The following is a 57,671-nucleotide window of genomic DNA, read 5'->3' as shown; positions in this document are numbered from 1 at the left end:
AAATACTTTCAAAGCTTATCTGACCTGGAAGGCATTTACCGCTGTCCAGGTGTTTTTAAATACCAAGAACACTCTGTTGCCAGCCATTCATTTAAAGTTGCCACAATCGTTCAATTTTTGGCAACTGTCGAGGCAGAGAACGGACAAAATGTGGACTGGAAAACAGTTTACGAAAAAGCGATCAACCATGATTACTCAGAACTTTTTACAGGTGACATTAAAACACCGGTAAAGTATGCGCTGCCTAAACTTAGAGAACTATTTTCTCAAGTTGAAGGGACAATGACGAAGGAATATCTAAACAAAGAATTCCCAAAAGAGTTCCGTCAAGTCTATGAAGCGCGCTTCAAAGAGGGAAAGGATCGATCACTCGAAGGACGGATACTTGCCGTCGCTGATAAAATTGATTTGCTCTATGAAGCCTACGGAGAAATCCAAAAGGGCAATCCTGAACCTCTGTTTTTTCAAATTTATAAGGAAGCTCTTACCTCAATCATTCAATTTAGCGATATGGTGTCCGTTCGTTATTTTATCACTGTGATTCTTAAAGAAATGATCGAAGAAGAAATTACTTCTCATACTCGAATAAAATCGATTACTGAACAGCTGCTGCGCGCAGAGAAAAATCCCCCATCACCAAAGGACTAAACGGACTTCTTGATCAAACATTTTTCTTGATTAACCTCTGAATCTCTCTTATGATAGAATAAATGTGTCCGTTTTGTGACAAAAGGGGTTGCCTGGTTATGCAGAAACAAATGAATTTGCAAGACGAGAAGGACAAAGCTAAGCGCAACAAACACTATGTCCTATCTATTCTCGCCTTTTCCGTGGTCGCCGACGCATTTATCCTACTGCTGTTTTTTGCACCGTTCATCGGCTACAAAGGGCATATCGGATTCGATGTTTATTTGCTTCCACGATTTAACGCAGTTTTTAATAGTTTTACGTTTATTTTTCTCGTCGCCGCTCTGGTGGCGATAAAAAATAAGAAGATAAATGTACACCGTGGATTTATTCTCGCGGCATTTACGTCGACGCTCCTGTTCTTAGTATCTTATTTATCTTTCCATTACCTCGCACCGCCCCCGCACTATGGAGGCGATGGTATTATTCGTCCGATCTATTTCTTTATCCTGATTACGCATAGTATACTGGCTGCTTTTGTTGTTCCCCTCGCTTTGTTTTCCCTTATCTGGGGATGGACCATGCAAATTGGAAAACACAAGCGTATTGTTCGTTGGACAATGCCGATCTGGCTCTATGTAAGCCTGACCGGGGTTATTGTCTACGTGATGATGGCACCGTATTATTAGTAAAGGTTTCAGTATGAACTGACCCTTGGCAGTCGGACAATAAAATCCGATTTCCGAGGGTTTTTACTGTCAATTACAGTGCAACCGAATCATAAGATTACCTACATGAAATAATTTACCTAGTTACTATGCTTAAGTCATTTTTGTGATTTGAAAAACCGGGAAAAGAGCGCCTGGTCTTTACTTTCGCAGGATGTGGTGACTTTCGCAGGATGCGGTGGCTTTCGCGTTGCTTACAGGACATGCTTTCACAGGATGTGATGACTTTCGCGTTGCTTGCAGGACATATGCATCATTAGCGAAAGATCCCTTACACTTAGCGAGGTTCCTTACATACGAAAATTCCTTTGCTCCAAATACCGTTTTGAATCATCAACCTTGTGCGTGAACAGACATTTCTGTTCCACACTGGTAGGAAAGTATAAAAAACCATTTAAAGGAAACGAGTGTAAGCGGTCCGAAAAAACGCCGCGTCCTGCGGTTCACCGGACACTAGGCCGTCCATGGCCGTCGCAACTAAGTCTTCGCCTTCGCCAGAGGCTTGGCAAAGCCAAGTTTTCTAATAAATCATTTGGATCCTTAATTAAGTAACACGGCCGGAATAAAATAAGCGGAGATTTTCCGGTTATATGCATCATGACGCTTGTTTCACAGGTAAATAAGGGGAATTTTTCCGCTTAAGCACAGAAAAAGCCCTCCATTTTCCCGTTTTTCGATGCGATAAGCGGAATTTTTCCGTCTATTTAGAGTTAGTCTAAATAGTGGACATGTCAAAATGGGATTTCGTATGATTAAACTATCCTAAAAAGGGGCGTGTTCAACTATGGCATACGATCGGGAGTATCGGGAATATGTCGCAAAATTGATTGTGGATGACGGGAGGGTTGCCCGCGAAGTTGCCTATGAATTGGAACTGTCCAAGAGTACGGTCAGTCGCTGGGTGAGCGATTACCGAGAGTCGTTAAAACAGAAACATCAACCGTACCGGACACAAAAAGAAATAGAACAACTCCAGAAAGAACAGTTAAAAGAAATTGCACGACTTAAAGAGGAAAACGAAATCTTAAAAAAAGCCATGCACATCTTCACTCAAGGCCGTCAGTGAGGTACAGATTCATTGAAGCTCATCGAGATGAACATTCTGTAGTGTTGATGTGCACTGTCTTGAACGTATCGAAGAGCGGTTATTATAAATGGAGTCGGGGCGAGCGACAGGAAACGAATACCCAGCGGATGCGTAAACGAAAAGAATTACAGCGTCGGATCAAGCAAATCTTTTATCAGAATCACGGACACTATGGCAGTCCACGCATCCATATTGCCCTGTTGCGTCAAGGTTTTATTGTGTCGCAAAAAACGATTGCACGCGAGATGAAAGCAATGGGACTGAGGGCAACGCCAAAGAAGCGATATGTCGCAACCACTGATTCCAGACACGATCTGAAGGTCTATCCTAACCTATTGAATCGTCAGTTCCAACAAAAGGCGCCGAATCAAGCCTGGGTCACAGATATGACCTATATTCGGACACTGGCAGGATGGGTGTATCTGGCTTCGGTCATCGACCTGTTTTCACGGAAAGTGGTCGGATGGTATATGGACGCGACGATGACACAAGATCTTCCTCTGCAGGCACTCAAGTTGGCGATTGAGAAACGTCAGCCAGGTAAAGGACTCATTCATCACTCAGACCAAGGCTCTCAGTACTGCGCCAACGAGTATATCGCTCTGATGAAAAAGCACCAGATGCAGATCAGTATGAGCCGCAAAGGAGATCCGTATGACAATGCTTGCATGGAGTCATTCCATGCGACACTGAAGAAAGATCTCATCTATCGGAGACGCTTCAGATCGCGTGAAGAGGCTATACAGGCGATCAATCACTATATCTATCGCTATAACACATACCGGATGCATTCAAGTCTGGGTTACTGGTCGCCGAACCAATTTGAGAAGATGCATGAGCAAGCAGGGAGCGTCTCATAAATGACCCAAACGGGTTTTCTCATGGACAGTTGGTCCTTTCAACTTTCCATGAGAAAAGCCACACCAAGCGGAGCGCGGTAGGCATTTAGTTAAACTCAGTTTCACATTTTTGTGTCCACTTTATTGACAGAACTCCAATTTAAGCTATTTTTTCGTTCATTTTCAAAATAAGCGGAATTTCTCCGTCTATTTCTCAGATTGGGCGCTAACTTGATCACCAAGCGGAATCTTATGACGTTTATCGTTGTCCCAGCAAGGCAAAACAATAAACTTTCTTTACCTGTGGGAAAAACCGGACAAAAAGCCCGGTCGCTACTCTCCAGCCATGTGTCATTGGTTCGTGTCTTTATTGTTCTGAATCGTCGCTTCGGTTACTCGCTTGCCGCAGTCGATCTGGGAGCCTCATCGATCAGACCGGTGTCTGCGGGGTCTCGCCGGCACGCGATCAATAGCGACGCTCCCGCAGGCGCCCTTGCACCTCCGCTTTGATTCTGGGCCAAGACACTGTCTTATTGGTTTAATACAGGGCAAAATCACGTTCTTTACTTATGAAAAAAAGGTTGCCTCAGAGCCTAGTTAGGCCCTTGAGACAACCTCTTCATTTACAATCATCATTCCGTTGTGTACGGAAGCAAAGCCATTTGACGCGCGCGTTTGATCGCTTTTGTCAATTGACGTTGGTACTTCGCGCTTGTTCCAGTTACACGACGAGGCAAAATCTTTCCTCGTTCAGAAATGAATCGGCGAAGCAAATCAACATCCTTATAGTCAATATAAGTAATGTGATTAACGGTAAAGAAACATACTTTACGGCGCTTACCACGTGAGCGGCGTTCTGCCATATTCGGCACCTCCCCTAATTTTCAATTGAATCGTTCAAATCAGAACGGCAAATCGTCATCCGATATATCAATCGGTTTACTGTCGCCCGCGAAAGGATCATCAAAAGAAGGAGCACCCTGGTTTTGACCGCCGCTCATGCTCTGGTTATTGGACGGCGCATAACCGCCACGCTGCTGGCTTGACTGGTTTGAAGGTTGCGGAGCGCTCGGTGCATAGCTGCTACCGCCGTCAGCATGTCTTGCGCCTTTCGGTTCAAGAAATTGCACACTATCAGCGATTACTTCGGTTATATACACGCGTCGCCCTTCATTATTCTCATAACTGCGTGTCTGAATCCGACCGTCAACGCCTGCCAGACTTCCTTTTTGCAGGAAGTTTGCCGCGTTCTCAGCCTGCCTTCTCCACACAACGACAGGTATGAAATCAGCCTCTCGTTCCCCTTGTTGGTTCGAAAACGGCCGATTCACAGCGATGGTGAAGCTGGTAACAGCAACGCCATTCGGCGTGTACCGTAATTCGGGATTTTTCGTCAGCCGGCCAACCAAAACAACACGATTGATCATCAGGACCACTCTCCTTTCTTTTCAAATCGATTATTTCGCTTCTGCAGGTTTGCGTTCATCTTTAATCGTCATGAAACGAAGCACGTCGTCATTGATCTTAACAAGACGATCAAATTCGTTAATTGCTTCGCTGCCGGCGGTTACATACAGAACAACATAGGTACCCGTGTTCACGTCATTGATTTCATAAGCTAAACGACGTTTTCCCAGTTCCTTGACCTCATTAATTTCTGCGCCATTATCCGTCAGAATGGAAGCCAGTTTTTCCTTAACGGCTTTTTCCTGTTCTTCTTCCAGATCCGGACGGAGGATGTACATAATTTCATATTCGCGCACAATCATTCACCTCCCCTTGGACTAAACGGCTCCAGTAATGGAGCAGAGAGCAAGTTTACTCACTCATAGGTGAATATGATAGCATAACTTGCCCAATGATTCAAGTTTTTTCAATCCGAATTATACGTTGAATCTAAAATTGACGATATCTCCATCTTGCATTACGTAATCTTTTCCTTCAAGGCGGAGGCGCCCCATTTCTTTAGCGGCTGTCTCCGAACCAGCAAGAATCAGATCTTCATAAGAAACAATTTCAGCGCGGATAAAGCCACGTTCAAAATCCGAATGAATAATGCCTGCGGCTTGTGGCGCTTTCGTTCCCTTGCTGAACGTCCAAGCACGTACCTCTTTCTCACCTGCGGTAAAATAGGTGGCCAATCCAAGCAGATCATAGGATTTGGCAATTAAGCGATCAAGTCCTGAAGCGTCTAGACCCAATTCTTCTAGAAATACTTCTTTTTCTTCGCCATCAAGTTCTGCAATTTCGGATTCGATTCGCGCAGATATTACAACCACTTCAGATCCGTCCTTCTCTGCAAACTCCTTAACTGCTTGAACATATGGGTTGTCATCAGGCGCAGCAACATCATCTTCAGATGTATTAGCAACATACAGAACCGGCTTATTCGTCAGGAAATTAAAAGGCTTTATTGCCGCTTCTTCATCTTCTGTCAACGCAACATGCCTAGCCGGTTTTCCTTCTTCAAATGCTTCTTTTAATTTCTGAAGAGCAGAAAACTCCACGATTGAGGCTTTATCTTTCTGTTTTGCCAATTTTCCAACCCGATCGATACGCTTATTGACCTGCTCCATATCAGACAAAACGAGTTCGAGATTGATGGTTTCAATGTCATCAATTGGGTCTATTTTTCCGGAAACGTGAGTAATGTTCTTATCCTCAAAGCAGCGCACTACATGAGATATCGCATCTACTTGACGAATATTAGCCAAAAATTGATTTCCTAACCCTTCACCTTTACTCGCACCCTTAACCAATCCGGCGATGTCTGTGAATTCAAAAGTTGTCGGAATTGTCTTCTTCGGATGATACATTTCAGTCAATTTATTAAGACGTACATCGGGTACACTGACGATCCCGACATTCGGTTCAATGGTACAAAACGGATAATTGGCCATTTCCGCTCCGGCCTGTGTAATTGCATTAAACAATGTTGATTTGCCAACGTTGGGCAACCCAACAATACCTGTCGTCAAGCTCATTTACATTCAACCCCCTGGGTTTCTCTTTCCAAGTGTGTGCTAACAAATAATCAAGCTGAGCAATCATTTTCAGCCTGTCCTTGCAGTTCCTGCCTTCATTCATTCTCTTCAATTTTTGGTCCACGCTCAAGAATCTTTTTAATTTTTCGCTGAAATTCACTTCTTGGCATTAGGACACTGTGTCCGCAACCGAGGCACTTAATACGAATATCCGCACCCATACGAATGATTTTCCATTTATTATCTCCGCATGGATGCGGCTTCTTCATTTCAACGACATCATTCAAATCAAAACTGATACGGGGATTCGGCATCATCCATCCTCCTTTGTTGACCCTATCACCTTAAGAAAAATCGGGCAAACCCGCTCATTGCTTCTGCTGGATGCGGCTTTGGTTCATCACCCCTGCGCTTGAACGAACCTTCAGCTGCTTGCTTGACACGGGCGATCCGGTAGCTTTCTCGAACAGACGATTATCTGCAGGATCTCCCCTGACTCGCGATCAACAGAGGATCTCCCGCAGGCGTCTCGTACTTTCGCGCTCTGGGGGCGATTTATTGATAAAATGCCGCTTATTCCAGTATCCGAAAAACCAAATTCATATTCTTTCTTTATCTTTAGAAGTATTGCATTGCAGTACTTGGATCAAATAGCCTTGAAAACTAGTCTAATTAAAAAGCGGTTTTTTCTTTCAGAAATGCAGCAAGCTCGCTAATAGACAACCTTTCCTGATCCATTGTATCGCGGTCACGCACAGTCACCTTGCCATCTTCTTTTGAATCAAAGTCATAGGTGATACAGAACGGTGTGCCGATCTCGTCCTGACGGCGATAACGTTTACCGATCGAACCGGTCTCATCATAGTCAACCATATAATCTTTCGCAAGTTCTTGATACACAGCTATAGCTTCTTCGCTTAGCTTCTTCGAAAGCGGAAGAATGGCAGCTTTATATGGCGCCAAAGCTGGGTGGAAATGCAGTACAGTTCGTGTATCCTTTTCGCTGATTGTCTCTTCTTCATAGGCTTCTGCCAAGAATGCGAGCGTCACGCGATCGGCGCCAAGTGACGGCTCAATAACATAAGGGATATAACGTTCATTATTATTCTGATCAATGTATTGAAGATCCTGACCGGATACTTCCATATGACGGCGAAGGTCATAATCAGTACGCGAGGACAGGCTGGACAGCTCGCCCCATCCGAATGGGAACAAATATTCAATATCTGTCGTCGCATTGCTGTAGTGCGGCAACTCTTCCTTTTCATGATCACGCAGCCGTATATTTTCTTCCTTTACGTTCAAAGATTTCAACCATTCATAGCCAAAAGTTCGCCAATACTGAAACCATTTCTGATCATCACCCGGTTTGCAGAAAAATTCCAATTCGAGTTGTTCAAATTCTCTCGTTCGGAATGTAAAGTTTCCCGGTGTAATTTCATTACGGAATGATTTACCAACTTGACCAATACCAAACGGAATCTTTTTCCGCATTGTTCGCTGTACATTTTTAAAGTTCACGAAAATACCTTGGGCAGTTTCCGGACGAAGATAGATCTCGTCCTTTGCTGTTTCCGTCACACCCTGGTATGTCTTAAACATTAAGTTAAACTGACGGATGGATGTGAACTCATGCTCGCCGCACTCCGGGCAAGGAATATGATGGTCTTCAATAAGCTGTGCCATTGTATCAAATGTCAGGCCGTCAACGGGTCCGGGGAGCTCTGCTTGCGGAATGTTGGCTTCAATGAGCTTATCTGCACGAAAACGTGATTTACATTTTTTACAATCAATCATCGGATCATTAAAGTTCGTAATGTGCCCTGATGCTTCCCATGTCTTTGGGTTCATCAAGATAGCTGCATCGAGTCCTACGTTATAAGGAGACTCCTGTACAAATTTTTTCCACCATGCCTTTTTCACATTATTCTTCAGCTCGACGCCGATCGGGCCGTAGTCCCACGTGTTCGCTAGCCCACCATATATCTCTGATCCTGGGAATATAATTCCTCGTTGTTTGGCAAGATTCACAATCTGTTCCATCGTTTTGCTCATGTCTTTTATCTCCTTTATGAATAAAATAAGCTTTCATCCAACTAGGCTCTATGCCTAGGGACGAAAGCTTTTGTTTGCTCACGCGGTTCCACCCTAATTGATGCGAATACGCACCCGCTCTGTCATACTGTGGCTCAAGAACGCCTTCCCCACACGCTGCAATCAGGCTCCCACTATTCCTGAATCGCTAAATACAGCTGCAATAGGTACTCCTTTCCCTCATCGCCTGAATTTAACTAAACGATAGTCATCATTTTCTGATACATAGTATATCCTATTTTGTTTGAAAAAGACAGGTTTTTAGCACACTCATTGTTTTTTATTATATCAAAATACGCTCGGATGCTTTGCTTTAGTAATACCCTGGATTTACCCAGCCCTTGGATGAGTCGACATTCCTTATGCGCCGCCCCCTATACTGCTGCCGCTAATCTTTTACGATTTCGTACGTTCTTGTTGTATAAAAAAGCAAGTATTCTCATATACTGTGGATACTTGGGAGGCGAATCTATGAATCTAAAACTCGATAAAACTCCAGAAAAGCGGCTTTCTACGCATGTCCACTATCAAGATCTGAACAATCATCACTCGCTTGTTCGAGCAATTCGTCACCTCTTGCCGGCAGTTGGAAGTTCCCCTATTGTCGTTGTCTGCATTGGAACGGACCGATCAACGGGCGATGCACTTGGTCCTCTTGTTGGTTCTTACCTTGAACGTCACCATCTCCCGGATAGCTATGTTTATGGAACCTTGGAAAAACCCGTGCATGCCGTCAATTTAAACGAAACGTTGGCACTGATTAACTGTTCTTATAAAAATCCGTTCATTATTGGTATTGATGCCTGCCTAGGAGCGCAGAAAAACATTGGTAATATTACCATTGCTGAAGGACCTGTTCTACCTGGAGCAGGCGTTAAAAAGGAACTTATTCCTGTAGGTGACATGAATATTACCGGAGTCGTTAATATCAGTGGATTCATGGAATACTCTGTGCTGCAAAATACTCGGCTTAATGTAGTAATGAGTCTCTCTCAAGTAATTGGACAAAGTCTCAGTATTGCCCTTCTTTCACGACGAAAAGGAAAGTTCCTGTCTAAACTGCTATTAATGGATTAATAGCGCGAGCAACTATACTTTACTAACAAAAGCAGGTTAAACGCAGACCGAATTTTCACCTTTGCAACAATTAAAGCACGTTGACCTAATCGGATGAATAGGCTAGATGTTTCGCACCCTCCCTGTTCAATTCAGAATCGGTTTTGCTCTAAGTCTCAACGCTTCGTACACGAGAAATTTTTACCTTCATATCCGCAAAATAGAAATGGCGGCTTATTAGAGCCGCCCTTCCATAATTTCAATTAGTCGATATAAATCTTCAGCCGAATAATAATCGAGCTCAATTTTGCCTTTTCCTTTTTTCATACCCGGTTTTACTTTCACTGCGGTACCGTACTTTTCTCTCAGTCCAAAAACACGATCCTTTAATTCTGCGGGCATTACCCATTGCTTCTTTTTTGATGTTTCACGTGGAACATGGTGGTTGAGCTGCTGAATAAACGCCTCAAGCTGACGTACATTCATCTGTTCTTTTAAAACCTTGTCAACAACCGGTGTCATCTGTTTCTTATCCTTTAAACCAGCAAGCGCGCGCCCATGCCCCATTGAAAGCTTTTCTTGCTCAATCAGTGCAGTAACTGCTGGATCTAATTGAAGCAGCCGCAAGTGATTGGCAATATGGGGTCTGCTTTTCCCCAATTTTTTAGCCAGTTCATCTTGCGTCAATTTCAAGCCGCTCATAAGTTTCTTATATGCGATCGCTTCTTCAATCGGGTTCAAATTCTCGCGTTGCAGATTTTCTATCAACGCGATCTGCATCATCGCTTCATCGGACAATTCCTTAACGACAACAGGTACTGTCGCTAATTTAACTTGTTTTGCCGCGCGGAATCGGCGTTCACCAACAACGATATCGTACCCTTTTATACTTTTACGAACGACAAGTGGTTGTATGATGCCATGTTCCTTTATTGAACTTGCAAGTTCGTCCAATGCTTGTTGATCAAATTTCTTTCGTGGTTGATATGGATTCGGTCGTAATTCGCTTAATTTAATATGTTCGACAGCGTTGTCCAGTTCTTCTTTAAACGCCGCCGGAAAAAAAGCATCCAAGCCTTTTCCCAATGCTTTAGGCATTCGTGATCACTTCCTTTGCGAAATCAAGATAAGCCTCTGCGCCTTTAGATCTAGAATCATACATAATAATTGGTTCCCCGTGGCTTGGAGCCTCACTTAATCGCACATTACGTGAAATGATTGTCTTAAAGACCCGATCCTGAAAGTACTTTTTGACTTCTTGAATGACCTGTAACCCAAGATTCGTCCTAGCGTCGAGCATCGTTAGCAAAACACCCTCTATAGCTAGATGATGATTCAAATGTTTCTGAACAAGCCGTACCGTATTCAGCAATTGGCTGAGCCCTTCCAGGGCGTAGTACTCACACTGTACCGGAATAATTACGGCATCAGCTGCCGTCAGTGCATTAATTGTGAGAAGCCCGAGTGACGGAGGGCAATCAATGATTATATAATCATATGTATCTTTAACCTTTTCTAGAGCGCGCTTAAGACGAACTTCTCGGGAGATCGTCGATACGAGCTCTATTTCGGCACCGGCTAATTGAATAGCTGAAGGGACAACATCAAGATTTTCAATTGCCGAACTGTGGATTACTTTTTCGATCTCAACTTCATCTACCAAGACATCATAGACACACTCATCAACATCACCTTTGTCCACACCCGAACCGCTTGTCGCGTTTCCTTGCGGATCAATATCAACCAGCAATATCTTGCATCCTAATGTAGCCATACATGCGCTGAGATTAACCGCAGTCGTAGTTTTGCCAACACCGCCTTTTTGGTTGGCAATGGCCAATATCTTACTCACACTTCCACCTACTCTCAATCTTCAATCGCTACATTTCATTTTATCATGAATTAATTCAATCAGGACATGTTACACAAATTTAACTTCAAAAAAAAGAACCATCAACGATGGCTCCGGATGAAATTGTTATTTATTTTTAGGAATCCGTATGGTGAATTGATAAAAATCCCCCATATCCTCTTCATGAGTATCAATATCCAGTCCGGAATCGGTAACCATGTGCACTGACTGTCTGATTGTATTTACAGCGATTCTTGAATCTCTGCTTAATGAAAAACGTTTGCTTTTTTTTGCGTCATCAGCCTTTTCCTCGGCTTCATTTTCCAAATAGTGCTTTACACGATTTTCGGTTTGTTTAACATTTAACTGCTTTGAAATAATCTCATTCAGCATTTTCTCTTGTAGTTCTGAATTTCTAAGAATAATTAAAGCTCTCGCATGCCGTTCAGTTATTTTCTTTTCTAGAATTGCGGTTTGAACAGATGATGGCAGTTTCAGTAATCTTAACTTATTTGCGATCGTTGACTGACCCCTGCCTAATTTTACGGCAAGGCTTTCTTGTGTCAAACCATGAATATCAATAAGACGTGCATAGGCCATTGCTTCTTCAATAGCAGTTAGTTCTTCACGCTGCAAATTTTCAATCAACGCGATAGACGCCGATTGATCATCGTCTAACGGTTTGATAATTGCAGGAATCGTTTCCCACCCAAGATAAGATACTGCCCGCCATCGCCGCTCACCAGCTATAATTTCATACTTATCGCCGATTGGCCGAAGCACAATCGGTTGAATGATTCCATGTTCATCGATTGTTGCAGCTAATTCATGCAGCTTTTCTTCATCAAAAACAGAACGCGGCTGATACTGGTTCGGCGTAATCAATGAAACCTCAATTTCCTGAACCCTGCCTTGTTCAAGATCCTGTTCCGCCTCCTGGGTGGCAGCAACTTCCTCTTGCTCGTTGTGACTAAATATTTTTGAAAAATGATTTTTCATACTCGCACCACCACCTTTTGCTCTCTAACTTTTACTATTCTCCTAATGGACAGCAATTCCTGCTAAGATGTTCCACGTGGAACTATTTAAAGTGGATTTTTCATCGGAACGCCTGGTTTTCTTGGATATTTCCTTGGAGTTGGCGCTGTTTTATCAATACGCACTAATGATCTTTTCCCACTATTCTCGGGAAGATCAAGGGAAATAGTACGAATCAATTTGCCGCCGAGTTGCGCTATCGCGTCTCTTGCCTGCTCTACTTCAGTATCGGCATTACTGCCCTTTAGTGCAATAAATGAACCACCAAGGTGAACGAGCGGCAGGCAGTACTCGGAAAGCACCGATAATTTCGCAACAGCTCGTGCCGTTACAAGATCAAAGCTCTCACGTATATCCGCTCTCCGTGCAAAATCTTCGGCACGATCGTGGCATAACGTCACATCATCCAACCCAAGCTGATCCACAACTGCTTGAAGAAACGTCAATCGTTTCTTTAGCGAATCGACAATCGTTAACTTTAGTTTAGGAAAAAGAATCTTCATGGGGATCCCGGGAAATCCAGCACCGGAGCCGACATCACACAATGTCTGTGTCCCCTGAAGTGAGAAGTAAAAACATGGCGTCAATGAGTCGAAAAAGTGTTTAATTATGACTTCTTTCTGATCGGTAATTGCCGTTAAATTCATTTTGTTATTCCATTCAATTAGCATCTCATAATAGAGTTGAAATTGACGGCTTTGCGTTTCGCTTAGATGAATGTTCTTCATGCTCAGCAGTTTTTCCAAAACTTCCATAGCATCCTCCTGCATAACAATCAGCCTGTTCGTCTTGCCAATTTTCCCTCTTCCAAATAGACGAGCAAAATCGCAATGTCACTCGGATTAACACCGGAAACACGTGACGCTTGTCCCACGGAAATCGGCCGTACTTTGGCTAATTTCTGCCGAGCTTCTGTAGCTATTCCGTCGATCTTGCTATAATCTAAATCTTGAGGGATTTTTTTCTTTTCCATGCGTTTCATTTTCTCAACTTGCTGTAATTGTTTGCTGATATAGCCTTCATATTTGACTTGAATTTCAACCTGCTCACCAACCTCTGCCGGCACTTCGCCATGTTCCGGAAGCAGAGCAGCTACATCTTGATAAGATAATTCAGGTCTCTTTAATAAGCGATCTGCCTTCATGGGTTCTCTAAGCTGCGTGGCACCTTTTGATTCCAATATTTTTTCCGCTTGTTCAGAAGGCTTTATTGTTGTAGCGGCAAAATAACGTCGTTCCTGTTCAATCAATTCCTTTTTCAATACGAATCGTTCATAACGCTCTTCCGGAATAAGCCCGATCTTATGTCCAATTTCCGTCAAGCGCAGATCGGCGTTATCATGACGCAGCAATAATCGGTACTCGGCACGAGAGGTCAGCAGTCGATACGGTTCCTTAGTGCCCTTTGTTACAAGATCATCAATGAGAACACCAATATAGGCTTCGGACCGGTCCAAAATCACAGGATCCTTGCCCATTGCTTTCCTTGCCGCGTTAATTCCGCCCATCAAACCTTGTCCGGCTGCTTCTTCATAGCCGGAAGTACCGTTGATTTGCCCGGCGGTGTACAAACCGCTGATTTTCTTTGTTTCAAGAGACGGCCAGAGCTGCGTCGGCACAATTGCATCGTATTCAATAGCATAACCAGGACGCATCATTTCAGCATGTTCAAGCCCTGGTATGGTCGCCAGCATTTTCCGTTGAATTTCTTCCGGCATACTTGTCGAGAACCCATCTACATAGACTTCTTTTGTTGCCTTTCCTTCGGGTTCAAGAAACAATTGATGACGATTTTTATCGTTAAACCGAACAATCTTTGTCTCTATTGACGGGCAATACCTCGGACCTGTTCCAACAATTGCTCCGGAAAAGATCGGTGAACGATTAAGATTTTCCTGAATAATTTTATGTGTTTCAAGATTCGTATACGTCAACCAGCAAGGAATTTGTTCTTTAATAAAATTCCTTGTATCATACGAAAAAGCAAGAGGCACATCATCGCCGGGCTGAATTTCTGTTTTAGAGTAATCAACCGTCCGTCCATTAACACGTGGTGGTGTCCCTGTTTTAAACCGCACTAAATCAAAACCGAGTTCTTTAAGATTATCGGACAATTTGACTGATGCCTGCATGTTGTTAGGACCACTCTCATACTGCAATTCTCCAATGATGATCTTTCCTTTTAGATAAACCCCCGTAGTCAGGACTACGGCCTTTGCACGATACGCCGCTCCAGTAGCCACAACTACTCCTTTACAAACACAATTGTCAACAATAAGATGATCAACCATTCCTTGTCTTAAGGTTAGGTTTTCAGTTTCTTCAATGGTCTCTTTCATTGCCCGCTGATAAAGTTGTTTATCTGCTTGCGCTCTCAATGCTCGAACAGCCGGCCCCTTTCTCGTGTTCAGCATCCTCATTTGAATGTAAGTCTTATCGATATTGTGACCCATTTCGCCTCCAAGCGCATCAATTTCTCGAACAACAACGCCCTTGGCGGGACCACCAACTGAAGGATTGCACGGCATAAAAGCCACACCTTCCAGACTGATCGTCAGCATTAGTGTCTTTGCGCCGGATCGCGCCGATGCAAGTCCTGCCTCTACCCCGGCATGCCCGGCGCCGACAACAATCACATCATAGGTACCGGCCTCATATGTCTTCATTTTTAAACCTCCATCTTTATCAATTTTCACGCTCTATTTAAACTGATTGGCAGTTTATTTCCCTAAACAAAATTTAGAAAACAGCTCATTAATAAGACTGTCAGAGACTGTGTCCCCTACAATCTCACCGAGCAAATCCCAAGTACGCTTAATATCGATTTGCGTCATATCTACAGGTATGCCCTGTTCCGCACCTTCGATAGCATCGGTAATCGCTGATCGCGCCTGTTTCAGCAAGGCAATATGCCGTGTATTAGAAACATAGGCTTCTCCATGTGACGACACATTGTTGCTGAAGAACAAAGATGCGATCGCTTGCTCCAATTCATCCAGACCTTTCTCATTAATCATTGAGGTCCGCAGTACCGGATTGCCACCAGCAAGATGTTCCACTTCGATGACTGAGACTTCAAGAGGCAAGTCCGCCTTATTAATCAGAATAATAGCCGGTGTATCGCCAATCAGCGCAAAAAGTTTTCGATCTTCATCTGTCAGCTTTTCATTACCATTGATCAGCAATACGACAAGTTCAGCAGATTTCAATAATTCTTTGGAACGAGAAACCCCAATCTTTTCAACGACATCCTCGGTATCTCTGATTCCAGCCGTATCCACAAGTTTCAACGGAACACCGCGTACATTGACATATTCCTCAATCACATCACGTGTTGTTCCGGGAACGTTCGTAACAATCGCTTTAGACTCATGGACGAGCTGATTAAGCAGCGACGATTTGCCGACATTGGGTCTCCCGACAATCACCGTTGACAATCCTTCACGCAAGATTTTACCCTGCCTCGCCGTTGAAAGAACCTGATCCAATCGTTCACGGACTTCAGTAGCCTTCTCAAAAAGAATCTTAGTGGTCATTATTTCCGCATCATCATACTCCGGATAGTCAATGTTCACTTCAACAGCAGCCAAGATATCGAGCAGCTGCTGCCTGAGCTTCCGGATCAATAGTGAAAGTTTTCCCTCCATCTGGCTCATAGCAACATTCATCGCTTGATCGGTTTTCGCACGAATCAGATCCATGACTGCTTCCGCCTGAGATAGGTCAATTCGCCCATTCAGAAACGCCCGTTTCGTAAATTCACCCGGTTCAGCCAAACGAACATCCTGATCCAGGATGAGCTCAAGGACGCGATTAACACTTGTCAATCCGCCATGACAATTTATCTCAACAACATCTTCTCGGGTAAAAGTTTTCGGTTTTCTCATCACTGAAACCATAACTTCTTCAACGGTCTGTTCTGTCGCCGGATCCACTATCTTTCCATAGTGAATCGTGTGGCTGCGCACGTCACTGAGTGCTTTTCCACCACGGAAGAGTCGATCAGCCGCACTTACCGCTTCAGATCCGCTTAGCCTGACAATGCTAATCGCGCCTTCCCCGATCGGTGTTGAAATAGCAGCGATTGTATCATAATCCAATTTTATCACTCCTTCCTATTTTCGTCCTATAGTTGATGATACCTACTCAGTAAGTACACTGATTATATGAATAGAAATCTTTCTTCTAAAATGGTTCACTCTAATGAAGTAATCGAGGCGTCACAAACAGCAGCAAACTTTTTCAAAGACTATCATACATTATTTTCCCGTCAAATGAAAAATCTTAGAATATGACTTTCCGTATTTCCAAACCTACAATGAATCTTCTTTCACCATTCCAGATTTACTTTCGCCAACGATTAGGATGATCATCCATGTCTGTTGTACGAAAAAAAGCGCGCAAATTGCGTGCTTTTTCTCCACTTGATTTATTGTTTAAGTACGCGGAGCAACGATTAAATAACGTCTTGGTTCTGCGCCATTTGAAAAGGTCCTTATTTTGCTGTTACCGGATAAAGCCGTATGGACAATCTTTCGTTCAAACGCCGGCATGGGTTCAAAACGATGCGGACGTCCAGAACGCACTGTTTTTTCCGCAATTCGCTTAGCGAGTGCAATCAATGATTTCTTTCGAATCGCCCGATAATTCTCAGCGTCCAAAATCAGTTTCATTCGATGTTCGGAGCCTTTGTTCACAACCCGATTGGCCAAATACTGAAAAGCATCTAATGTCTTCCCGTGCTTTCCAATGAGTTGAAACGCGTCTTTCCCAACAAGTGAACACCGACAAACACGCGTATTGCGTTCGTCCACCCGGACACGAACCGTCAATCCGCTCTTGTTGATTAACTCTTTTAAATAGTCAATGCCATAATCAATCGGCGTCTTCATTAAGATTACTTTCACCAGCGCTTTTCGCGCGCCAATTCCAAGAAACCCTGATCTCGGTTCTGTCAAAATTTGAACGTCCACCTGATCTGAAGTCGCATTTAATTCCTTGAGGGCGATGGACACCGCTTCTGCAACCGTCTTCCCGTACTTGGTTACTTCCCTCACTTCTTATTGGCGCCTCCTGCAGGCTTTTGATCCTTTTGGCCATCGTCTTTCTTTTCATAAATAATGTACGTCTGGAAAATCATAAAAATATTACCAACAACCCAGTAAAGTGCCAAAGCTGATGGAAAATAAAAAGCCGGAACGGCAATCATGATTGGAAATACATAAAGCATCATAGCCATCTGAGGATTGTCATTTCCCATTCTGCCCATCATAATCTTCTGCTGCAAGAACGTAGTTGCCGCAGCAACGACCGGCAAAATATAGAACGGATCGGCAGAACCGAGCTGGAACCACAAAAAGGATTGTGTCTTGATTGCCGATGTTCTCATAATCGCCTGGTAAAAGGCGAACAAAATCGGCATTTGAATCAAGATCGGCAAGCATCCGGCTAGTGGATTCACATGATTTTGTTGGAAAAGCTTCATCTGTTCTTCCTGAAGCTTCTTCTGCGTATTCTGATCTTTAGAACTGTATTTTTTCTGCAATTCTTTAATCTTAGGCTGCAGTTCCTGCATTGCACGCGAGCTCTTAACCTGTTTGGCCATCAGCGGCAGAAGGACAAGGCGGACAATGATGGTTGTGATAATAATTGCTAGCCCATAGCTGTTCCAGAAAAGATGGGCAACAGAGATAATGAACTTGGAAAGCGGCAGAACAAACCATTGACTCCAAAAACCGGTACTTTGATCATTTATTGGTTTGTTAAGATCAGTGCATCCTGCGAGCAGCACAGTCATAAGCACCAAAGAACTAATAGCAAAAAACTTTTTTCTCAAAACACTACCTCCTCGGTCGATCCGAACGATGTCTCAACATGCCCGTCTTTTTATGGGTGCACTTTTCAGGGACGGGATCAATCCCTCCCGGATGAAAAGGCTGACATTTTAATAGACGCTTGATCGTCAGCCATCCCCCCTTCACCAAACCGAACCGTGACAGGGCTTCAACCGCGTATTGGGAACACGTCGGATAAAATCGACAAGTCGGTGGAGTGTAAGGTGAAATGAACTTTTGGTACAAACGAATAATAAAAATGAATACATGTTTCATACTTGCGAAACATTACGGGTTGCTGCTAGGACATGTGCTTTCTTTAGCACATGTTCCAAGCTTTTCCGCATCTCCTGATGAGTCATAGTACTTACAGGTTTGCGAGATATAATGATATAATCATTTCCAACCTCAAGCCTGTCCGCAAATTCGCGGAAAATTTCTTTTATATTGCGCTTAATATGATTTCTCATAACAGCATTGCCCATCTTTTTGCTCACGGACAGACCCAACCTTGAATAAGGCTTACCGTTTTGCTTCATTACATAAACGACAAACTGCCGGTTAGCAAAGGATTTACCTTCTTTAAACACGACTTGGAAATCTTGGTTTTTCTTTAATCGATTCAATGTTTTCATGTTGTCCCTCCATATGGGACGTCTCAACTTATGAGTAACTAGTGATTGACATAGGATGATCATGCGTCTAAACCCGCATCACATCTTCTGCCTTTCGAAACCGTTCCTACCCTTTATATCTTTCAGTATAAAGAAAAAGATTGGAATGACAAGGCTGTCCGAAGGAAAAGTGCTTATTATAAGCATCGGAAAGCATCGCAGCTTGAGTAGCAGTTTCATTAATCCCCCACCCGACCCATGATACGCAACTATGCTAACGTTTAATCATCTAGTCGCACTGTCATAGATCTTCGTGTTCGGCATTCTATGAAACGTTCTACCACAAGGCGACAAAAGTTGCTATGAATTATTGGAAGCCACTTTTTTGCCGAACCCCTACACTAAATCACTCACGCAGAGCATCCGTTGTCTTTCCCTTCTTTCAGTATAAAAAAACCACTGTTGGTCACACAGTGGCTTTATGCTGACAGAACTTTTCTTCCCTTGCGGCGACGAGCTGCCAAAATCTTACGGCCATTAGCTGTTGCCATCCGCGAACGGAAGCCATGAACTTTTTTTCTCTTACGATTATTCGGTTGAAAAGTACGTTTCAATTGATACACCTCCCGCAAATTTAGTTAAATTGCCGACAAATCAAATGTTTTATTGCGAATTTCACATTCGCTCATTCTATCCATTCAGCCGGTCTGTCAAAATCGCCACGACGAAAATGAGCTCCATGAAGTTGTCGTTTCTTTATCCTCCATCGATCATCGACTGGGTTCGCCATGTCTCTTTATTCCAATTCTTTAGCCTCAAACACTCATCAGCCTATCTCTAAAACCAGTCTGACTAATTATAATTAGTTTGCAACTAAAAGTCAATTAAGGTGCTACTTCGTTCATTCATTCCCCCTGTGGATTATTTTTTCACAAATTTCATTTTTCCACACCATTTATCGACAACTTTCTCACATATTCGCCTCCTGTGTATAACGTTGCTGTGTAAAAAGATATCCACTGTGGATAACATTTGTCGATCATTGCTTTAAAAGCGAATTTTTGATATGATCATAGTGAATTTGTTTAGGAAAACCAAGGAATACCCATAAAGTTTTCCACTAGCTGTGGATAATTTTGTGGACAGCCGTTAACACCTGTGAATCGTAGTTATCCACAATGTATGCACCTTGTTGATATCTTTCTCATTATCTGATGTTTCCGTTCTTCTTCAGCTGATTCACTTGTGGATAAAATTATATTAACTAAAATTTAGTTTAAGAAATTACTGATCAGATTGCCTTGCATGAATTGGCCTTATTTTTTCCTTGCCAAAATACCGAGAAAAGCCGTACGTATGCCCGCTGCACTACCCGGCATATTTTTTGTTTCATTTTTTATTGGTTTATTAAGATCAACTTGCTCGTGGAATCCCACCAGGATAATTGATCTCGGGCAGTGTGGAATTATACTGTAACAATGCAACTTTTTAAGGAGGGCCGCTTTACTTTGAACAACCTTCAAGAACTATGGATCCAAACACTAGAAATCATTAAAAAGAAACTGAGCAAGCCTAGTTTTGAAACTTGGTTGAAAGAAACACGAGCTCAGTCTATTAATGGTCAAATGATGATTGTTAGCGTGCCCAATGAATTTTCACGTGATTGGCTGGAAGAACATTATGCAAAGCTCATTTCCGATATTCTCTATGAGCTCACCGGTTCTCGCTATCGTGTTCAATTTGTCATTCCCAGAAAAGAAAATGACAACAACGCCTCACCTGTTACAACGAATAAAGGAAAGAGTGATGGAATGAATTTCAACCCAAATGACCACGGTAACCCTTATGGGGGCATGAGTCAGAGGAATCAGCACCGCATGGAAGACTTAGGGAACAGCATGCTCAATTCAAAGAACACGTTTGAGACATTTGTCATTGGATCGGGTAACCGTTTTGCCCATGCTGCTTCACTTGCTGTGGCGGAAGCACCGGCAAAAGCCTACAATCCCCTTTTTATTTATGGCGGGGTTGGGCTTGGGAAGACCCATCTGATGCATGCAATCGGTCATTATGTAATCGATCATAATCCTTCTGCGCGTGTTGTTTATCTCTCTTCAGAGAAATTCACAAACGAATTCATCAATTCAATCCGCGATAACAAAACCGTTGAATTTCGCAATAAATACCGAGGCGTTGATGTTCTGCTCATTGACGATATTCAATTTCTTGCCGGAAAAGAACAAACTCAAGAGGAATTTTTCCATACCTTTAACGCACTGCACGAGGAATACAAACAAATTGTCATTTCGAGTGACCGACCGCCCAAAGAAATCCCAACATTGGAAGATCGGCTGCGTTCGCGATTTGAATGGGGACTTATCACAGATATAACCCCGCCGGATCTGGAGACACGAATCGCAATCCTTCGCAAAAAAGCAAAAGCCGAGGGTCTTGACATCCCAAATGAAGTCATGATCTACATTGCGAACCAGATTGATACAAACATTCGTGAGCTGGAGGGTGCACTAATACGCGTTATTGCATTTTCTTCCTTGAACAATCAGGACATTAACGTTGATCTGGCAGCCGAGGCTTTGCGGGATATTATCCCATCGGCTCGTCCAAAGACGATCACCATCCAAGATATCCAAGTCGCTGTCGGGGAAGAATACCATATGAAACTTGAAGACTTCTCAGCGAAAAAACGAACGAAATCGATTGCTTTCCCGAGACAGATCGCGATGTATCTCTCAAGAGAACTCACTGACTACTCTTTACCGAAAATTGGTGAAGAATTTGGCGGCAGAGATCACACAACTGTGATTCATGCGCATGAAAAAATAACCAAACAGCTTTCGGTTGATCGAGATCTCCAGAAAACAGTAAACGCACTCATCGACCAGTTAAAAGCGCCGATCAAAACGCAATGAAAAAAACGTGCCGATGAAAGCCTTGGGACTCAGAAATCATAATCCTTATAGTTATATAATTTCTTATAATATAAAATTGAATGAACTTTTTTATTGACAGGGGTGTGTATAATTATCCGGCACACCCCCAGTTTTATCCACAACTTATCAACATGTGGATAAAACTATATATCAAGGCTTATCCTACTTACTAACATATTCACAGTCCCTACTATTATGATTACTATTTTTTTATTCTTTAATATAAGATTTGGAGGCAACAAACATGCAAGAAACGCAAGACATAAATCCAAATGCAGCACTTACGCTAAAACTTACCGTACTTAAAGAAAAACTTGTCGATGCAGTCAATCAAGTTATGAAAGCAATATCGTCTAAGACTACGATCCCAATTCTTACCGGTGTGAAAATAACAGCGGGACTGGATGGAATTACATTAACCGGAAGTAACTCGGATATCTCAATTCGATCATTTATTCCTCTTGAAGAAGATGGTAATGAAAATGCTGTTGTCCATACTCCGGGTCAAATTGTTTTACCCTCTCGTCTTTTTTCAGAACTTGTGCGAAAACTGCCGGATGAGGAAGTTCATATTGAAGTGGACAGCAGATTAATTACGAAAATAATTTCAGGAACAACTGAATTCAGCCTAAATGGTCTTGATCCTGAAGAATATCCAAACTTACCAATTATTAACGAGAGCGATGTATTTAGAATACGTAAAGACCTGCTTAAAGATTTAATCAAACAAACCGTTTATGCCGTCTCAGTAACAGAAACTCGTCCTGTTCTGACCGGAGTGAAATGGATTATACAAGATAATCAGTTGAATTGTGTTGCGACCGACAGTCACCGGCTTGCTCAGCGTTCAGTCACTGTGGATAAAACAGAAGACTCCGGCACGCAGACACTTGTTATTCCGGGATCAAGCCTAAACGAACTCTCGAAGATCCTGGATGATGATGATGAACAGATGGTTGATATTGTTATGACAGCCAATCAGATTCTTTTTAAAAGCCATAACGTTCAATTCTACTCACGATTACTTGACGGGAATTATCCGGATACGAGCCGTCTGATTCCGACGGAAAGCAAAACGACAATTGATTTAGGTACAAAGGCTCTGTATCATGCCATCGAACGCGCAGCATTGCTTGCAAAAGAAGAACGGAACAACGTCGTTAAGTTACGTGCAGAAGGCAACCAAGTTGAAGTTTCCTCACAATCTCTTGAATTAGGACGTGCTTATGAGACTTTGGCAACTGAAAAGTTTGAAGGAGATCCGCTGCGCATCTCCTTCAGCGCTAAATTCATGATGGACGCACTTAGCAAGGTCGATGCCCAAAACGTCCGGATCCATTTTGTAGGTCCAATGAGACCGATCATTATCCGGCCTATTGGTGACGAGAATATTTTAATGCTGATCCTGCCGATCCGTACGTTCTAAGACACGCCGGCAAAATGAATTCGATCACTCCACGTTTTCAGTCTATGCGCGATAAATAGAACCATGCATCGGTTGTTATCAAGAAAAGAGGAAAAGAAGTTGAAACAAGTAAAATTAAAAGCCGGAGAATCGTTCATTACATTAGGCCAATTATTGAAATATGAGGGACTAATCCAGACTGGCGGAGAAGCGAAGCACTTCCTAGCGGAAACGGAAATCTTTGTCAATGATGAACATGAAAATAGGCGGGGAAAAAAATTAGTTGAAGGCGACCGGATAAAAATTAGCAATTCGGAAGAATTCATTATCAACCGTGATTAGAGGGGAGCTGCCCCACCATGAAACTTGAGTCGATTGAGCTTACAGCTTACAGAAATTATGACAGCTTAACGCTGTCTTTTTCTGACTCTGTGAATGTTTTCCTAGGTGAGAACGCTCAAGGGAAGACAAATTTACTTGAGGCGATCTATGTCCTGGCGATCGCAAAATCGCCCAGAACGTCTCATGATAAAGATTTAATCCAATGGGATCGGGATTATGGTAAAATAAAAGGTAGAATATCCAGACGTGGTCAATCGATCCCTCTTGAACTGATCATATCAGGCAAAGGAAAGAAAGCGAAAGCCAATCATCTTGAAAAACGAAGATTGAGCGACTATGTAGGTCTTTGCAATGCGGTTATGTTCGCGCCGGAAGATCTGAATTTGGTCAAAGGAAGTCCTGCGGTACGCAGACGTTTTATCGATATGGAAATTGGACAAATTGCGCCGGTCTATATGCATCATCTTGGCGAGTATCAGAAGGTGCTTCAGCAGAGGAATGCGCTGCTCAGAACATCCAGGCATTCAAGCAGTGATAGCAGTTTACTTGATATTTTGACCGAACGGCTGATTGAGCTCGCGTCGGAAATTATTAACCGCAGGCTGACTTTTGTCGCACAGCTTAATGAATGGGCGGCACCGATCCAGAAAGAGATCAGCCATGGAAGAGAACATTTATCGATTGACTATCAATCTTCAGTTCCAGAGGTATTAGAAAATGCCGATTCGTCAAAAATAGTAACAGCCTATCAGACAAGTTATGAGCGGTTGAAGCAGAGGGAACTGGACAGGGGGACAACCTTATTTGGACCTCATCGTGATGATTTGCGTTTTTTTGTCAATGACAAGGATGTGCAAGCGTTCGGTTCTCAGGGACAGCAAAGGACAGCTGCATTGTCTGTCAAACTTGCTGAGATCGAATTGATTAAACATGAAGTTGGTGAATACCCCATCCTTCTTCTTGACGATGTATTAAGTGAATTGGACGATATTAGAAAAACACATTTACTAGGTGCTTTTCAGCAAAAAGTACAGACTTTTGTCACCACTACGTCTATCGACGGATTGGATCAGAGTTTGCTTGATCGAGCCACACTTTATCACATACACCAGGGCGTCGTAGACTGTGCGAAAAGTTAATTAGGTATGGTTAACGGTATCGCAAACGGCTGACAAATGACCTTTTTAGAAGCTATTGATTGAAGCGGAGCGCTTGCTGTAGTTGCTATTACGGACGATATCTGCAAAGTTTAGATTCAATAGTTTACACATGAGAATGCGAGTTTCTCAGATAACACCAAGTTAGGTGGGTTAAGATGAGCGAAAATCAAGAAGAAAAGCAATCGTATAATGCCAGTCAGATTCAAGTACTTGAAGGACTGGAGGCGGTTCGAAAACGGCCGGGGATGTACATAGGTACAACCGGTGAAAAAGGTCTTCATCATTTGGTTTGGGAAATTGTTGACAATTCAATTGATGAAGCACTTGCGGGTTTTTGTAGTCATATCCAAGTGATCATTGAAAAAGAAGGCGGCATTACCGTTATGGATAACGGACGCGGTATTCCGGTCGACATACAAAAGAAAGTTGGCCGGCCGGCCGTTGAAGTCATTATGACCGTGCTTCACGCAGGTGGAAAATTCGGTGGTGGCGGATATAAAGTGTCCGGCGGACTTCACGGTGTGGGCGCATCGGTTGTTAATGCCCTTTCGACCACAATGTGGGTCAAAGTTTATCGAAACGGTCATGTCTATTACCAAGAGTATCATCGCGGGAAACCGGCAGCCGATCTGAAAATTATTGGCGATTCTGATCAGACAGGAACAACGACTCACTTTGATCCGGATCCGGAAATTTTTACCGACACGACCACTTTTGATTATGATACACTTCGTGTTCGTGTGCGCGAACTTGCTTTTCTGAATAAAAATATTCGAATCTCAATTGAAGACAGACGCGAAGACGATAAAAAAGAAACGTTCCACTATGAAGGCGGTATCCGTTCCTATGTGGAATATTTGAATCGCTCTAAAGAAGTCATCCACCAGCCGATTGACCTTGAAGGTGAAAAGGACGGAATTAAAGTCGAAATCGCGATGCAATACAACAGCGGTTTTGCAAGCCAGCTCTATTCTTTCGCTAATAACATCCATACACATGAGGGCGGAACTCATGAATATGGATTTAAGGTTGCTCTGACTCGAGTGATTAATGATTATGCGCGTAAAAACCAATTTGTAAAGAGCAGCGATCCAAACTTAACTGGAGATGACGTACGTGAAGGACTGACGGCGATCGTGTCGATCAAACATCCGGATCCCCAGTTTGAAGGTCAGACAAAAACCAAATTGGGAAACTCTGAAGTTCGGGCTATTACGGATACGTTATTTTCGGAAGCATTCTCACGATTTTTACTCGAAAATCCGGATGTCGCACGGCTCATCATCGAAAAAGGCATTGTCGCATCGAGAGCGCGTACTGCGGCTAAAAAGGCACGTGAATTAACACGCCGCAAAAGCAGTTTGGAAGTATCGTCACTTCCAGGAAAATTGGCGGATTGCTCGTCAAAGGATGCGAGTATTTCAGAATTGTATATTGTCGAGGGTGATTCAGCCGGAGGTTCAGCGAAGCAAGGTCGGGATCGTTTATTTCAGGCGATTCTTCCGCTACGCGGTAAAATCCTTAATGTTGAGAAAGCCCGGCTGGACCGAATACTTTCTAACGCAGAAATTCGCGCGATGATTACGGCGCTTGGTACCGGTATTGGTGATGAATTCAATTTGGATAAAGCGAGATACCATAAGATCATTATTATGACTGATGCAGATGTCGACGGCGCGCATATCCGTACACTCCTGTTGACATTTTTCTATCGATTTATGCGGCCACTGCTTGAGAATGGTTATGTATATATAGCTCAGCCACCTCTCTACCGTGTTCAGTATGGAAAAACACTTCTGTATGCATACGATGATCTGGAATTAAAACGAATTCAAGGGGAGCTTCCTGCAAATGTGAGACCGGCGCTCCAGCGTTATAAAGGTCTTGGCGAAATGAATCCTGAACAGCTTTGGGAAACAACGATGGATCCGGAAAATCGTCTTGTCTTGCAGGTCCACCTTGAAGACGCGATCGAGGCAGATCAAACATTTGAAATGCTGATGGGTGACCGTGTTGAACCGCGTCGTGATTTTATTCAGCAAAATGCCAGCTATGCTGAGAACCTGGATGTGTGATCAGGGCCATCTTCAGAAGATACAGTGTGATTGAAGCAAGGAGGAAGAAAAATGGCAGAGCAAGATGAGCGGCGGGTCAAGCCGGTCAATATAGGCAAACAGATGCGTGAATCGTTCTTGAGTTACGCGATGAGTGTTATCGTCAGCCGCGCATTGCCCGATGTGCGCGACGGCTTGAAGCCGGTGCACAGGCGAATTCTTTTCGCGATGAACGAACTCGGTATTACGTCGGACAAAGGATACAAAAAATCGGCGAGAATTGTCGGCGAAGTCATCGGTAAATACCATCCACATGGTGATTCAGCCGTTTATGATACGATGGTGCGCATGGCTCAGGACTTCAGCTATCGCTATGAATTAGTTGACGGTCATGGGAACTTCGGTTCAGTCGATGGTGATCCGGCAGCCGCGATGCGTTATACAGAAGCGCGCATGTCGAAAATATCGATGGAAATGGTGCGCGATATTCGGAAAGATACGATTGATTTTGTTCCGAATTATGATGAGAATGAAGAAGAACCGGTTGTGCTCCCTTCACGTTTTCCTAACTTGCTGGTGAATGGCGCTTCAGGGATTGCCGTTGGTATGGCGACGAACATTCCTCCTCATCAATTGGGCGAGGTCATCGATGCCGTACTCGCGCTTAGCAAAAATCCGGACGTTGCTGTTGAAGAATTAATGCAATTTATACCAGGGCCTGATTTCCCGACGGGTGGGCTGATTCTCGGACGTGAAGGTATCCGTCGTGCTTATCGAACGGGCCGCGGCTCGATCATTGTCCGCGCAAAAGTTGAGATTGAGGAAGCTTCGAATGGAAAACAAAGCATCATTGTAACAGAGCTCCCCTACCAAGTGAATAAGGCGAAGCTAGTCGAGCGAATCGCCGAATTGGTCCGCGATAAGAAAATCGAAGGCGTTACTGACTTGCGCGATGAATCGGATCGCCAAGGAATGCGCATGGTGATTGAAGTTCGACGCGACACGAATGCCAATGTTTTGCTTAATAATTTGTACAAGCATACTGGTCTGCAGACAAGCTTCGGAATTAACATGCTGGCGCTTGTTGATGGCAGACCGCGTATTCTGACCTTAAAGGAATGTTTGCATTACTATTTGCAACATCAGGAAACGGTCATTCGCAGGCGTACGGCGTTTGAATTGAAAAAAGCAGAAGCACGGGCGCATATCCTCGAAGGATTGCGGATCGCTTTGGACCATTTGGATGAAGTGATTGCTTTAATTCGCCACTCCAAGACGGCAGACATTGCTCGACAAGGATTAATGGAAAAGTTTTCGCTTACTGAAATACAGTCTCAGGCGATTCTGGACATGCGTCTGCAACGCCTGACCGGTTTGGAACGTGAGAAAATTGAACAAGAATATGCAGAACTGGTCAAGAAAATTGCGGAACTTAAAGCAATTCTTGCTGATGAACAGAAAGTACTGCATATCATCCGTAAAGAATTACGTGAAATTAAAGAGAAGTACAATGATGCGCGTCGAACAGAGATCACCGTCGGAGATGATCTGATTGAGGATGAAGATTTGATCGAACGTGAAGATATCGTCATCACCGTTTCTCATAACGGTTATGTAAAACGGATGCCAGTTAATACGTATAAAAGTCAGAATCGTGGCGGACGCGGCATTCAAGGAATGGGTACCAATGAAAATGATTTTGTTGAACATCTGTTCCAAACCAATACGCATCACCACATCCTCTTTTTCACAAATAAAGGACGCGTGTATCAGCTTAAAGGCTATCAGATTCCTGAACTCGGAAGAACAGCCAAGGGCATTCCAATTATCAACCTGATTCAAATTGAAAAGGGTGAAAAAATAACTGCCTTCTTCCCAGTTGAAGGATTTGATGACGACCATTACCTCGTATTCCTGACGAAGAATGGAATCACCAAAAGGTCGCCGCTCTCTGATTTTTCAAACATTCGAAAGAACGGATTGTTTGCGATCACAGTGCGTGATGAAGATGAATTGATGGCTGTTCGCCTAACCGATGGAACTCGCGATTTAATTGTTGGAACAAAGAAAGGCATGGCCATCCGTTATCACGAAACGGATGTGCGCGCGATGGGCCGAACCGCGGCAGGCGTCAAGGCGATTACCTTGGATCAAGGTGATGAAGTGGTCGGCATGGGCATTGCCGAGGAAGGCTTGGATGTCTTGATTGTTACGGAGAACGGGTTCGGCAAGCGTACGAACTGCGAGGAATATCGCCCTCAGACACGTGGCGGCAAGGGTCTGAAGACGTGTAACATTACGGAAAAAAATGGTGAATTGGTCGCCCTTCGTACTGTTGAAGAAACAGAAGATCTAATGATCATTACAGCGAATGGAGTTATTATCCGTATGCCTGTGTCCGGAATTTCCAGACTTGGCCGAAATACAATGGGTGTAACCTTGATTCGTGTTGATGATGGAGACAATGTGTCGACAATCGCTCGCATACAGAACAATGATGATGAAGAGCAAGAAGACGGAGAAAATGAAGAGTAACGACACACATACCTGGAATGGTGGGGTGGGCTGGCGTGATTGTGACTATCGATGAACTTAAGACAGGCTTTGTTCTGCGCAAGGATGTCTATTCAAAGTCGGTGAAACCACTGATGAAGGCAGGAACTGTACTAAACGAAACGCATATTGCGTTCTTAAAGGCCTTTTTAATAGCAAAGCTAGATATTGATCCAGTGACACAATCATCTGCTCGACAATCATCTGAGAAAAAAGCAGTCAGAGAGTCTGAACCAGTACCCTCCTTCACGGAGCCGGAACCAAATCCGCAACTGAGCCCGTTAGATAGGAAATTCCAACAATCAGTGAGGGATTATCAGTTTTTCTTTCAACAATGGCAATCGGGCACCGGTATCTCCATAGGGGATTTTAGAGAGACAATGATGCCTTTAATCACAGGCTTTCTTGCTGATCCCATGTGGTTGACGACTTTTCTTATCAAGCAGAGACGAACCCAAAATGCCGCAGAACGAAGTGTACTTTTTGGACTCGTGGCCGCCTTTTTTGCAAAGAGGTTTAATTTTGCTTTAGGGGACACGATTCAGCTCGGACTCGCTGGAATGCTGGCAGATTGTGGATTAGCCAAATTGCCGCCATCACTCCTCGATAAAAAAGAGTTGGTTGGTAGTGAAAAAAAGATTTTTGAGCGTCATGTTATTGATAGCTACAAAATGCTTAAAGGAATTTCAACACTGAAAAATGAGACCTTGGTTGCTGTGATTCAACACCATGAGCGTGAAGACGGGAGCGGCTATCCGCTTAATATCGATGGAACACAGCTCAGCTTGAATGGAAAATTACTGGCGATATGTGACAGCTTTTTAACTCAGCTTTCGATTGAGCATTCAAAAAATATATTCTTAAGCTTAGATCATTTAAGCATCACCTCCTATGGTAAATTTTCGCGATATCTCGTGGATAAATTTTGCTATGAGCTGATGACTCTTTTTATCGGGCTGAATGTTCAACTATCCGACGGTCAATCCGGCGAAATAACCTTTATACCTGTTAAAGAACCAACACGTCCGATGATTCATCTCACCGATAACCGTGTCCTTTCTTTGCTGCAAGATAGTACCGTCACCATTGAACGCTTTCTATAAAATGGTGGCGATTCTTTTTGAGTCCTGCACGTCATCTTTTTGGAACAATTGGGAAAAAAAACTACCTGCGGGACCTTGAAAATCGGTTTATAATAATAGGTATTCGATTCATCATTATGTTCAAAGAGCTTTTTGAATAGAAAATCAGTTGAATAAGAAACTGTTATTTGAAAACTTCAACTTCATCCGGTATTCTTGACAGCCGACAGTCCACTTGATAAGCTATCAATAAATTTTTCGGATAGTAAGACAACCACAACCATACCATGGGGGTAATCTAACATTGATGAGAGAAGATAAGTTTACAAAAGAGGCGTTGACCTTTGATGATGTATTGCTTATTCCAGCAGCTTCCGAGGTCTTACCAAGAGATGTTTCTGTACAGACAGCATTGACGCGGACACTGAATTTAAATATTCCGATTATCAGCGCGGGAATGGATACGGTCACTGAAGCAGCGATGGCCATTGCGATGGCCAGGCAAGGCGGTATGGGCGTTATTCATAAAAACATGTCGATTGAAGAGCAGGCAGAACAGGTTGACAAAGTGAAACGTTCTGAAAGTGGCGTCATCACGAACCCATTTTTTCTGACTCCTGATAATCAAATTTTCGATGCAGAACATCTGATGAATAAATACCGAATTTCAGGAGTTCCGATCGTTGATAATGAGACAGAGCAGCACTTGGTTGGTATTTTGACAAATCGTGACATGCGCTTTGTTAAGGACTATTCATTAAGAATCGGCGATATGATGACCAAGGACAACCTTGTTACAGCACCAGTAGGTACAAGTCTGAAAGAAGCCGAGGAAATTCTGAATAAGAACAGAATTGAAAAATTGCCGCTTGTTGATAAAAATGGCGTATTAAAAGGGCTTATAACAACAAAGGACATTGAAAAAGTCGTTGAATTCCCTAATTCTGCAAAAGATGAGCACGGTCGCTTACTGGTTGCCGCAGCTGTTGGTGTCACTTCTGACTCATTATTGCGTATGGAAAAATTAGTTGATGCCGGTGCGGATGCTGTTGTGATCGATACAGCACACGGACACTCAAAAGGTGTTCTTCAAAAAGTAGCTGAAATTCGCAAAGCATTTCCAAAAATCAGTATTATTGCCGGAAATGTAGCGACTGCTGAGGGAACAAAGGCGTTGATTGACGCCGGAGTTGATGTTGTCAAAGTTGGCATCGGACCTGGTTCCATATGTACGACGCGTGTTGTTGCAGGTGTTGGTGTGCCGCAAATTACAGCTGTCTATGACTGCGCAAATGAGGCGGACAAACATGGTGTTGCTATTATCGCTGATGGCGGTATTAAATATTCCGGTGACATCGTGAAAGCCTTGGCAGCCGGCAGCAGTGCGGTCATGCTTGGCGGACTTCTCGCCGGTGTAGATGAAACGCCTGGTGAAAAAGAAATTTATCAAGGCAGACAGTTCAAAGTCTATCGCGGTATGGGTTCGGTTAGCGCGATGGAACACGGAAGCAAGGACCGTTATTTCCAAGAGAATGCAAAGAAATTAGTTCCTGAAGGTATCGAAGGACGCGTGCCTTATAAGGGCAGATTGGCTGATACGATTTATCAATTGTTAGGTGGTCTGCGTTCAGGCATGGGCTACTGTGGCGCAGCGACTCTGCAAAATCTGCGAGAAAACGCGCGCTTTACAAAAATTACTAATGCAGGATTACTTGAAAGTCATCCGCATGACGTTCAGATAACTAAAGAAGCGCCGAATTATTCTATTAAATAAATAACGATTGTGCTCCATAGGTCGAGTTATTTGGTTGAGGTTAGTTGATCCAGAGTCAGATAATCTTTGGAATTTTTATCTGCAGAGTAGAGACTGACCACTTATCAAGAAAAAATCGAGACGGCTTGTATCGCCTCGGTTTTCTATGTATGCGCTGATTGATGGCGCATGAATTCTTTCGGGGGTGTAGGGGTTGAATTTTAGAAATAAGCTGGGTCGTTTTGCAGCGGCAAGTCTGGCATTTGTACTTGTTTTGACACTTGCTTTTCAAACGCCATTCGCTTCAAAGGCAGAGGCGGCATCAGACGCGTTAGGCGTAAAAGCCAAGTCGGCGATTCTTATTGATTTTAACAGTGGACAGATATTATATGAAAAAAACGCTGACAAAGTGTATCCTCCGGCCAGCATGACCAAGATGATGACCGAATACTTAGTTATGCAGGCGCTCCACTCGAAAAAGTTGACCTGGGACTCCAAAGTGTCGATCAGCGACTATGTCTACCAAATTTCTCAGAATCGCGAATTCTCCAATGTGCCATTGAAAAAAGACTATGAATACACAGTCAGAGAATTATATGAAGCAATGGCAATCTATTCAGCAAACGGAGCGACAATTGCACTCGCTGAAAAAGTTGGTGGAACGGAAAAGAATTTTGTTGATCTTATGAACAAAACAGCAAAGAAATTCGGAATGACCAGTGCTCATTACATCAACAGTTCAGGACTTGAAAATGTTGATTTAGGGAAGTTCGCTCCATATGGTGACAACAACGCAAGCAATAAGCTTTCTGCTCATGACCTTGCCAAACTTGCTTATCATGTGATTAAGGATTATCCTGAAGCGCTTGATATTTCCAAGATTCCATTAAAGAGTTTCACAGCCGGAGTGGACGCGCCCATTCAGATGGTGAACTGGAACTATATGCTCCCAGGATTTGGCGTGAACATGAATAAATTCAAATATGAAGGCGTAGATGGACTGAAGACAGGTCATACCGATCTTGCTGGGTATTGCTTCACAGGGACGGTTAATCGCAACGGGCATCGTCTAATCAGCGTTGTTATGGGAACCGGTTCCGATGCTCAGCGCTTTGAACAGACACGAGCCCTTTTTGACTACGGCTATCAGCAATTCACTGAAAAGACGATTGCTAAGAAAAATCAGCTGATTAAAGGTCAAAAGGCAGTGCCTGTGCATAACGGAAAAAAAGATGCAGTTAAGATAGCTTTTGGCGGCTCCTATAAAACAGCTGTTGCTAATGGTGAAAAAGTGGCGACCGACTACAAGGTTGTCTTGGATCGGTCTAAGTTAAAGAACGGCAAGCTAGAGGCTCCTGTTAAGAAAGGCGAAAAGATCGGCTATGTGACGCTTACTCAGAAAGGCAAATCACAGTATGGCTATCTTTACAACACGAACAATAAGATTCCAGTCATTGCTGCGGAACACGTAGACCGAAATAATTGGTTTGTACGGATGTTCAAGGGAATCGGCAATTTCTTTGCATCAATTTTTTCTTAAATCGGAAGAATTCTTTAACACCATTCATAAATGGGAAGTCGGGAGATAATCCCGGCTTCTTTTAGCAAAATAAGTATATGATCTTGGTCTTGCAGATACTGGGATAAGTGACGTTTTATCAATATACTGACCCCAGACACGAAAGCTCCTGCATTCTGTGGAGATAAGGACTCTGGACTATGCACAGTTTTTCTAATAAAAAATATAACGAGGTTCATGGAATTTAGAGAATAGAAATTATTTCAATAAAAGAGAACATCTCAGGATAGTCTAATAAAAAGAAAAAAAAGCCAAAAGACTTTTATACATATTTATTTACTTGGTTTTGTTGTACACTATAGGTACTCAAAAAAAATTTAGTAAATAGATTCATTGGAGGGATTATGGTGGCATTGAAAGGTACGGACCGCGTAAAGCGCGGTATGGCGGAGATGCAAAAAGGCGGCGTGATCATGGATGTGGTCAACGCCGAGCAAGCAAAAATAGCCGAAGAGGCAGGCGCGACAGCGGTAATGGCGTTGGAACGTGTCCCATCTGATATCCGGAAAGCGGGCGGAGTTGCTCGTATGGCAGATCCAACTATTGTGGAACAAGTGCAGAATGCTGTCTCAATTCCGGTTATGGCTAAAGCGAGAATTGGTCATATTGTTGAGGCGCGCGTCCTCGAAGCGATGAAAGTAGATTATATCGACGAGAGTGAAGTGCTGACCCCGGCAGATGATGTGTTTCATATAGATAAAAAGGCGTACACCGTTCCTTTCGTTTGCGGATGCCGTGATCTTGGCGAGGCAGCGCGTAGAATCGGTGAAGGCGCAGCGATGCTTCGAACGAAAGGTGAACCGGGAACGGGTAATATTGTGGAAGCGGTTCGGCATATACGCCTTGTCAACAGCCAGGTTCGAAAGGTTGTTGCTATGTCTCCTGACGAATTGATGGTTTTTGCTAAGGAATTAGGCGCACCATACGAAATTCTCTTACAGATTAAAGAAGCAGGACGGCTGCCGGTTGTTAACTTTGCAGCCGGTGGAGTGGCTACCCCAGCGGATGCCGCATTGATGATGGAGCTTGGTGCCGATGGAGTTTTTGTTGGCTCAGGTATTTTCAAATCTGAAAATCCATCAAAATTTGCTCGATCAATTGTTGAGGCGACTACGTATTATCAGGATTATGAACGAATTGTTGAATTATCCAAAGGTCTCGGCGCGCCGATGAAGGGAATTGATATGAGCCATCTAGAGCCTTCCGAGCGCATGCAGGATCGCGGAATTTGAGGTGAACCAAAACTATGTCTGTTAAAATTGGTGTGCTCGCGCTTCAGGGCGCAGTCAGTGAACACGTACATGCACTTGAATGTTCCGGAGCGCAAGTATCGCTTGTGAAAGATGTGGACGACCTGGAGGGCTTACATGGGCTGGTGCTTCCCGGCGGTGAAAGCACGATGATGCGTCGAATGATGGATCGCTACGGTCTATTTGAAGCGGTGCGACAATTTTCTGAGCGGAAACCTGTTTTCGGTACATGTGCGGGATTAATCTTAATGGCAAAGAAGATTGAAGGAAGAAAAGGGCCACATTTGGCATTATTGGATATTGATGTAAAGCGAAATGCCTTCGGACGCCAAGTTGACAGTTTCGAAGCGGTACTTTCAATTAAAGGAGTCAGTGAAAATTATACAGGTGTGTTTATTCGCGCGCCGTATATCAAAAGTGCTGCTGAAAATGTGGATGTACTAGCTACTTTTGAGGAACATATTGTTGCTTGCCGTCAAGGACGCTTTCTCGCCTGCGCTTTTCATCCGGAATTGACCGATAATCCTGCGCTGCATCGCTACTTTGTTCAAATGGTGAATGAATACAGTTAACCGCTTGCTTTTTTTGATACAGTAGTGTAAATTTTAAATTAGTTAATTTTCAGAGCTTGATGACAGGAAAAAGTAGTATCTGTTTCCTTAAATAGAGAGCCGCGTTTGGTGGAAAGCGGTGAAGGATCAAATGCGAATCCATCCTTGAGAGTTTGGATCAGTCTATGGGCTGATCACACGGATCATTACCGTTATCAATGACTAAAGCGGCCGGCAAGACCGTTGAACATCGTGCCGGCAATTTGGGTGGCAACGCGGGTTACATCTCGTCCCTATCAGTACAGGGGACGGGATTTTCTATTTTTATACAAATAATAATGTACAAAAATGAAGGATTAGCGGTATTTAGTTTAAGAAAAATAAAGACTTAGCCGGTATCAAAAGACTTTGCTTTGCTTCGTTTTTCTTCAGGAGAAACAAACAGTTGACTAATTCATTGCCAAATATTAACTAATGCGGTACATTGCGTACACTCTATTAAGGAAGTGCTTATACTCTTTTATCGGATATACGGACGACGCAAGTATAAGAAAAAATAGAAAATGATAAAAATCTTCACTAGTGGAGCTGAAGGAAGGTGATCAAAACACATAAAATTAAACTATACCCTAACGCAACCATGAAGCGTCATCTTGACCAGTTGTTCAACTACCACAGATATTGTTGGAACTTGGCTCTTGAAACATGGAATACTCTGTATGAGTTACATCTTATTGACAAAGAAAATAATAAAAAGCCTAATGAGTACGCTGTGCGAAATGAACTAGTTGCACACAAAGAAGATTGGCAGTATGGATTATCCGCAAGAGTCTTGCAACAATCAGTGGCATCATTAAGCAAGGCTTGGAAGAACTTTTTTAATCCACAAATGCCTCACCATGATCGGCCTAAATTCAAGTCAAAGAAGTTGAGCAAGAAATCATTTACTACGGATCGAGCGAAGATCAAGAACGGCAAGTTAATGCTTGATAAGCCTCGCGGTATAAATGTCTTATGGTATGGCATTAAGATGGCAGAATCACCACGATTCGAAGGACAAATAAAGATGGCTACAGTTGTTGAAGAAGCAGATGGGTTATACGCATGTCTCAGTATCGACACCAACGATAATGAGTTAAGCCAAGGAAAAGATGTCGCAGGCGTTGACGTAAATATTGGACACTTCAATTACAATGATGGCAAAACGATCAGTACTTTACCTGATCATTTAATTAAATTATATGAGCGCATCACGCATTATCAAAGACTTCTCGCTCGAAAAAGAGTTTCGAATCCGAATCAGTTCAGAAGTACTAACTATCGTAAAGTGAGAACCAAACTTAAACGATCGTACCAAAGAATTGCTCGGATTCAAGAAGATCTTTTAAAGAAGTTTGTCCATCAATTAAGCACGGATTTCCACACGATTTGTATTGAAGACTTGGACGTCAATCGGATGAAGATGAATAAGCGTCTAGCGAAGAACATTCACCGTTCCATGTTTCGAAAATTTAGAGACATGATCCAATACAAAAGTGAATGGATGGGTAATCGTTTCGTTGTGGCGGATCGTTATTACCCGAGTACACAAAGGTGTTCGCATTGCAATCATGTTAAAACAGGAAAAGATAAAATGACATTGCAAGGCGACACCATCTATCACGAGCATCATACGTACCGTTGTTATGAATGCGGAACTGTGATGAATCGTGATGAAAACGCAGTAAACAATTTGATTCACTACGCAGTAGGGCTTACTACTGAGGGTGCACAATCCACCTAAGAGGGTTCGAGAGTTGGTCCATGTGATAAGGTGTCCCTCACCCATTCAGAATACCAATGATGACAGGACTGACTAAAATGGAAGATACACAAATAGATGATGTGTATCTGATTGAATACATTATAGAAAGCAGGCAGAAAAGCAATGCTCGACATGAAAAGATTGCGAGATCATTATGATGAAATCAAGGGAAAATTAAATAAAAGAGGTGAAGATCTCAGCGATTTTCAACGGTTTCCCGACTTGGACAACAAGCGCCGTGAATTGATCAGCCAAACCGAAGTTCTGAAGGCGAAACGCAATGAAGTGTCCGCACAAGTTGCAGCCAAAAAACGCGCCAAGGAAGATGCACAGGAGCTGATCACTTCAATGAGAGAGGTCAGTGCCAGCATCAAGGAAATGGACAGTGAGCTCAGTCAAATTGAAGAAGAATTGAAGCAAGTTATGCTGTCCATTCCAAATGTTCCACATGAAACAGTTCCGGTGGGTGCCGGTGAAGACGATAACAAACCGATTCGTTTTTGGGGTGAGACGACCAAATTTGCCTATGAACCAAAAGCGCACTGGGATCTTGCCACGAATTTGGATATTCTTGACTTTGAGCGCGCTGCGAAAGTAACCGGCAGCCGATTTGTCTTTTACAAAGGATTGGGTGTCCGTCTGGAACGCGCACTGATCAGCTTCATGCTTGATCTGCACGAGGATCAGCATGGTTATGAAGCAATCATGCCGCCTTACATGGTAAATCGGGCGAGCATGACCGGTACCGGTCAGTTACCGAAATTTGAAGAAGACGCCTTTAAAATTGCTGATGATCGGGATTATTTCTTGATCCCAACAGCCGAGGTTCCCGTTACGAATTATTATCGTGACGAGATTTTAAGCGGGGATCAATTGCCTGTCGCTTTTGCGGCGTACAGCGCATGCTTCCGTTCTGAAGCCGGATCCGCGGGGCGCGACACACGCGGCATCATCCGTCAGCACCAATTCAATAAGGTCGAGCTCGTTCGATTTGTAAAGCCAGAAGACTCATACAGCGAACTGGAGAAATTGACCGGGCATGCTGAGGAAGTGCTGCGTTTACTCAACTTGCCTTATCGGGTGATTGCAATTTGTACGGGTGATTTAGGATTCACGGCTGCGAAAAAGTACGATCTTGAGGTATGGATTCCGAGTCAAAATACGTACAGAGAAATTTCGTCTTGCAGCAATTTTGAGGATTTCCAAGCGCGCCGCGCGAATATCCGCTTCAGGCGCGGTCCAAAGACGAAACCTGAATTTGTGCATACGCTCAATGGTTCTGGTCTTGCTGTTGGCCGTACGGTTGCGGCCATTCTGGAAAATTATCAACAAGAAGATGGCAGCGTGATTATTCCTGAAGCACTTCGTCCATACATGAAGAACTTGGAACGAATCACACCGAAGGACTAAGTTCATTTTGATCAAATGCATAGGAGGTGCGCCATGGCTCTTCATCAGAAAGTGAACAATGATGCCAGACTGACAAAAATGATTGACGATCTGGGGATCTCGTTAAATCCCGGCAAACCTAAAGCATCCAAAGATGAAGAAGATCGAGAAGCAAAACAGAATACAAGCGAAGAAGATAAGAACTAAAAAAAGCGCAGGCGCGAGATATAAACTCGCTCCGGCGCTTTTTCACTATTAGCTGCTGCAATCTGCCGTTTCGCTCAACAGTCCCTGAATGCGCATCGCAATCGCATCCGCCGAACCAGGATCGTTGACCACATCATAGTCGTCGATATTGATTTTTAATACCGGACAGATGGAGAAATGGCTGATCCATTGTTCATAGCGGTCAAACATTTCCTGCCAATAACTGTGGGGAGTTTCTTTTTCCAAACCGCGTCCGCGCTGGCAAATTCGATTAACAGTCGCGTCCAAAGAGCCGTGAAGATAGATCAGTAAATTGGGATGGCGGAAATAAGGCGTCATCACCATGGCTTTAAAAAGGCTAGAGTAGGTTCGGTAATCCGCATCAGACATTGTTCCTTTTTCGTGGTGCATCTTCGCGAAAATCCCGGTGTCTTCATAGATTGAGCGATCTTGAATAAAGTTATCGGTACTTGTCGCGATCTTCTGTGTTTCTTTAAAACGTTCGCCGAGAAAGAAAATCTGCAGATGAAATGCCCAGCGTTCAAAGTCCTTATAAAATAAATCAAGATAGGGGTTTCCGTCCACTTTTTCAAAGGATGTGTGATAGTTCAAGCGGTTTGCCATGGCTGTGGCAAAAGTTGTTTTTCCGATGCCAACCATGCCCGCGACAGAGATTAATTTATTTGTTGGTGATGTGGATTTGATCATTAGTGACGTCCTTCCATGATGCATTTTGAAAAACAGGAACGCGTATACAATTTGTTTATAAGTGTATCATCTAAAAAGCGCAAAAAAAAGTAATAAATGTCGATTTATTGTGCATAAAAAAATAGAATTTGGTCGATAATTGAAGAGGCATAATACTAAACTAATGATTAGTGAACTTGACAGAGGAATGTTGATATACCAAGGAAGAATCCGTTTACAATCCTACGATTTTATTGACACTATATGGGTATTGTGCTATATTGTAATAAACCATTTTACTACTTAATATAAGATCTGGATGTAAGAATGAAGACCCTTCCTAGAAGTGTAGTAGTTTTTACTTCTGGAAAGGTCTGTTTTTTATGTACATGTTTTTGTTGTTAAATGGTGGATGGTTTTAGTTCACGCGCGGGCAGCGCAACGTTTTAGGGAGGCAGTTACACATGCAAAACGGTAAAGTAAAATGGTTCAACGCAGAAAAAGGCTACGGTTTCATTGAAGTTGATGGCGGAAATGATGTATTCGTACACTATTCTGCAATCGAAGGCGACGGTTTCAAAACGCTTGAAGAAGGTCAAGAAGTTAGCTTCGAAATTGTTGAAGGTAACCGCGGACCTCAGGCAGCAAACGTTACAAAACTGTGATCTTCGGCCATAACCGATGATGCGGAAGCAGTCCTCTCTAAAAAAGGGCTGCTTTTATTTGTGGCTCAACGGGCAATGCCCTGTTCAAAGCCTCTCTTTTTCTGTATAATACACTATGTCGCAAAAAAATTGTGCGATCCGCGGCTCTGTAGCTCAGTGGATAGAGCGTCGGTTTCCTAAACCGTGCGTCGCAGGTTCGATTCCTGCCAGGGCCATAATAGAAAGTTGTGAGAGAACCCTTGATTATAAGGGGTCTTTTTTTTTGCAATAAGAATGAATAGGGCGATGATCGGGCAAGGGTATTTCAGATATTGAGTTGTGGGGTTTTGGATAATCTCTCAGAAAAATTAAGTTAACTTTTAGTGGAATGCAAAGGGGTTTCATTGTAGCTAAAGGCATAGATAATGGTTGGCGAGAATCCTTGTCCTAAACGGCGCGCTGAGATATTGACGGTTTTAAGAAAATAGACAAGTTGATTTTCTGTTATAATACAGCACTTATCTGTGGTATAGTATGAATGTTTGTTTTTATTTCATCGCAGAGAGCTGGGTTTATTCATGACAGTTAGTTGGCTAGGGGCCATTATCGGTTTAATTTTGGCTATTCTATTAATATTAAAGCACTTGAATCCCGTCTATGCATTATTTGCCGGAGCGATCATCGGAGCGTTGATCGGCGGTGCAAATCTTACGGAAACGGTTGATCTTGTTGTTAGTGGCACGGCTAGTGTGACGGGTACGATTGTTCGGGTACTTGCCGCGGGTGTTCTAGCCGGTGTGATGATGGATACTGGTGCGGCAGAACGGATTGCGCGGACAATTGTTGATCGCTTCAGTGATCGAATGGCGTTGTTTTCACTTGCTCTTGCGACAATGATTATTACAGCGGTTGGTGTATTTATTCCGGTCGCAGTCATCATTGTTGCCCCGATTGCACTTTCAGTTGGTGAAAAGTTGGGATTTACAAGATTGAGCCTTCTTTTGGCATTAAGTGGGGGAGGAAAAGCGGGCAATATTATTTCGCCTAATGCCAATACAATCATGGCTGCTAAAGGATTTCATGTTGATTTATCTCAAGTCATGATCCATGGCTTGATTCCTGCCCTGTTTGGTTTAATTGCAACGGTTATCATTGCTTCAATTATTAAGAAACGTGGCGAGAAGGCAGTTGCACCTGCACGGAAAAGTGAAGAGGACTCGACTGATCGTCTGCCAAGTTTTGGACAAGCTATTGTAGCTCCGGCAGTAGCTATTATTGTTCTAATGCTGAATCCGATTGGTGATATTTTTCATATTGCTTTTTTAAAGAGCTTTCAGATCGATGCGATGTATATTCTACCGATTGCGGGAATTATCGGTTTAATTGCTATGAAAAAAACAGGACGCATGATGATTTATATTTCTTCGGGTGTCGAGAAAATGACAGGCGTCGTCATGATTTTAATTGGCGCCGGAGCACTAGCCGGACTGATTGCCTCTTCAAACCTTAGTGAGGTCATTGTGCATGGCGTGAACTATTTCGGGGTTCCTGGCATCTTGCTCTCGCCTATTTCAGGAATTATGATGGGAGCGGCTGTTGCCTCGACATCTACGGGTGTCATTATTGCAACCCAATCGTTCGCACATTCAATTCTGAGTTTCGGCGCGTCACCAGTGGGTGCTGCTGTAATGATGCAGACGGGAGCTGTAACAATTGATCAGCTTCCTCAGGGAAATTATTTCCACGTAACACGGGCTGCCATGGGGATGAGCATTAAGGAACGTCTGACACTTGTTCCTTATGAGGCGCTCGTTGGGTTAACGATGGTTGTTGTATCAACGATAATATACGGTGTCATTCTGTAAAGAGGTGGAAACGATGGAACCAACATTTGTACTCGCACCAGATTCATTCAAAGAAAGTATGACAGCAAAAGAAGTTTGTAAGGCTATGGAAAGAGGATTACGAACAGTTTATCCGGATGCCCGCTATGTGCATGTCCCGATGGCTGATGGCGGAGAAGGAACAACACAATCGCTTGTTGATGCAACGAAAGGGCAAATAATTCATCAGGAAGTTACCGGTCCCTTGGGCAAGCCTGTAACGGCCTCAATCGGCATTTTAGGAGATCAGCCGGACACGGCGGTCATTGAAATGTCGAGCGCGAGCGGTATTCAACTTGTACAGCCGGGAGACAGGGATCCTGAAGTAACGACAACGTATGGAACAGGAGAACTGATTCTTGCATGTCTGAATCGAGGCATTCGTCATATTATTATTGGGCTTGGCGGCAGTGCTACCAATGATGGCGGTGCAGGCATGGCTCAGGCACTTGGGGTGAAGTTGCTTGATCATGAAGGAAGGGAATTGCCTCATGGAGGAGGAGCGCTGGCACGATTAGCTCGAATCGATCAATCAGCAGTTGATCCGCGAATAGAGCAGCTGAAAATCGAGATCGCATCGGATGTGAAAAATCCGCTTTGCGGGCCACAAGGTGCCTCCCATGTTTTCGGTAAACAAAAAGGCGGAACACCCGATGTTTTAAAACAGCTGGATGCTAATCTCGCACATTACTCAATGCTGATTAAGCGTGATGCGGGAAGAGATATCGCTGATGTTCCAGGCAGCGGCGCAGCAGGCGGGCTAGGTGCGGGAATGTTGGCATTTACTCATGCATCGATCGCTTCGGGTATTGAATTGGTTATAAAGTACACGCATCTGGAACACTATGTATCAGATGCTGACTATGTGATTACTGGCGAGGGAAGTATTGACGAGCAAACGCAATATGGCAAAACACCTTTTGGCGTTGCACAGGTAGCAGTCCGACATGATAAACCAGTCATTGCGCTTGCCGGTCATGTAGGTAAAAAAATTGATACACTCTATTCTAAAGGATTTACTGCGGTTTTCGGGATTGTCTCCGGCAGCATGTGTTTAGAAGAAGCACTGAAAAGTGGACCGGAAGCAGCTGCCAGAACCAGTGAAAACATTGGCCGTCTCATTAAGAACGTGCGTAAACTTTAATAGAATCAGTCACAAATTCTCGAATAAAAAAGTGATCCAGTGTATACTGGATCACTTTTTTATGTGCGCCCGGCATGGACGACAGCTAGGCGGTGAAAGTCCGCTACAGGCTTGGCAGTAGGAACTGTTAGCCAAAGGCAAGGGTGTCCACCGTGAGGTGGAATCTGAAGGAAGCCGGAGGCAAACTTCTGGGCTGATGAACAAGAACTGCATACTAAGGCTGAATAGAGACGGATAAGCCTGCGTAACAAGGTGAAGTCCAATACTGCCCGAATCTCAAACAGTATATGCAGCAGCCACATGGAAGGAAAGCGGTCGTTCTTACCCGGGGAGATCTTACAGGGGCCTCCGACAAGAGGAAAGAAAATTTCCACAGAAGCAACCGAGCCAGTGATGGTTTGGTGAACTGTAAGAAGTCAGCAGAAGCCATAGTAGTCCGACAGGACGAAGGGCTGAACAATAGTAATCTTGGAAGCAGCGGAGGTGTGAGTCATGCGACAATCACAGACAACATCAAAAGATGGCTATCTATCGAAGAATAGGATGGAATCCGAAGGTACGGTAGAAGTGTGCAGTACGACTCACGGTGAAACTGAAAGAAGAGATGGTGTGCATGATCTCATCACGAGAATCACCGACCGAATGAACTTAAATCGAGCCTATAAGCGTGTTAAGGCGAATAAAGGATCAGCCGGAATTGATGGAATGACCGTTGATGAACTCTTTCCCTTTCTCATGCGAAATAGGGATGAGCTTATCCAACAGATCACGAATGGCTCGTACGAGCCACAACCGGTAAAACGTGTGGAAATTCCCAAACCCGATGGATCAAAAAGAAACCTTGGCGTTCCGACTGTTTGTGACCGACTGGTGCAACAAGCGATCCTTCAAGTGATGGAACGAATCGTTGATCCGACGTTCTCAGACAACAGCTTTGGCTTCCGCCCGCACCGCAGTGCCCATAACGCAATGAAACGCGTCAAGGCTTACTACGAAGCAGGATATAGATATGCGGTGGATCTTGATTTAAAAGCCTACTTTGACACAGTGAATCATGATCAGTTGATGTATTGCGTGGAAAAACGGATTAAGGACAAAATCGTCCTTCAACTCATTCGCAAGTTCCTGCGCAGTGGTGTGCATACGAATGGAAAGGTTGTACCGACCGAGGCCGGTGTTCCCCAGGGGGGGAATCTCTCGCCCATTCTAGGCAACATTTATCTTGATCAACTGGACAAGGAACTGGAACGAAGAGGACATAAGTTTGTTCGCTATGCCGACGACTGTACGATCTACGTCAAAAGCAGAAGAGCGGGCGAACGAGTCATGAAGAGCATCACCACCTTTCTGGAAGATAAACTGAAACTAACCGTCAATCGGGAGAAAACTCAGGTCGGCAGCCCAACGAAACTTAAATTTCTTGGATTCTGCCTGCACACGACCAAGCAGGGATTGGGATTTCGCCCCCACATCAAGTCGAAAAAGCGCTTTGAGCGAAAGCTCAAACAACTGACGAAAAGAAGCCGAAGCGGTAACATCCGTGGGATCGTTAAAGAAATTAATGAAGTAACCACAGGATGGATCAACTACTATGGCATAAGCTATATGAAGAGCTATATTCGGCATATTGATCAGTGGCTCCGGCGAAGAATTCGCCAGATCATTTGGAAACGTTGGAAGAAAGTCAAGACGAGATATAAAAGTCTCATGAAACTTAACGTTCCAAAACCAAAAGCATGGGAATGGGCAAATACACGAAAAGGCTACTGGCGCATCGCCTGTAGCCATATCTTACATCGGTCGATCACAAACAAAATACTCGAACAGGTGGGACTCAAAAATCTAGTCCATCTGTTCGAGCATGTACACTTAAGCTATTGAACCGCCGTATACGGACCCGTACGTACGGTGGTGTGAGAGGTCGGAGAAATTATCTCCTCCTACTCGATGCAATTTAAATTGACTGTTAGATGGATACAGAAACTAACTCAGAATGATTACTTGTTTTCTCGAAGGTGTTTATGGAACCATAATAATTCATCATGTTTTGATTGAAACGTTGATAGTCACTTGGTGTCAATGTAAGTATATATCCTGAAGTTTTCCCGGGAGAGCTGTATTTAGAGATGCTGCCTGGACTACGATGAAATGTATTTTTTGTCCCGACAGTAACATTAAGCGGCGTAGCTGTGAGATCTAATCGAATAACAGAATTATTTTTTAAGTGCACTAAAATTGTTCGGTTGCTTCGAAAGGAATAGGAATGAACCAATTGTTCCGTCTTAATACTCTGCGCTGCTTTGTAGTCGATCACTTCTCCGTATACAGCCAGACTTGCGATGACGAGAACAACTGCTGCTAATACTGCAATACCAATACGCTTGCTAAACAATGTACTTTTCATGGTCAATGAATGCCTCACTCTGTTTGATTTCAATGTCACAAACATTATCACAAAAACGACAAATAATCTACACAGAATGTACACAATTTTATTGATGATACATATAAATTTTTTTCATGAGCTAGTGCGTACGGATGAAATCAAATTTCATTTTAGATCCTGAATGTGTCGAAGCACGCGCTCTGCTTGTACGATTTGATCTTTGAGATAGGGTGGTGTTTGCGGATAATCCAGTATTTCTTTGGTTGTCATCCAGTAAAGATTGGCAACTTCATCGGCACTGACGGCATGCGGCATGCCAGATTTCGGACTGCATAAAAAGATTGCCTCAAGCGCGCATCGTCCTTCAGGAAGGAGAAACGAGGCGCTTTTTACGTACGTGAGCTCACCTACCTCAATTGCAATTTCTTCTTTAATTTCGCGGCGCAGCGCATGTTCCAAAATATCATTTGGCTGATCGTTCAAATCCACTTTTCCACCGACGAGCGCAAGCATTCCGGCAGCGTGTTTTTCTCTTTCACTGCGTTTAATAATCAGCCAGCGTCCCTCATGATAAATGGCGGCCTCAACGATGACAAGAAACATCGAATTCCTCCGATCACATTTCTTTTTTTCTTCATTATAGAGCATTGTCGCTGTTCTTGAATGTCTCTCTTAAGTTTGTTACAGTCAAAAGTAATTTATTGGTTAACTTAAGAAGGGGCATGAGAATGACAAAGGTGACTGCTGTTGTTACGGGAGGATCAGGCTCGTTGTTTCTCACTTGGGCTTGACGCAGCGGGTAATTGGTTAGAGGAATTTTCGGATGTCTTCACGAAGTACATTATTGACGAGTAGTGGGCGGCTATTGATCAAATAAACCGACATGTAACATTTAAAGCGACTTTTTCGTTTATACAGATATAAAGGCAAAGGAGGAGGCAGCAGATTGAACAGCCAATTGGAAAATCAAGCTCGGGATGACGCGTTTACGCAGCGCATTCGTCCGCATATGACGATGATGCGCAGGCAGTGCATAAGACTTGCGGGGAATACTTGGGATGGCGACGACCTTTTTCAGAGCGCGATGATGAAATGTTTCAAGGCGTGGCAGGAGTGCGAGACACGGCTGCTCACGAAGGCGTATGTCTTTCGCATCATCTCAAACACATGGATTGACGATCACCGAAAAGTGCGCGTGGCGGAACAGACTCAGGATTCATTTGATGATGTCGCTGGGCGCAGTGAAGAAAAGAACACAAGCGACCATTTCGCTGCGGCGATGAAAATCGTGCTTGAAAAGTTAAATGCAAGGCAAAGACTGGTATACTTAATGCAGGCCGGTTTGGGACTGACCGCATCTGAAGTTGCCAAGCGATTGGGAGAGACCGAGGGTAATGTGCGTGTCATTTATCATCGAGCGAAAAGGCGCATTGCATCCCATCAGCCGAGCTTGGACGCGCATCTTGGTGAGCGGCATTTGGCACGTTACATCAGTGCTTTTCAAAGCGGTGATCCGGATCAGCTGCTTACCCTTTATCATGAGGAAACGCGCCTGCATAATGCGCGTAAATCCGGTTTCGGCGGCTCTGGCATTACCTGCCGACTGGCTGCTTAAAAATAAAATAATTGAATTGAATTACAGGGAGGAATTACTGTGTCGTCATTTTTTATTCCATATGTCATTGAACAATCCAGCCGCGGGGAACGTTCCTACGACATTTACTCGCGTTTGCTGAAAGACCGTGTCATTTTTCTTGGTTCGGAGATCAACGATGAAGTTGCTAATAGCATTGTTGCACAGCTCCTTTTCTTAGCCTCTGAGGATTCGGAAAAGGATATCTCCATTTACGTCAACAGTCCAGGCGGCTCGGTGTCTGCCGGCTTTGCAATCCTAGACACGATGAATTTTATTAAGCCGGACATTCAGACGATTTGTGTAGGCATGGCTGCGTCAATGGCTTCAATCATCCTGACGTCGGGAACAAAAGGCAAACGCCTTTCGCTTCCAAACGGCGAAGTGATGATTCATCAGCCGCTCGGTGGCGCGCAAGGTCAGGCAAGTGATATCGAAATCAGTGCGCGACACATTTTGAAAACGAAAGAAAAGCTGAACAAGATTCTTTCGGAGACATCGAACCGGAGCTACGAACAGATCCTGAAGGACACGGATCGCGACAACTTCCTAACGGCTGAACAAGCGAAAGAGTATGGCTTCATCGATAAAATCATTAAAAAATTGTAAAGAAGTCATTCGGTCTGGCGTGTCACAATGCGCCAGGCTTTTTTATTTCCAGTATTTTCTGCTTTATTCTTGTACATCATGCTGATCTCAAGTACCCTAAACTTGGGGGGAACGCGACATGAAAAGGGCTCTTTTTATAATCCTGGGATGCCTGATCATCTTTGCTGTTATTGGCGGAGCAGGTTATCTCTTTTATCAGAAACAGCAGCATAACGAATTACGTCAGCAGACGGCGGAAAAAATGATTGAAAAAATTAATCAGGCGGATCCTAGTGACAAGAAAAATCCATTTGGCGAGGATAAAAAGATCAATGACTTGACCGATGACGACATGCAGCTGTTCATCCATGAAATGGCGCATCAAAAGGTAAAGGCCGATCAGAAATGGGGCTACATTCGAATCACGCAAAATCGATTAAATTGGCTGTACCGCTCGCTAAAAAAGAATAAGTTTACTGATGAAAAGACGTACCGGGCAATTTTAACACGTTGGAAGAATGGTGACTATTCCAAAGCGGTTCAGGATCATAATACGATATGGAAGCTGCAGGGCGGCACGATCGGAAAGGCTACAGGTCTGTTGTCTCCTGCAGAGGAGAAGCGTTACATAGAGACGCAGAGCAAAAAGTGATTCGCCTGATGAATAGAAAAAGCAATGCCGCACATAATAAAACCACCTTTTGAAAAGGAGGTTTTGACCTTGGTGGATAAGCCGGGAACACGATACAGTGTGCAGAAAGAAGAGGAACTATGGCCGGCGGCGGATCCTTCGCACGCATCGAAGCGTCCGGACGGGAGCATAAATACCCGCCCCGGTGAACGGATGTTTTCTGCACATGATAAGCAGCGTCATCACGATCATACGGAGGGATGACAGGTGAAAGAGCCGGGCAGAACCGATGAAATGATCAAGCGTTTCGGCACTTTTCATGCCAGACATTCGCCGAATCAAGTGAACGGCGAAACGCAGCAGACACAATCAGGAAAAATTCTTGAGGTCAATACAAGGCGCCACCAAAAGTAAAACCGGATCAAAAGGTGAGGAAGGCGGCTCTCTAAAAAGGGGCCGTCTTTTCTTCTGTTTTTTGATTTTTTAAATTTTCTTTGTATAATAAATGTAAGCATTTTAAATTTGTTTATTGTTGCATAAAGATAAGTGGACAACGGAAACTTTTGATGAAAATCAGACGTATGTATATTACAAGCCTTTAAGGAGGATGAGCGTTCATGGTTGAATTTGCATCACATGCGGTTCGCAAACCGTACTCGAAATTGTTTGCAGCATTTTTTTCCGGACTGCTTGCGACAACAGTTGGTCTTTATTTGGGACAATATGTCTCTGACGCATTGCGGTTGCCGCTGTGGATCCTGGAAATCGGCATGATTTTCATGATGATGTTTGTGAGAAAGCGTAAAGCGGTCGGCTATCTGTTGATGTATGGGTTTATGTTCATCTCGGGAATTACTTTGTACACAGCCGTCAATTACTACACGCATTTACTTGGCGGGCCGCTTGTGCTTCAGGCATTCGCGGTAACAACGGTATCGTTTGGCGCTATTGCGGTCTATGCGATGGTAAGCAAACGCGACTTCTCGTTTCTCGGCGGGTTTCTGTTTGTCGGTTTAATCGCGCTGATTGTTGTCTCGTTGTTCAGTGCTTTTTTCCCGGTATCAAGCATGACGGCGCAGATTTATTCAGGACTCGGCATTCTCATTTTCGTCGGGTATACGTTATTTGATTTCAGCCGATTGACGGTGCGCGGGTTTTCGGATGAAGATATTCCGATGATTGTTGTATCCATCTATTTAGACTTCATCAACCTGTTCCTGTACATTCTGCAGTTTATCGGTATCGGATCGAAAAACTAAAACTTTATTCGGATAAGAAGGAGGCGCTGCGGTGCCTCTTTTTTGCTTTTTTTGAGCGTTATCACTTTTACGTATAAAAGTATAGCGTTTTGGTTTGTTGACATGACGATAAGGTCATAAGTTTGGTTGGGCGATCAGGTAAGCACCCAATCTGAGAAATAAACGGAAAAATTCCGCTTAACTAGAAAATGAATAAAAAAATCCCTTAAAATAGACGGATAAATTCCGCTTATCGAATCGAAAAACGTGAAAATGGAGGGTTTTTCTGTGTATAAGCGGAAAAATTACCCTTATGTACCCGTGAACCAAGCGCCATGATGCATATAACCGGAAAAATTCCGCTTATTTTGCTCGTTACTTAATGAGCGACCAGAATGCTTAATAAAACAGAAATGTCTGTTCAAGTACAAGGCTGATGATTCAAAACGGCATTTGGAGCAAAGGAACTTTCGACTTAAAGGAGTTTTCGTATGTAAGGATCTTTCGCTAAGTACGCATACGTCCTGCAAGCAACGCGAAAGTCACCACATCCTGTGAAAGTACGTCCTGCAAGCAACGCGAAAGTCACTGCATCCTGCGGAAGTAAGGACCGTGCGCTTTTTGCCCGGTTCTTCTTATTTTTTTAGAAACGGCTATTTTTTCTTTTACGAGATTAGGCACTTTCGTTATACTAGACAAGATGGACAAACATACATATGGAGGAGATGCACGTGGCAGGACGTATCGTTCAAACGAACGAAAAACTTCCTTTGATTGAAAGTATTCCTTTAAGTTTGCAGCACTTATTTGCGATGTTCGGTTCTACGGTTCTGGTACCTCTTATTTTTAAAGTCGATCCGGCAACCATTCTGTTGATGAACGGAATCGGCACCTTACTTTATCTAGCGATTTGCCGCGGAAAAATCCCGGCTTATCTGGGCTCAAGCTTCGCATTTATCTCCCCGGTGCTCTATGTGTTGGGGAACGGTGGTTATGAGGCGGCGCTCGGCGGCTTCATCGCGGTTGGTGTGGTATTTATCCTGGTATCATTCATTATTAAAGTGGCCGGCACAGGCTGGCTGGATATTGTCTTTCCACCTGTGACGATGGGTTCGATTGTCGCTATTATCGGATTGGAATTAATTCCGGTCGCGGCGCAAAGCGCGGGCCTGATCAGCAACGGCACGCCGAAATGGGCGCCGGATGCAGCAACGATCACCACGTCGCTTCTGACGTTGGCGATTACACTGCTCGGCTGGGTACTGTTCCGTGGTTTTCTGAAGATCATTCCGATCTTGATTGGCATTATTGGCGGCTATATTATTGCGGCATTTGCCGGTCTAGTAAAATTCCAACCGGTACTTGATGCTCACTGGTTCTCATTGCCGACCTTTTATCGTCCTGAATTTGATTGGTCGGCAATCGCGGTGATCCTTCCGGCAGCGCTCGTGGTCATTGCAGAGCATATCGGTCATCTGATTGTGACAGGCAATATTGTCGGCAAGGATCTGATGAAGGATCCGGGTCTTGACCGTTCTATGTTGGGAAATGGTATTTCAACCATCATTTCAGGTTTTGTAGGCGCGACACCGAACACGACCTATGGTGAAAATATTGGTGTCCTGGCAATCACACGTGTCTATTCGACTTGGATTATCGGCGGCGCGGCGGTGATTGCTGTGGTGCTGTCGTTTGTCGGCAAACTCTCAGCGTTGATTTCAACGATTCCACCAGCAGTCATGGGCGGCATTTCACTGATGCTTTTCGGTGTCATTGCTTCCAACGGTTTCCGTATTTTTGTGGAAAAGCAGGTTGACTTTGCTAAAGCGCAGAACATGATTCTAAGCACGGTGATTTTTGCGACCGGAATCAGCGGCGCAACGATCAATCTCGGACCGGTTGCGCTTAAGGGCATGGGTCTTGCGACGATTGTCGGCGTACTGCTCAGTCTGTTCTTCGCATTGATTAACAAACTGCATTTATCTAATGAAGAAGAATAATCTTGTTATTCTTATTAAGAGAGGCACTCTCCTAGCGGGGGTGTCTCTTTTTACATTGAATTCTGCGGCATCATTCGGTATACTGCTGTTCAGACAGGAGGGGTGTCCATGTGCTTAGAGGATGAACGGTTTATGGAAGTGGCGATTGCTGAGGCAAGGAAAGCAGAAGAAATCGGCGAAGTGCCGATCGGTGCGGTGATCGTGCAGGGCGGCGAAGTGATCGCGCGCGGGTATAACCGACGCGAACAGCTTCAGCAGCCAACCGCGCATGCCGAATTGATGGCAATTGAAGCGGCAAGTCGAAAGCTCGGCACATGGCGTTTGTCCGGCTGCACGCTCTATGTCACATTGGAGCCGTGTCCGATGTGCGCTGGAGCTATTGTTCTGTCGCGCATCGACCGCTTGGTGTACGGCGCGGCCGATCCAAAGGCGGGATGCGCCGGCACTCTGATGGATTTGATTCAAGAACCACGCTTCAACCATCGCGCAGAAGTCGTGGCCGGTGTGCTCGGCGATCGATGCGGACGGATGCTCAGCGATTTTTTTCGCAAGTTGCGTAAGCGCAAGAGAAAATAAGTAAAAGAGGATGAACCACCGCGTGAACACTTGTGTGCGGACAATGCTCATTAACGCCTGCTCCGCACACATGAATTGCAGCAGATAATCCTCTTCTCTATTTTGTGAGCTGCTCCTTTCGTTTCAGAATTTCTATATAGAGTCCGGTTACGGTTTGAGTCACCAGGAAAACGATTAAGGAATAGGAAATCTGGTAACCGCGCTGCAATGAAATGATACCCATTGCTATGAACCCCCATTGCATGAGCACACCAAAAACAGACCAGGCCAGAATATAGATAAGGAACGCGTATTTTCGGATCTGGAAGACCTCATAAAAGTAAATGAAGAAATAGCCGAACGGAGCAAAGAGCAAATAATAAAGAACATCAAACAGCTCATAGTGGTTAGAATCATTGACTTTATAGAAATCCATAAGGCCGCCGCCGAGCGTGAAATCAAAGATAGTGCCCACCATAATGCCCCACAGCAGACCGAAAACAGCGATATGCGGTTTTAATTTCTTAGGAAAAAAAAGCACAGCAGCAAAAAATGCGACCAAAAGTATAATCAGATAAATTTCATTTTTATCAAAATGTTCATTGATCATCACGATAAATGGACCTCCTTGTTCATTAGATGATGATAGCCCTTTAGGATCATGTAGGTAATCCAATGGAGTGCTGCCAGGTATAATCCGTCATACCATACATTCCATTTTACAAAATGGGTGATCGATAAATAGCGGCCGATACTTATCCATAATTCCAGAAGAAGGACAGAGAATAGGCAAATAAGCCATTTACTGAACAATCGGTCGCGGCGCATCATAAAATTCAGTGCAGCCACAATGACTAACGGGAGCGTAACGCTGCGGTTAAATACATACGCAGTGTAATTGAGTGGGTTTGACGAGTGGACGATCAGGCGCAACTCATCATAAATAATCCAAGACCAATTTATATTTAGAATAGTAATGACAATAAAGGCCACAGTATTTTCAATAATTGAAAGGCTTTTTTTCATAAAAAAAACAAACCGATCACCAGCCAGGCAATAAACAGTGCAAACATAAATCCCAATGCGCTCACCCTCATTTTCTTTTTTTATGTCTATTAGCCATTCCCATTGCCCAATAAAAAATACACCGCGTGCCGTTTTTAAAGTCAAGCCGCAACTGGTTGTGTAAAAGTTTTTTTGTGGGAGATAATTTTCTATGGTAATTGTTGTTTTTCAAGGTTGATGGAAGTATGGTGCGAGGCTCCTATAGCAAGCAAGTGATTGAGTCCCTGTTTAAAAGCTTCAAAAACAAGATTACTTTTGTGGAATTCTGCAAAAAGTTCGACACATATGCAGCAGATGCAAAGCTTGCTCTTCCGCATGTTTTATGATAAACTAACCATCGTCGTACCGATTAGTTAAGCAGGGTTTGAATCAGTTATATATACCTCGAGAAGAAAAATCATTGTTTAATGTTGATGTTACGGTATTTGGCTGTGGAGGCGTACCCAAGTTGGCTGAAGGGGACTGACTCGAAATCAGTTAGGGCGTCGTTCGGCGCCGCGGGGGTTCGAATCCTCTCGCCTCCGCCATTAATTTGTTATCCAATTAGCCGTGCTAGATGGGGAGGTAGCGGTGCCCTGTAACTCGCAATCCGCTGTAGCGAGGTTGAATTCCTTTCGCGAGGTCTCGACATTGTGAGGCAGCCTTAAGCACGTGGTGTTGACGTTCGGGTCCCGCGCAACGGAAACTCATGAACCCTGTCAGGTCCGGAAGGAAGCAGCAGTAAGTGAGACCTTTCGTGTGCCGCGGGGTTGCCCGGGCTGAGCCGGCGACTTGAGAAGCGCTCGTGATGTCTTGATCGACGAAAGGTGCACGGCGTTAAAAATAAACCAACAAGAGCTATCGAAGCTGATCTTCGGTAGCTCTTGTTTTTTCATGGAGAAAGAATAGTGCCGCAGTTTCTTTCAAACACGGTAACCGTTATAATGAACGTATATCATTAACGCCGAACGTATTCGGTGAAAGGAGGAGAAAGATGGCGTATCAGGCGCTTTACAGAGTCTATCGGCCCCAAACTTTTCATGATCTTGCCGGGCAGCAGCATATTGCTCAGACTCTCCAGAACGCGCTGACCAAACAGCAATTTTCTCACGCTTACCTCTTCACCGGACCGCGCGGAACAGGAAAAACGAGCGCCGCTAAGATTTTTGCGAAGGCGATCAACTGTGAACATGCTCCGGTGGCGGAACCATGTAATGAATGTGCGGCTTGCCGGGGTATTACCAGCGGAAGCATTGCCGACGTGATCGAAATTGATGCCGCGTCAAACAATGGCGTGGATGAAATACGCGATATTCGTGATAAAGTAAAATATGCGCCGAGTGAAGTCCGCTACAAAGTTTATATCATTGATGAAGTGCATATGCTGTCAACGGGTGCCTTTAACGCATTGTTGAAAACCTTGGAAGAGCCGCCGGAGCATGCGGTGTTCATCCTTGCGACAACAGAACCGCAGAAAATACCGCTTACGATTATTTCGCGTTGCCAACAATTTGATTTTCGCCGCATCCCTTCATCAGAGATTTTTGAGCGCCTGCGTTTTGTTGTTCAGAATCAGAAAATCGATGCGGAGGATGAAGCGCTTCAGCTGATCGCTAAGGCGAGTGAAGGCGGGATGCGTGACGCGCTGAGTGTATTGGACCAGACTGCTGCCTACAGCGAAGCGACCGTGACGGTTCAAGATGTGCTTGACGTGACGGGTATGGTTGCGGGCCTCATGGTTCGGGATTTGATTGACTTGCTGGAAGCCGGCGGCGCGGCCGGAGCGGTTGGAAAGATCGGTGAGCTGCTGGATCAGGGCAAAGATCCTCTAAGGCTAATAGAGCAAGTGCTTTTTTATTATCGAGATCTTTTGCTTTATAAAACATCTCCGGAACTTGAGGATTTGCTAAGCCGCCCTCATGTTGATGATGATTTTCGCAAGCAGGCGGAGGTTGTGCCTGCTGAACGGCTTTTTCAGGTCATTAACCAACTAAATAGCGCATTTATTGAAATGAAGCGTACCAACCACCCGCGTATTTTACTTGAGATGGCGGTTGTTCGATTATGCCAGCCGTCAGAGTTAAGCAATCCCAATGCGGGAACAGCTTCCGTACCTTCCGCGCTGGAAAAAAGAATAGACAACCTTGAAAAGCAAGTACGGCAGTTATCTGTCGCGCCGCAACCCGTGCATCAGCAAGAACAGCATCAGGAGCAGAGTCACACGCGTGCACCGCGAAGAAACAAAGCTCTGCGTATTCCAACCGCGCATATTAACCGTGTGCTTACTGACGCGACCAAAGAGGAATTGGTTGAATTGCGCTCCGTTTGGGCTAAGGTTATGGCAAAAATCCGTTCTGAAAATGTGGCCGCACATGCCTGGATGATGGAAAGCCAGCCGGTTGCCAGTTCCGCTGAGGGATTTGTGCAGGCCTTTAAATATGATTTCCATTGCCAGATGGTTATGGAAAATAAGAATAATATAATGGGCCTCGTTCAATCCATTGTTCAGGACGTGACTCAGAAACAAAAAATCATGTATCCTATTCCTGAGGAAACATGGAAAACAATGAAGAAAGAATTTATTGCACGCTCAAAATCAAGTCAGGACGATAACGGTGAGAAGAAGGAAGAAGATCCGATCATCGCAGAGGCGAAAAAGCTTGTGGGTCCTGATTTGCTTGATATAAAAGATTAATGAATTATGGAGGCGATTGATATGATGCGAGGAAATATGAACAACATGATGCGTCAAGTGCAGAAAATGCAAAAACAAATGGCTGAAGCCCAGGATAAATTGAAAGATGAAATTGTTGAGGGTACGGCCGGGGGCGGCGTTGTTACCGTTAAGGCGAATGGTCAGAAGCAAATCGTGGATGTAACCATTAAGCCTGAAGCTGTAGACCCAGATGATGTGGAAATGCTGCAGGATCTTATTGTTGCCGCAGTTAATGACGCGTTTGCTCACGCGGATGAACTGGCAACAAAACGTTTAGGCAAATTTACTCAAGGATTAAATCTTCCGGGCATGTAAGCCGTCGGTATTTTGAAGCGATAAGACAGTAAATTTCTTAAACCAATGAACCGGACTCGCTGTTCGTTCATTTATTAGAGGATCTTTGACAAAGAGCGGAAGGAGATCGGTGATGCACTATCCTGAACCGATTGCGAAATTGATTGACAGTTTTATGAAGCTTCCAGGCATTGGTCCGAAAACGGCAGTGCGCCTCGCTTTCTTTGCAGTCGAGATGAATGAAGAAGACGTTATGGACTTTGCTCGCTCGCTTGTTGATGTAAAGCGAAAGTTAGTTTATTGTTCAGTTTGCCAAAATATCAGTGATCATGATCCATGTTCTATTTGTGACGATTCCTCTAGAGACCATTCCACCATCTGCGTCGTGCAGGATCCAAAGGACGTGGTAGCGCTTGAGAAAATGCGTGATTACCACGGTGTGTATCATGTACTCCACGGGGTGATTTCGCCCATGGATGGCATTGGTCCGGAGGACATTAAGGTTGCGGAATTGATCCATCGTCTTGAAGACGAAAATGTAAAGGAAATTATTCTCGCGACGAATCCGACGGTAGAAGGCGAAGCGACAGCGATGTACATTTCACGTCTAGTGAAGCCAATCGGTGTCAAAACATCGCGCATCGCTCATGGGCTGCCGGTTGGCGGCGATCTGGAATACGCGGATGAAGTAACGCTCTCTAAGGCGTTGGAAGGACGCAGAGAGCTCTGATTCTAGTTCGCAGCTAATGTAGTAGTGAACAGGTGATTATTGGAGATGGTGGGGATGTTTGGCAGAAAGAAAGGCACCTTGCGTAAAGAGATGAATGAATCACTTCTTGCCCTTCTTTATCAATGCAAGACAGAGTGGATGACCAAGAAGAAGGTAATCGATGCTAGCATCGATCCTTCTGATGAAGTGCTTCATCAGTTGAAGCTGGCTGAAGCTAAATATTTTTGTTTGTTAAAAGAAGTTCGCGCGCGAAAATCGTTCATGAATGAATAAAGTTCTAAACAGGACATGCCTTCATACCTTAACTAATGAGAACATCTATGGGATAAACCTAGATCTTCTATTACTTTGGGTGGGGAGGCATGTCTTTTGGGTAATTACTTATTTTTAATTATTGGTGTAATGATCGTATTTCTTATCATCATGACTGCAGGGGCTTCATTTCATCCTATGAAGTGGGTCGGCAGACTGGCGATCCGTTTTGTTGTTGGCGCGTTGCTGCTGTTTCTGCTGAATGTCATTGGAGAATCTTTCAGTATGCACATACCAATAAACCTTGCCACGGCTGCAGTCAGCGGGTTGCTAGGTATCCCTGGTATTGCGGCACTAGTTATCATAAAGTTCTCGCTGGGCTCATGAGCGGGGGCTTTACTATAAGAACGTATA

General features: G+C 44.0%; 59 protein-coding genes, 2 tRNA genes, 1 other RNA gene and 1 other annotated feature (1 of these 63 running past the window's edge). Of the genes, 40 read left to right on the top strand and 22 right to left on the bottom strand.

What is annotated here, in order from left to right; all coding sequences use genetic code 11:
• The 5 genes from ABWW58_RS06420 to ABWW58_RS06400 form a co-directional block, all read left to right on the top strand.
• Positions 1–648, top strand: the 3' portion of a protein-coding gene (locus ABWW58_RS06420) for an HD domain-containing protein (RefSeq protein WP_353868348.1). It extends 12 nt beyond the left edge of the window; only the last 648 of its 660 coding nucleotides appear in the window; its start codon lies off the left edge, out of view; its stop codon occupies positions 646–648.
• Between the two features lie 98 nt (positions 649–746).
• Positions 747–1,316 carry a DUF420 domain-containing protein gene (locus tag ABWW58_RS06415; RefSeq protein ID WP_353868347.1) on the top strand — a complete coding sequence of 190 codons (570 nt, stop codon included), beginning with the start codon at positions 747–749 and terminating at the stop codon, positions 1,314–1,316.
• A gap of 823 nt (positions 1,317–2,139) precedes the next feature.
• Positions 2,140–2,421, top strand: coding sequence for a transposase (locus tag ABWW58_RS06410; RefSeq protein WP_353867365.1), 282 nt, complete (start codon positions 2,140–2,142; stop codon positions 2,419–2,421).
• Positions 2,418–3,302: an IS3 family transposase gene (locus tag ABWW58_RS06405; RefSeq protein ID WP_353867364.1), complete on the top strand. Its 885-nt coding sequence runs from the start codon at positions 2,418–2,420 to the stop codon at positions 3,300–3,302. The genes ABWW58_RS06410 and ABWW58_RS06405 overlap by 4 nt, the downstream gene beginning before the upstream one ends.
• Positions 3,303–3,533: 231 nt before the next feature.
• Entirely contained in the window at positions 3,534–3,791 is a 258-nt protein-coding gene (locus tag ABWW58_RS06400; protein ID WP_353868346.1) for a hypothetical protein, read from the top strand.
• A 122-nt stretch (positions 3,792–3,913) separates the two neighbouring features.
• Here ABWW58_RS06400 and rpsR read toward each other — a convergent pair whose 3' ends face one another.
• The 6 genes from rpsR to ABWW58_RS06370 all read right to left on the bottom strand — a co-directional run bounded on the left by rpsR (position 3,914) and on the right by ABWW58_RS06370 (position 8,320).
• Positions 3,914–4,144: a 30S ribosomal protein S18 gene (rpsR, locus tag ABWW58_RS06395; RefSeq protein ID WP_093671028.1), complete on the bottom strand. Its 231-nt coding sequence runs from the start codon at positions 4,142–4,144 to the stop codon at positions 3,914–3,916.
• A gap of 39 nt (positions 4,145–4,183) precedes the next feature.
• On the bottom strand, positions 4,184–4,708 hold the full coding sequence (gene ssb / locus ABWW58_RS06390) for a single-stranded DNA-binding protein (protein WP_353868345.1): 525 nt from the start codon (positions 4,706–4,708) through the stop codon (positions 4,184–4,186).
• A gap of 30 nt (positions 4,709–4,738) precedes the next feature.
• Positions 4,739–5,044, bottom strand: a complete 306-nt coding sequence (gene rpsF / locus ABWW58_RS06385; protein WP_353868344.1) for a 30S ribosomal protein S6 — start codon at positions 5,042–5,044, stop codon at positions 4,739–4,741.
• A 120-nt stretch (positions 5,045–5,164) separates the two neighbouring features.
• The gene (ychF, locus tag ABWW58_RS06380) at positions 5,165–6,265 is read right to left on the bottom strand and encodes a redox-regulated ATPase YchF (RefSeq protein ID WP_353868343.1); all 1,101 of its coding nucleotides are present in this window, start codon (positions 6,263–6,265) and stop codon (positions 5,165–5,167) included.
• Positions 6,266–6,360: 95 nt separating this feature from the next.
• Entirely contained in the window at positions 6,361–6,579 is a 219-nt protein-coding gene (locus ABWW58_RS06375; protein ID WP_093671022.1) for a DUF951 domain-containing protein, read from the bottom strand.
• A 358-nt stretch (positions 6,580–6,937) separates the two neighbouring features.
• A complete protein-coding gene (locus tag ABWW58_RS06370; RefSeq protein ID WP_353868342.1) occupies positions 6,938–8,320 on the bottom strand; it encodes a glycine--tRNA ligase in 1,383 nt (460 codons plus the stop codon).
• 510 nt (positions 8,321–8,830) lie between these two features.
• Here ABWW58_RS06370 and yyaC point away from each other — a divergent pair.
• Entirely contained in the window at positions 8,831–9,436 is a 606-nt protein-coding gene (gene yyaC / locus ABWW58_RS06365) for a spore protease YyaC (RefSeq protein WP_353868341.1), read from the top strand.
• A 216-nt stretch (positions 9,437–9,652) separates the two neighbouring features.
• On the opposite strand, the gene ABWW58_RS06360 is transcribed toward yyaC, so the two are convergent.
• The 11 genes from ABWW58_RS06360 to rpmH all read right to left on the bottom strand — a co-directional run bounded on the left by ABWW58_RS06360 (position 9,653) and on the right by rpmH (position 19,366).
• On the bottom strand, positions 9,653–10,513 hold the full coding sequence (locus tag ABWW58_RS06360; RefSeq protein WP_353868340.1) for a ParB/RepB/Spo0J family partition protein: 861 nt from the start codon (positions 10,511–10,513) through the stop codon (positions 9,653–9,655).
• On the bottom strand, positions 10,506–11,267 hold the full coding sequence (locus tag ABWW58_RS06355; protein WP_093671014.1) for a ParA family protein: 762 nt from the start codon (positions 11,265–11,267) through the stop codon (positions 10,506–10,508). The genes ABWW58_RS06360 and ABWW58_RS06355 overlap by 8 nt, the downstream gene beginning before the upstream one ends.
• A gap of 126 nt (positions 11,268–11,393) precedes the next feature.
• Positions 11,394–12,266: a nucleoid occlusion protein gene (gene noc / locus ABWW58_RS06350; protein WP_353868339.1), complete on the bottom strand. Its 873-nt coding sequence runs from the start codon at positions 12,264–12,266 to the stop codon at positions 11,394–11,396.
• 86 nt (positions 12,267–12,352) lie between these two features.
• Positions 12,353–13,060 carry a 16S rRNA (guanine(527)-N(7))-methyltransferase RsmG gene (rsmG, locus tag ABWW58_RS06345; RefSeq protein ID WP_093671010.1) on the bottom strand — a complete coding sequence of 236 codons (708 nt, stop codon included), beginning with the start codon at positions 13,058–13,060 and terminating at the stop codon, positions 12,353–12,355.
• 20 nt (positions 13,061–13,080) lie between these two features.
• Positions 13,081–14,970: a tRNA uridine-5-carboxymethylaminomethyl(34) synthesis enzyme MnmG gene (gene mnmG, locus ABWW58_RS06340; RefSeq protein WP_353868338.1), complete on the bottom strand. Its 1,890-nt coding sequence runs from the start codon at positions 14,968–14,970 to the stop codon at positions 13,081–13,083.
• A 54-nt stretch (positions 14,971–15,024) separates the two neighbouring features.
• Positions 15,025–16,404 (bottom strand): tRNA uridine-5-carboxymethylaminomethyl(34) synthesis GTPase MnmE, encoded by a 1,380-nt coding sequence (gene mnmE / locus ABWW58_RS06335; RefSeq protein ID WP_353868337.1) that lies wholly within the window; start codon positions 16,402–16,404, stop codon positions 15,025–15,027.
• 336 nt (positions 16,405–16,740) lie between these two features.
• A complete protein-coding gene (jag, locus tag ABWW58_RS06330; RefSeq protein WP_353868336.1) occupies positions 16,741–17,361 on the bottom strand; it encodes an RNA-binding cell elongation regulator Jag/EloR in 621 nt (206 codons plus the stop codon).
• Positions 17,358–18,140: a YidC family membrane integrase SpoIIIJ gene (gene spoIIIJ / locus ABWW58_RS06325; RefSeq protein ID WP_093671002.1), complete on the bottom strand. Its 783-nt coding sequence runs from the start codon at positions 18,138–18,140 to the stop codon at positions 17,358–17,360. The genes jag and spoIIIJ overlap by 4 nt, the downstream gene beginning before the upstream one ends.
• Positions 18,141–18,144: 4 nt before the next feature.
• A complete protein-coding gene (yidD, locus tag ABWW58_RS06320) occupies positions 18,145–18,414 on the bottom strand; it encodes a membrane protein insertion efficiency factor YidD (RefSeq protein WP_353868335.1) in 270 nt (89 codons plus the stop codon).
• Positions 18,411–18,773, bottom strand: a complete 363-nt coding sequence (rnpA, locus tag ABWW58_RS06315) for a ribonuclease P protein component (RefSeq protein WP_353868334.1) — start codon at positions 18,771–18,773, stop codon at positions 18,411–18,413. The genes yidD and rnpA overlap by 4 nt, the downstream gene beginning before the upstream one ends.
• Before the next feature lie 458 nt (positions 18,774–19,231).
• Positions 19,232–19,366, bottom strand: a complete 135-nt coding sequence (gene rpmH / locus ABWW58_RS06310; protein WP_093670996.1) for a 50S ribosomal protein L34 — start codon at positions 19,364–19,366, stop codon at positions 19,232–19,234.
• Between the two features lie 894 nt (positions 19,367–20,260).
• Between rpmH and dnaA the strand changes: the two genes are divergently transcribed.
• The 14 genes from dnaA to ABWW58_RS06240 all read left to right on the top strand — a co-directional run bounded on the left by dnaA (position 20,261) and on the right by ABWW58_RS06240 (position 38,832).
• A complete protein-coding gene (gene dnaA, locus ABWW58_RS06305; protein ID WP_353868333.1) occupies positions 20,261–21,682 on the top strand; it encodes a chromosomal replication initiator protein DnaA in 1,422 nt (473 codons plus the stop codon).
• A 265-nt stretch (positions 21,683–21,947) separates the two neighbouring features.
• A complete protein-coding gene (gene dnaN, locus ABWW58_RS06300; protein WP_093670990.1) occupies positions 21,948–23,129 on the top strand; it encodes a DNA polymerase III subunit beta in 1,182 nt (393 codons plus the stop codon).
• A 99-nt stretch (positions 23,130–23,228) separates the two neighbouring features.
• A complete protein-coding gene (gene yaaA / locus ABWW58_RS06295; RefSeq protein WP_353868332.1) occupies positions 23,229–23,450 on the top strand; it encodes a S4 domain-containing protein YaaA in 222 nt (73 codons plus the stop codon).
• Positions 23,451–23,467: 17 nt separating this feature from the next.
• Positions 23,468–24,589, top strand: a complete 1,122-nt coding sequence (recF, locus tag ABWW58_RS06290; protein ID WP_353868331.1) for a DNA replication/repair protein RecF — start codon at positions 23,468–23,470, stop codon at positions 24,587–24,589.
• A gap of 176 nt (positions 24,590–24,765) precedes the next feature.
• Positions 24,766–26,685 carry a DNA topoisomerase (ATP-hydrolyzing) subunit B gene (gene gyrB / locus ABWW58_RS06285; RefSeq protein ID WP_353868330.1) on the top strand — a complete coding sequence of 640 codons (1,920 nt, stop codon included), beginning with the start codon at positions 24,766–24,768 and terminating at the stop codon, positions 26,683–26,685.
• A gap of 51 nt (positions 26,686–26,736) precedes the next feature.
• The gene (gene gyrA / locus ABWW58_RS06280) at positions 26,737–29,199 is read left to right on the top strand and encodes a DNA gyrase subunit A (protein ID WP_353868329.1); all 2,463 of its coding nucleotides are present in this window, start codon (positions 26,737–26,739) and stop codon (positions 29,197–29,199) included.
• 35 nt (positions 29,200–29,234) lie between these two features.
• Positions 29,235–30,320, top strand: a complete 1,086-nt coding sequence (locus ABWW58_RS06275) for an HD-GYP domain-containing protein (RefSeq protein ID WP_353868328.1) — start codon at positions 29,235–29,237, stop codon at positions 30,318–30,320.
• A gap of 286 nt (positions 30,321–30,606) precedes the next feature.
• On the top strand, positions 30,607–32,073 hold the full coding sequence (gene guaB / locus ABWW58_RS06270) for an IMP dehydrogenase (protein WP_093670978.1): 1,467 nt from the start codon (positions 30,607–30,609) through the stop codon (positions 32,071–32,073).
• 193 nt (positions 32,074–32,266) lie between these two features.
• Positions 32,267–33,592 (top strand): D-alanyl-D-alanine carboxypeptidase family protein, encoded by a 1,326-nt coding sequence (locus ABWW58_RS06265; RefSeq protein ID WP_093670976.1) that lies wholly within the window; start codon positions 32,267–32,269, stop codon positions 33,590–33,592.
• Between the two features lie 383 nt (positions 33,593–33,975).
• Entirely contained in the window at positions 33,976–34,863 is an 888-nt protein-coding gene (gene pdxS / locus ABWW58_RS06260) for a pyridoxal 5'-phosphate synthase lyase subunit PdxS (RefSeq protein WP_510770841.1), read from the top strand.
• 14 nt (positions 34,864–34,877) lie between these two features.
• Entirely contained in the window at positions 34,878–35,453 is a 576-nt protein-coding gene (pdxT, locus tag ABWW58_RS06255) for a pyridoxal 5'-phosphate synthase glutaminase subunit PdxT (protein ID WP_093670972.1), read from the top strand.
• Positions 35,454–35,503: 50 nt separating this feature from the next.
• Positions 35,504–35,730 (top strand) — a binding site (T-box leader).
• A gap of 300 nt (positions 35,731–36,030) precedes the next feature.
• The gene (locus ABWW58_RS06250) at positions 36,031–37,215 is read left to right on the top strand and encodes an RNA-guided endonuclease InsQ/TnpB family protein (RefSeq protein WP_353868326.1); all 1,185 of its coding nucleotides are present in this window, start codon (positions 36,031–36,033) and stop codon (positions 37,213–37,215) included.
• A 144-nt stretch (positions 37,216–37,359) separates the two neighbouring features.
• The gene (gene serS / locus ABWW58_RS06245) at positions 37,360–38,646 is read left to right on the top strand and encodes a serine--tRNA ligase (RefSeq protein ID WP_353868325.1); all 1,287 of its coding nucleotides are present in this window, start codon (positions 37,360–37,362) and stop codon (positions 38,644–38,646) included.
• 33 nt (positions 38,647–38,679) lie between these two features.
• Positions 38,680–38,832, top strand: a complete 153-nt coding sequence (locus ABWW58_RS06240; protein WP_353868324.1) for a hypothetical protein — start codon at positions 38,680–38,682, stop codon at positions 38,830–38,832.
• A 48-nt stretch (positions 38,833–38,880) separates the two neighbouring features.
• Here ABWW58_RS06240 and ABWW58_RS06235 read toward each other — a convergent pair whose 3' ends face one another.
• Positions 38,881–39,540, bottom strand: coding sequence for a deoxynucleoside kinase (locus tag ABWW58_RS06235; protein ID WP_353868323.1), 660 nt, complete (start codon positions 39,538–39,540; stop codon positions 38,881–38,883).
• A 443-nt stretch (positions 39,541–39,983) separates the two neighbouring features.
• On the opposite strand from ABWW58_RS06235, the gene cspD reads away from it, so the two are divergent.
• The 5 genes from cspD to ltrA all read left to right on the top strand — a co-directional run bounded on the left by cspD (position 39,984) and on the right by ltrA (position 45,071).
• Entirely contained in the window at positions 39,984–40,184 is a 201-nt protein-coding gene (cspD, locus tag ABWW58_RS06230; RefSeq protein WP_093670966.1) for a cold-shock protein CspD, read from the top strand.
• Positions 40,185–40,326: 142 nt separating this feature from the next.
• A tRNA-Arg gene (locus ABWW58_RS06225) sits at positions 40,327–40,399 on the top strand.
• 342 nt (positions 40,400–40,741) lie between these two features.
• Positions 40,742–42,028 (top strand): GntP family permease, encoded by a 1,287-nt coding sequence (locus ABWW58_RS06220; protein ID WP_353868322.1) that lies wholly within the window; start codon positions 40,742–40,744, stop codon positions 42,026–42,028.
• A 13-nt stretch (positions 42,029–42,041) separates the two neighbouring features.
• Positions 42,042–43,190 (top strand): glycerate kinase family protein, encoded by a 1,149-nt coding sequence (locus ABWW58_RS06215; protein WP_353868321.1) that lies wholly within the window; start codon positions 42,042–42,044, stop codon positions 43,188–43,190.
• Positions 43,191–43,682: 492 nt separating this feature from the next.
• Positions 43,683–45,071, top strand: a complete 1,389-nt coding sequence (gene ltrA, locus ABWW58_RS06210) for a group II intron reverse transcriptase/maturase (protein WP_353867335.1) — start codon at positions 43,683–43,685, stop codon at positions 45,069–45,071.
• A gap of 85 nt (positions 45,072–45,156) precedes the next feature.
• Here the strand turns inward: ltrA and ABWW58_RS06205 are convergent, their stop codons facing one another.
• Positions 45,157–45,594 (bottom strand): hypothetical protein, encoded by a 438-nt coding sequence (locus ABWW58_RS06205; RefSeq protein ID WP_353868320.1) that lies wholly within the window; start codon positions 45,592–45,594, stop codon positions 45,157–45,159.
• Between the two features lie 147 nt (positions 45,595–45,741).
• Positions 45,742–46,179 carry an NUDIX domain-containing protein gene (locus tag ABWW58_RS06200; RefSeq protein WP_353868319.1) on the bottom strand — a complete coding sequence of 146 codons (438 nt, stop codon included), beginning with the start codon at positions 46,177–46,179 and terminating at the stop codon, positions 45,742–45,744.
• Between the two features lie 343 nt (positions 46,180–46,522).
• On the opposite strand from ABWW58_RS06200, the gene ABWW58_RS06195 reads away from it, so the two are divergent.
• The 8 genes from ABWW58_RS06195 to tadA all read left to right on the top strand — a co-directional run bounded on the left by ABWW58_RS06195 (position 46,523) and on the right by tadA (position 52,242).
• Positions 46,523–47,191, top strand: a complete 669-nt coding sequence (locus ABWW58_RS06195; protein ID WP_353868318.1) for a sigma-70 family RNA polymerase sigma factor — start codon at positions 46,523–46,525, stop codon at positions 47,189–47,191.
• Positions 47,192–47,230: 39 nt separating this feature from the next.
• Positions 47,231–47,818 carry an ATP-dependent Clp endopeptidase proteolytic subunit ClpP gene (gene clpP / locus ABWW58_RS06190; protein ID WP_093670958.1) on the top strand — a complete coding sequence of 196 codons (588 nt, stop codon included), beginning with the start codon at positions 47,231–47,233 and terminating at the stop codon, positions 47,816–47,818.
• A 118-nt stretch (positions 47,819–47,936) separates the two neighbouring features.
• Complete coding sequence (locus ABWW58_RS06185; protein WP_353868317.1) at positions 47,937–48,449, top strand: DUF6241 domain-containing protein; 513 nt, start codon at positions 47,937–47,939, stop codon at positions 48,447–48,449.
• A gap of 99 nt (positions 48,450–48,548) precedes the next feature.
• Positions 48,549–48,692 (top strand): small acid-soluble spore protein K, encoded by a 144-nt coding sequence (sspK, locus tag ABWW58_RS06180; protein WP_425441040.1) that lies wholly within the window; start codon positions 48,549–48,551, stop codon positions 48,690–48,692.
• A 3-nt stretch (positions 48,693–48,695) separates the two neighbouring features.
• Entirely contained in the window at positions 48,696–48,842 is a 147-nt protein-coding gene (locus ABWW58_RS06175) for a YpzG family protein (RefSeq protein WP_353868316.1), read from the top strand.
• A 203-nt stretch (positions 48,843–49,045) separates the two neighbouring features.
• On the top strand, positions 49,046–49,687 hold the full coding sequence (locus tag ABWW58_RS06170; RefSeq protein WP_353868315.1) for a Bax inhibitor-1/YccA family protein: 642 nt from the start codon (positions 49,046–49,048) through the stop codon (positions 49,685–49,687).
• A 710-nt stretch (positions 49,688–50,397) separates the two neighbouring features.
• Positions 50,398–51,666 (top strand): uracil permease, encoded by a 1,269-nt coding sequence (gene uraA, locus ABWW58_RS06165; protein WP_093670948.1) that lies wholly within the window; start codon positions 50,398–50,400, stop codon positions 51,664–51,666.
• A gap of 108 nt (positions 51,667–51,774) precedes the next feature.
• The gene (tadA, locus tag ABWW58_RS06160; protein WP_353868671.1) at positions 51,775–52,242 is read left to right on the top strand and encodes a tRNA adenosine(34) deaminase TadA; all 468 of its coding nucleotides are present in this window, start codon (positions 51,775–51,777) and stop codon (positions 52,240–52,242) included.
• 97 nt (positions 52,243–52,339) lie between these two features.
• On the opposite strand, the gene ABWW58_RS06155 is transcribed toward tadA, so the two are convergent.
• Both ABWW58_RS06155 and ABWW58_RS06150 read right to left on the bottom strand, forming a co-directional pair.
• On the bottom strand, positions 52,340–52,831 hold the full coding sequence (locus ABWW58_RS06155; RefSeq protein WP_353868670.1) for a hypothetical protein: 492 nt from the start codon (positions 52,829–52,831) through the stop codon (positions 52,340–52,342).
• Positions 52,831–53,247 (bottom strand): hypothetical protein, encoded by a 417-nt coding sequence (locus ABWW58_RS06150; protein WP_353868314.1) that lies wholly within the window; start codon positions 53,245–53,247, stop codon positions 52,831–52,833. Before ABWW58_RS06150 ends, ABWW58_RS06155 begins: the two co-directional genes overlap by 1 nt.
• A 472-nt stretch (positions 53,248–53,719) precedes the next feature.
• Between ABWW58_RS06150 and ABWW58_RS06145 the strand changes: the two genes are divergently transcribed.
• The 7 genes from ABWW58_RS06145 (at position 53,720) to ABWW58_RS06115 (ending at position 57,644) form a co-directional block, all read left to right on the top strand.
• Positions 53,720–53,813, top strand: a tRNA-Ser gene (locus tag ABWW58_RS06145).
• 20 nt (positions 53,814–53,833) lie between these two features.
• Positions 53,834–54,100, top strand: an RNA gene (gene ffs / locus ABWW58_RS06140) — signal recognition particle sRNA large type.
• A 159-nt stretch (positions 54,101–54,259) separates the two neighbouring features.
• Positions 54,260–55,960 (top strand): DNA polymerase III subunit gamma/tau, encoded by a 1,701-nt coding sequence (gene dnaX / locus ABWW58_RS06135; RefSeq protein WP_353868313.1) that lies wholly within the window; start codon positions 54,260–54,262, stop codon positions 55,958–55,960.
• Between the two features lie 21 nt (positions 55,961–55,981).
• Entirely contained in the window at positions 55,982–56,296 is a 315-nt protein-coding gene (locus tag ABWW58_RS06130; protein ID WP_093670942.1) for a YbaB/EbfC family nucleoid-associated protein, read from the top strand.
• 112 nt (positions 56,297–56,408) lie between these two features.
• On the top strand, positions 56,409–57,005 hold the full coding sequence (recR, locus tag ABWW58_RS06125; protein WP_093670940.1) for a recombination mediator RecR: 597 nt from the start codon (positions 56,409–56,411) through the stop codon (positions 57,003–57,005).
• Positions 57,006–57,059: 54 nt separating this feature from the next.
• A complete protein-coding gene (locus tag ABWW58_RS06120) occupies positions 57,060–57,278 on the top strand; it encodes a YaaL family protein (RefSeq protein ID WP_353868312.1) in 219 nt (72 codons plus the stop codon).
• 96 nt (positions 57,279–57,374) lie between these two features.
• On the top strand, positions 57,375–57,644 hold the full coding sequence (locus ABWW58_RS06115) for a pro-sigmaK processing inhibitor BofA family protein (RefSeq protein ID WP_353868310.1): 270 nt from the start codon (positions 57,375–57,377) through the stop codon (positions 57,642–57,644).
• The last annotated feature ends 27 nt before the right edge of the window (positions 57,645–57,671 follow it).

This window comes from Sporolactobacillus caesalpiniae, from assembly GCF_040513385.1.
Taxonomy (GTDB): Bacteria; Bacillota; Bacilli; order Bacillales; family Sporolactobacillaceae; genus Sporolactobacillus.
The sequence above is the reverse complement of the archived record's forward strand: the minus strand, read 5'-3'. Positions and strand labels throughout refer to the sequence as shown.

What these genes read in the sequence shown, in the direction of transcription:
- ABWW58_RS06205 (WP_353868320.1), bottom strand. Translation starts at nt 45,594, where the DNA reads ATGAAAAGTACATTGTTTAGCAAGCGTATTGGTATTGCAGTATTAGCA.
- ABWW58_RS06240 (WP_353868324.1), top strand. Translation starts at nt 38,680, where the DNA reads ATGGCTCTTCATCAGAAAGTGAACAATGATGCCAGACTGACAAAAATG.
- mnmG (WP_353868338.1), bottom strand. Translation starts at nt 14,970, where the DNA reads ATGAAGACATATGAGGCCGGTACCTATGATGTGATTGTTGTCGGCGCC.
- ABWW58_RS06185 (WP_353868317.1), top strand. Translation starts at nt 47,937, where the DNA reads ATGAAAAGGGCTCTTTTTATAATCCTGGGATGCCTGATCATCTTTGCT.
- cspD (WP_093670966.1), top strand. Translation starts at nt 39,984, where the DNA reads ATGCAAAACGGTAAAGTAAAATGGTTCAACGCAGAAAAAGGCTACGGT.
- rsmG (WP_093671010.1), bottom strand. Translation starts at nt 13,060, where the DNA reads ATGGAAGTTTTGGAAAAACTGCTGAGCATGAAGAACATTCATCTAAGC.
- ABWW58_RS06375 (WP_093671022.1), bottom strand. Translation starts at nt 6,579, where the DNA reads ATGCCGAATCCCCGTATCAGTTTTGATTTGAATGATGTCGTTGAAATG.
- recR (WP_093670940.1), top strand. Translation starts at nt 56,409, where the DNA reads ATGCACTATCCTGAACCGATTGCGAAATTGATTGACAGTTTTATGAAG.
- yidD (WP_353868335.1), bottom strand. Translation starts at nt 18,414, where the DNA reads ATGAAACATGTATTCATTTTTATTATTCGTTTGTACCAAAAGTTCATT.
- ychF (WP_353868343.1), bottom strand. Translation starts at nt 6,265, where the DNA reads ATGAGCTTGACGACAGGTATTGTTGGGTTGCCCAACGTTGGCAAATCA.
- ABWW58_RS06410 (WP_353867365.1), top strand. Translation starts at nt 2,140, where the DNA reads ATGGCATACGATCGGGAGTATCGGGAATATGTCGCAAAATTGATTGTG.
- ABWW58_RS06400 (WP_353868346.1), top strand. Translation starts at nt 3,534, where the DNA reads ATGACGTTTATCGTTGTCCCAGCAAGGCAAAACAATAAACTTTCTTTA.
- ssb (WP_353868345.1), bottom strand. Translation starts at nt 4,708, where the DNA reads ATGATCAATCGTGTTGTTTTGGTTGGCCGGCTGACGAAAAATCCCGAA.
- rpsR (WP_093671028.1), bottom strand. Translation starts at nt 4,144, where the DNA reads ATGGCAGAACGCCGCTCACGTGGTAAGCGCCGTAAAGTATGTTTCTTT.
- ABWW58_RS06170 (WP_353868315.1), top strand. Translation starts at nt 49,046, where the DNA reads ATGGTTGAATTTGCATCACATGCGGTTCGCAAACCGTACTCGAAATTG.
- serS (WP_353868325.1), top strand. Translation starts at nt 37,360, where the DNA reads ATGCTCGACATGAAAAGATTGCGAGATCATTATGATGAAATCAAGGGA.
- dnaX (WP_353868313.1), top strand. Translation starts at nt 54,260, where the DNA reads ATGGCGTATCAGGCGCTTTACAGAGTCTATCGGCCCCAAACTTTTCAT.
- gyrB (WP_353868330.1), top strand. Translation starts at nt 24,766, where the DNA reads ATGAGCGAAAATCAAGAAGAAAAGCAATCGTATAATGCCAGTCAGATT.
- yyaC (WP_353868341.1), top strand. Translation starts at nt 8,831, where the DNA reads ATGAATCTAAAACTCGATAAAACTCCAGAAAAGCGGCTTTCTACGCAT.
- ABWW58_RS06200 (WP_353868319.1), bottom strand. Translation starts at nt 46,179, where the DNA reads ATGTTTCTTGTCATCGTTGAGGCCGCCATTTATCATGAGGGACGCTGG.
- ABWW58_RS06415 (WP_353868347.1), top strand. Translation starts at nt 747, where the DNA reads ATGCAGAAACAAATGAATTTGCAAGACGAGAAGGACAAAGCTAAGCGC.
- ABWW58_RS06220 (WP_353868322.1), top strand. Translation starts at nt 40,742, where the DNA reads ATGACAGTTAGTTGGCTAGGGGCCATTATCGGTTTAATTTTGGCTATT.
- pdxT (WP_093670972.1), top strand. Translation starts at nt 34,878, where the DNA reads ATGTCTGTTAAAATTGGTGTGCTCGCGCTTCAGGGCGCAGTCAGTGAA.
- ABWW58_RS06130 (WP_093670942.1), top strand. Translation starts at nt 55,982, where the DNA reads ATGATGCGAGGAAATATGAACAACATGATGCGTCAAGTGCAGAAAATG.
- rnpA (WP_353868334.1), bottom strand. Translation starts at nt 18,773, where the DNA reads ATGAAAACATTGAATCGATTAAAGAAAAACCAAGATTTCCAAGTCGTG.
- ABWW58_RS06370 (WP_353868342.1), bottom strand. Translation starts at nt 8,320, where the DNA reads ATGAGCAAAACGATGGAACAGATTGTGAATCTTGCCAAACAACGAGGA.
- recF (WP_353868331.1), top strand. Translation starts at nt 23,468, where the DNA reads ATGAAACTTGAGTCGATTGAGCTTACAGCTTACAGAAATTATGACAGC.
- dnaN (WP_093670990.1), top strand. Translation starts at nt 21,948, where the DNA reads ATGCAAGAAACGCAAGACATAAATCCAAATGCAGCACTTACGCTAAAA.
- ABWW58_RS06215 (WP_353868321.1), top strand. Translation starts at nt 42,042, where the DNA reads ATGGAACCAACATTTGTACTCGCACCAGATTCATTCAAAGAAAGTATG.
- guaB (WP_093670978.1), top strand. Translation starts at nt 30,607, where the DNA reads ATGAGAGAAGATAAGTTTACAAAAGAGGCGTTGACCTTTGATGATGTA.
- gyrA (WP_353868329.1), top strand. Translation starts at nt 26,737, where the DNA reads ATGGCAGAGCAAGATGAGCGGCGGGTCAAGCCGGTCAATATAGGCAAA.
- ABWW58_RS06235 (WP_353868323.1), bottom strand. Translation starts at nt 39,540, where the DNA reads ATGATCAAATCCACATCACCAACAAATAAATTAATCTCTGTCGCGGGC.
- pdxS (WP_510770841.1), top strand. Translation starts at nt 33,976, where the DNA reads ATGGTGGCATTGAAAGGTACGGACCGCGTAAAGCGCGGTATGGCGGAG.
- ABWW58_RS06150 (WP_353868314.1), bottom strand. Translation starts at nt 53,247, where the DNA reads ATGAAAAAAAGCCTTTCAATTATTGAAAATACTGTGGCCTTTATTGTC.
- ltrA (WP_353867335.1), top strand. Translation starts at nt 43,683, where the DNA reads ATGCGACAATCACAGACAACATCAAAAGATGGCTATCTATCGAAGAAT.
- ABWW58_RS06360 (WP_353868340.1), bottom strand. Translation starts at nt 10,513, where the DNA reads ATGCCTAAAGCATTGGGAAAAGGCTTGGATGCTTTTTTTCCGGCGGCG.
- noc (WP_353868339.1), bottom strand. Translation starts at nt 12,266, where the DNA reads ATGAAAAATCATTTTTCAAAAATATTTAGTCACAACGAGCAAGAGGAA.
- ABWW58_RS06120 (WP_353868312.1), top strand. Translation starts at nt 57,060, where the DNA reads ATGTTTGGCAGAAAGAAAGGCACCTTGCGTAAAGAGATGAATGAATCA.
- tadA (WP_353868671.1), top strand. Translation starts at nt 51,775, where the DNA reads ATGTGCTTAGAGGATGAACGGTTTATGGAAGTGGCGATTGCTGAGGCA.
- ABWW58_RS06155 (WP_353868670.1), bottom strand. Translation starts at nt 52,831, where the DNA reads ATGATCAATGAACATTTTGATAAAAATGAAATTTATCTGATTATACTT.